The organism is Chryseobacterium pyrolae (assembly GCF_025153485.1).
In the GTDB taxonomy this organism is placed as follows: Bacteria; Bacteroidota; Bacteroidia; order Flavobacteriales; family Weeksellaceae; genus Chryseobacterium; species Chryseobacterium antibioticum.
Genome location: NZ_JANZQH010000012.1, coordinates 1 through 57,671, shown reverse-complemented (window position 1 = coordinate 57,671; position 57,671 = coordinate 1). Strand labels below are relative to the sequence as shown.

Annotated in this window: 49 protein-coding genes and 2 tRNA genes (1 of these 51 running past the window's edge); 28 read left to right on the top strand and 23 right to left on the bottom strand. The window is 37.5% G+C overall.

Going from position 1 to position 57,671, the window contains the following annotated elements; translation table 11 throughout:
• From NZD88_RS19525 to NZD88_RS19500, 6 genes are all read left to right on the top strand, one after another.
• Positions 1-24 carry the end of a 1-aminocyclopropane-1-carboxylate deaminase/D-cysteine desulfhydrase gene (locus NZD88_RS19525; RefSeq protein WP_259831327.1) on the top strand. 888 nt of this gene lie to the left of the window's left edge, so 24 of the gene's 912 nt are visible here — the last part of the coding sequence; its start codon lies off the left edge, out of view; the stop codon is at positions 22-24.
• Positions 25-40: 16 nt separating this feature from the next.
• Positions 41-1,102 (top strand): glucosaminidase domain-containing protein, encoded by a 1,062-nt coding sequence (locus NZD88_RS19520; protein WP_259831326.1) that lies wholly within the window; start codon positions 41-43, stop codon positions 1,100-1,102.
• A 75-nt stretch (positions 1,103-1,177) separates the two neighbouring features.
• Positions 1,178-2,461 carry a glutamate-1-semialdehyde 2,1-aminomutase gene (gene hemL, locus NZD88_RS19515; protein WP_259831324.1) on the top strand — a complete coding sequence of 428 codons (1,284 nt, stop codon included), beginning with the start codon at positions 1,178-1,180 and terminating at the stop codon, positions 2,459-2,461.
• Positions 2,462-2,774: 313 nt separating this feature from the next.
• Positions 2,775-4,109: an amidohydrolase gene (locus NZD88_RS19510; RefSeq protein WP_259831322.1), complete on the top strand. Its 1,335-nt coding sequence runs from the start codon at positions 2,775-2,777 to the stop codon at positions 4,107-4,109.
• Positions 4,110-4,414: 305 nt separating this feature from the next.
• Positions 4,415-5,260, top strand: a complete 846-nt coding sequence (locus tag NZD88_RS19505) for an AraC family transcriptional regulator (RefSeq protein ID WP_259831320.1) — start codon at positions 4,415-4,417, stop codon at positions 5,258-5,260.
• An 82-nt stretch (positions 5,261-5,342) separates the two neighbouring features.
• Complete coding sequence (locus tag NZD88_RS19500) at positions 5,343-6,581, top strand: amidohydrolase (RefSeq protein WP_259831318.1); 1,239 nt, start codon at positions 5,343-5,345, stop codon at positions 6,579-6,581.
• Between the two features lie 227 nt (positions 6,582-6,808).
• Here NZD88_RS19500 and NZD88_RS19495 read toward each other — a convergent pair whose 3' ends face one another.
• Both NZD88_RS19495 and NZD88_RS19490 read right to left on the bottom strand, forming a co-directional pair.
• Positions 6,809-8,233: a hypothetical protein gene (locus tag NZD88_RS19495; RefSeq protein WP_259831317.1), complete on the bottom strand. Its 1,425-nt coding sequence runs from the start codon at positions 8,231-8,233 to the stop codon at positions 6,809-6,811.
• 40 nt (positions 8,234-8,273) lie between these two features.
• Positions 8,274-11,060 carry a TonB-dependent receptor gene (locus tag NZD88_RS19490; RefSeq protein WP_259831316.1) on the bottom strand — a complete coding sequence of 929 codons (2,787 nt, stop codon included), beginning with the start codon at positions 11,058-11,060 and terminating at the stop codon, positions 8,274-8,276.
• Between the two features lie 192 nt (positions 11,061-11,252).
• Here NZD88_RS19490 and NZD88_RS19485 point away from each other — a divergent pair, with 192 nt between their 5' ends.
• The 11 genes from NZD88_RS19485 (at position 11,253) to NZD88_RS19435 (ending at position 24,334) form a co-directional block, all read left to right on the top strand.
• Positions 11,253-11,933 (top strand): response regulator transcription factor, encoded by a 681-nt coding sequence (locus NZD88_RS19485; RefSeq protein ID WP_073175137.1) that lies wholly within the window; start codon positions 11,253-11,255, stop codon positions 11,931-11,933.
• A gap of 42 nt (positions 11,934-11,975) precedes the next feature.
• A complete protein-coding gene (locus NZD88_RS19480) occupies positions 11,976-13,007 on the top strand; it encodes a sensor histidine kinase (protein WP_169236534.1) in 1,032 nt (343 codons plus the stop codon).
• Positions 13,008-13,141: 134 nt separating this feature from the next.
• On the top strand, positions 13,142-13,738 hold the full coding sequence (locus NZD88_RS19475) for a plasmid pRiA4b ORF-3 family protein (RefSeq protein WP_259831315.1): 597 nt from the start codon (positions 13,142-13,144) through the stop codon (positions 13,736-13,738).
• A 206-nt stretch (positions 13,739-13,944) separates the two neighbouring features.
• Entirely contained in the window at positions 13,945-15,291 is a 1,347-nt protein-coding gene (locus NZD88_RS19470) for an alpha-amylase family glycosyl hydrolase (protein WP_259831312.1), read from the top strand.
• Between the two features lie 171 nt (positions 15,292-15,462).
• Positions 15,463-15,903: a GreA/GreB family elongation factor gene (locus tag NZD88_RS19465; RefSeq protein ID WP_259831311.1), complete on the top strand. Its 441-nt coding sequence runs from the start codon at positions 15,463-15,465 to the stop codon at positions 15,901-15,903.
• 410 nt (positions 15,904-16,313) lie between these two features.
• Complete coding sequence (locus NZD88_RS19460) at positions 16,314-19,067, top strand: M4 family metallopeptidase (RefSeq protein ID WP_259831310.1); 2,754 nt, start codon at positions 16,314-16,316, stop codon at positions 19,065-19,067.
• Positions 19,068-19,223: 156 nt separating this feature from the next.
• Positions 19,224-20,018 (top strand): thymidylate synthase, encoded by a 795-nt coding sequence (locus NZD88_RS19455; protein WP_259831309.1) that lies wholly within the window; start codon positions 19,224-19,226, stop codon positions 20,016-20,018.
• Positions 20,018-20,191 carry a hypothetical protein gene (locus NZD88_RS19450; protein ID WP_259831308.1) on the top strand — a complete coding sequence of 58 codons (174 nt, stop codon included), beginning with the start codon at positions 20,018-20,020 and terminating at the stop codon, positions 20,189-20,191. Before NZD88_RS19455 ends, NZD88_RS19450 begins: the two co-directional genes overlap by 1 nt.
• Before the next feature lie 69 nt (positions 20,192-20,260).
• Positions 20,261-21,583 (top strand): serine hydrolase domain-containing protein, encoded by a 1,323-nt coding sequence (locus tag NZD88_RS19445; protein WP_259831306.1) that lies wholly within the window; start codon positions 20,261-20,263, stop codon positions 21,581-21,583.
• A 1-nt stretch (position 21,584) separates the two neighbouring features.
• Complete coding sequence (locus NZD88_RS19440) at positions 21,585-21,815, top strand: hypothetical protein (RefSeq protein WP_169236714.1); 231 nt, start codon at positions 21,585-21,587, stop codon at positions 21,813-21,815.
• Between the two features lie 11 nt (positions 21,816-21,826).
• A complete protein-coding gene (locus NZD88_RS19435; protein WP_259831305.1) occupies positions 21,827-24,334 on the top strand; it encodes a M1 family metallopeptidase in 2,508 nt (835 codons plus the stop codon).
• A gap of 58 nt (positions 24,335-24,392) precedes the next feature.
• Here the strand turns inward: NZD88_RS19435 and NZD88_RS19430 are convergent, their stop codons facing one another.
• The 3 genes from NZD88_RS19430 to NZD88_RS19420 all read right to left on the bottom strand — a co-directional run bounded on the left by NZD88_RS19430 (position 24,393) and on the right by NZD88_RS19420 (position 27,275).
• Positions 24,393-25,124: a class I SAM-dependent methyltransferase gene (locus NZD88_RS19430; RefSeq protein ID WP_259831303.1), complete on the bottom strand. Its 732-nt coding sequence runs from the start codon at positions 25,122-25,124 to the stop codon at positions 24,393-24,395.
• Between the two features lie 220 nt (positions 25,125-25,344).
• Positions 25,345-26,283, bottom strand: coding sequence for an alpha/beta hydrolase (locus NZD88_RS19425; protein WP_259831301.1), 939 nt, complete (start codon positions 26,281-26,283; stop codon positions 25,345-25,347).
• Between the two features lie 65 nt (positions 26,284-26,348).
• Positions 26,349-27,275, bottom strand: coding sequence for an AraC family transcriptional regulator (locus tag NZD88_RS19420; RefSeq protein WP_259831299.1), 927 nt, complete (start codon positions 27,273-27,275; stop codon positions 26,349-26,351).
• Between the two features lie 180 nt (positions 27,276-27,455).
• Between NZD88_RS19420 and NZD88_RS19415 the strand changes: the two genes are divergently transcribed.
• Together NZD88_RS19415 and NZD88_RS19410 are read left to right on the top strand one after the other, a co-directional pair.
• Positions 27,456-28,985, top strand: a complete 1,530-nt coding sequence (locus NZD88_RS19415; RefSeq protein WP_259831297.1) for an aldehyde dehydrogenase family protein — start codon at positions 27,456-27,458, stop codon at positions 28,983-28,985.
• Between the two features lie 479 nt (positions 28,986-29,464).
• Positions 29,465-29,848 (top strand): DUF779 domain-containing protein, encoded by a 384-nt coding sequence (locus NZD88_RS19410; protein ID WP_259831296.1) that lies wholly within the window; start codon positions 29,465-29,467, stop codon positions 29,846-29,848.
• Positions 29,849-29,871: 23 nt separating this feature from the next.
• Here NZD88_RS19410 and NZD88_RS19405 read toward each other — a convergent pair whose 3' ends face one another.
• Complete coding sequence (locus NZD88_RS19405) at positions 29,872-30,402, bottom strand: hypothetical protein (RefSeq protein ID WP_259831295.1); 531 nt, start codon at positions 30,400-30,402, stop codon at positions 29,872-29,874.
• Positions 30,403-30,455: 53 nt separating this feature from the next.
• Positions 30,456-31,655: a dicarboxylate/amino acid:cation symporter gene (locus NZD88_RS19400; protein WP_259831294.1), complete on the bottom strand. Its 1,200-nt coding sequence runs from the start codon at positions 31,653-31,655 to the stop codon at positions 30,456-30,458.
• 93 nt (positions 31,656-31,748) lie between these two features.
• On the opposite strand from NZD88_RS19400, the gene NZD88_RS19395 reads away from it, so the two are divergent.
• The 3 genes from NZD88_RS19395 to NZD88_RS19385 are packed head-to-tail and all read left to right on the top strand — an operon-like array spanning position 31,749 to position 33,545.
• Complete coding sequence (locus tag NZD88_RS19395) at positions 31,749-32,666, top strand: J domain-containing protein (protein WP_259831293.1); 918 nt, start codon at positions 31,749-31,751, stop codon at positions 32,664-32,666.
• Between the two features lie 3 nt (positions 32,667-32,669).
• Complete coding sequence (locus NZD88_RS19390; protein ID WP_259831291.1) at positions 32,670-32,972, top strand: chaperone modulator CbpM; 303 nt, start codon at positions 32,670-32,672, stop codon at positions 32,970-32,972.
• A gap of 45 nt (positions 32,973-33,017) precedes the next feature.
• Positions 33,018-33,545, top strand: a complete 528-nt coding sequence (locus NZD88_RS19385) for a hypothetical protein (protein ID WP_259831289.1) — start codon at positions 33,018-33,020, stop codon at positions 33,543-33,545.
• Between the two features lie 70 nt (positions 33,546-33,615).
• Here NZD88_RS19385 and NZD88_RS19380 read toward each other — a convergent pair whose 3' ends face one another.
• Together NZD88_RS19380 and NZD88_RS19375 are read right to left on the bottom strand one after the other, a co-directional pair.
• Entirely contained in the window at positions 33,616-34,599 is a 984-nt protein-coding gene (locus tag NZD88_RS19380; RefSeq protein WP_259831287.1) for a PLP-dependent cysteine synthase family protein, read from the bottom strand.
• Positions 34,600-34,828: 229 nt separating this feature from the next.
• Positions 34,829-36,058 (bottom strand): ABC transporter permease, encoded by a 1,230-nt coding sequence (locus tag NZD88_RS19375; RefSeq protein WP_259831285.1) that lies wholly within the window; start codon positions 36,056-36,058, stop codon positions 34,829-34,831.
• Positions 36,059-36,062: 4 nt separating this feature from the next.
• Between NZD88_RS19375 and NZD88_RS19370 the strand changes: the two genes are divergently transcribed.
• Positions 36,063-37,259 (top strand): exo-beta-N-acetylmuramidase NamZ family protein, encoded by a 1,197-nt coding sequence (locus NZD88_RS19370; RefSeq protein WP_259831283.1) that lies wholly within the window; start codon positions 36,063-36,065, stop codon positions 37,257-37,259.
• A 104-nt stretch (positions 37,260-37,363) separates the two neighbouring features.
• Here NZD88_RS19370 and NZD88_RS19365 read toward each other — a convergent pair whose 3' ends face one another.
• From NZD88_RS19365 to NZD88_RS19325, 9 genes are all read right to left on the bottom strand, one after another.
• Complete coding sequence (locus tag NZD88_RS19365; protein WP_259831281.1) at positions 37,364-37,570, bottom strand: hypothetical protein; 207 nt, start codon at positions 37,568-37,570, stop codon at positions 37,364-37,366.
• A 4-nt stretch (positions 37,571-37,574) separates the two neighbouring features.
• Positions 37,575-38,198 (bottom strand): DUF3575 domain-containing protein, encoded by a 624-nt coding sequence (locus NZD88_RS19360; RefSeq protein WP_259831279.1) that lies wholly within the window; start codon positions 38,196-38,198, stop codon positions 37,575-37,577.
• On the bottom strand, positions 38,198-39,373 hold the full coding sequence (locus NZD88_RS19355) for a thioredoxin family protein (RefSeq protein WP_259831278.1): 1,176 nt from the start codon (positions 39,371-39,373) through the stop codon (positions 38,198-38,200). The genes NZD88_RS19360 and NZD88_RS19355 overlap by 1 nt, the downstream gene beginning before the upstream one ends.
• 162 nt (positions 39,374-39,535) lie before the next feature.
• The gene (locus NZD88_RS19350) at positions 39,536-40,231 is read right to left on the bottom strand and encodes an alpha/beta hydrolase (RefSeq protein WP_259831277.1); all 696 of its coding nucleotides are present in this window, start codon (positions 40,229-40,231) and stop codon (positions 39,536-39,538) included.
• Positions 40,232-40,297: 66 nt separating this feature from the next.
• Positions 40,298-40,882 carry a Crp/Fnr family transcriptional regulator gene (locus tag NZD88_RS19345; RefSeq protein WP_259831276.1) on the bottom strand — a complete coding sequence of 195 codons (585 nt, stop codon included), beginning with the start codon at positions 40,880-40,882 and terminating at the stop codon, positions 40,298-40,300.
• Between the two features lie 183 nt (positions 40,883-41,065).
• A tRNA-Phe gene (locus tag NZD88_RS19340) sits at positions 41,066-41,138 on the bottom strand.
• 489 nt (positions 41,139-41,627) lie between these two features.
• Positions 41,628-41,700: transfer RNA gene (locus tag NZD88_RS19335), tRNA-Phe, on the bottom strand.
• 108 nt (positions 41,701-41,808) lie between these two features.
• Positions 41,809-43,650: a lysophospholipid acyltransferase family protein gene (locus NZD88_RS19330; RefSeq protein ID WP_169236170.1), complete on the bottom strand. Its 1,842-nt coding sequence runs from the start codon at positions 43,648-43,650 to the stop codon at positions 41,809-41,811.
• A 22-nt stretch (positions 43,651-43,672) separates the two neighbouring features.
• Positions 43,673-44,911 (bottom strand): aspartate kinase, encoded by a 1,239-nt coding sequence (locus NZD88_RS19325; protein ID WP_259831275.1) that lies wholly within the window; start codon positions 44,909-44,911, stop codon positions 43,673-43,675.
• Positions 44,912-45,236: 325 nt separating this feature from the next.
• Between NZD88_RS19325 and fbp the strand changes: the two genes are divergently transcribed.
• The gene (fbp, locus tag NZD88_RS19320; protein WP_169236168.1) at positions 45,237-46,253 is read left to right on the top strand and encodes a class 1 fructose-bisphosphatase; all 1,017 of its coding nucleotides are present in this window, start codon (positions 45,237-45,239) and stop codon (positions 46,251-46,253) included.
• Complete coding sequence (gene menC, locus NZD88_RS19315; protein ID WP_259831273.1) at positions 46,253-47,257, top strand: o-succinylbenzoate synthase; 1,005 nt, start codon at positions 46,253-46,255, stop codon at positions 47,255-47,257. The genes fbp and menC overlap by 1 nt, the downstream gene beginning before the upstream one ends.
• Positions 47,258-47,272: 15 nt before the next feature.
• On the opposite strand, the gene NZD88_RS19310 is transcribed toward menC, so the two are convergent.
• Positions 47,273-47,452, bottom strand: a complete 180-nt coding sequence (locus NZD88_RS19310) for a hypothetical protein (RefSeq protein WP_259831272.1) — start codon at positions 47,450-47,452, stop codon at positions 47,273-47,275.
• 449 nt (positions 47,453-47,901) lie between these two features.
• Entirely contained in the window at positions 47,902-49,032 is a 1,131-nt protein-coding gene (locus NZD88_RS19305) for an alpha/beta hydrolase (protein WP_259831271.1), read from the bottom strand.
• 157 nt (positions 49,033-49,189) lie between these two features.
• Here NZD88_RS19305 and NZD88_RS19300 point away from each other — a divergent pair, with 157 nt between their 5' ends.
• Complete coding sequence (locus NZD88_RS19300) at positions 49,190-50,863, top strand: glutamine--tRNA ligase/YqeY domain fusion protein (protein WP_259831270.1); 1,674 nt, start codon at positions 49,190-49,192, stop codon at positions 50,861-50,863.
• Between the two features lie 153 nt (positions 50,864-51,016).
• Here the strand turns inward: NZD88_RS19300 and NZD88_RS19295 are convergent, their stop codons facing one another.
• Together NZD88_RS19295 and NZD88_RS19290 are read right to left on the bottom strand one after the other, a co-directional pair.
• Entirely contained in the window at positions 51,017-52,957 is a 1,941-nt protein-coding gene (locus NZD88_RS19295; protein ID WP_259831269.1) for an oleate hydratase, read from the bottom strand.
• A gap of 88 nt (positions 52,958-53,045) precedes the next feature.
• A complete protein-coding gene (locus NZD88_RS19290; RefSeq protein WP_259831268.1) occupies positions 53,046-53,924 on the bottom strand; it encodes a helix-turn-helix domain-containing protein in 879 nt (292 codons plus the stop codon).
• A gap of 315 nt (positions 53,925-54,239) precedes the next feature.
• On the opposite strand from NZD88_RS19290, the gene NZD88_RS19285 reads away from it, so the two are divergent.
• A complete protein-coding gene (locus NZD88_RS19285) occupies positions 54,240-55,406 on the top strand; it encodes an MFS transporter (RefSeq protein ID WP_259831430.1) in 1,167 nt (388 codons plus the stop codon).
• A 386-nt stretch (positions 55,407-55,792) separates the two neighbouring features.
• On the opposite strand, the gene NZD88_RS19280 is transcribed toward NZD88_RS19285, so the two are convergent.
• Positions 55,793-56,755 (bottom strand): YpdA family putative bacillithiol disulfide reductase, encoded by a 963-nt coding sequence (locus NZD88_RS19280; RefSeq protein WP_259831267.1) that lies wholly within the window; start codon positions 56,753-56,755, stop codon positions 55,793-55,795.
• Between the two features lie 118 nt (positions 56,756-56,873).
• Between NZD88_RS19280 and NZD88_RS19275 the strand changes: the two genes are divergently transcribed.
• On the top strand, positions 56,874-57,518 hold the full coding sequence (locus NZD88_RS19275; RefSeq protein ID WP_259831266.1) for a hypothetical protein: 645 nt from the start codon (positions 56,874-56,876) through the stop codon (positions 57,516-57,518).
• Positions 57,519-57,671 lie beyond the last annotated feature (153 nt).

The following is a 57,671-nucleotide window of genomic DNA, read 5'->3' as shown; positions in this document are numbered from 1 at the left end:
CAGAATAGAAATTTAATTATATAAGTAAAAATTGAAAAACATGAAAAGACTTTTCTTACTCGTAAGCCTTTTAGTTTTATCAAAATTCTCGGCCCAGGCTTGGGCTACTGAAGACCAGTATATTCAAAAATTCGCTAAATATGCGGTAGAAGAAATGGAAAAATACAAAATTCCGGCTTCTATTACATTGGCCCAGGGACTCTTAGAGACTGGAGGTGGGCAGAGCAGACTGGCTCAGGAAGGCAAAAATCACTTCGGAATAAAATGTAAAGAAGACTGGACCGGAAAAACGATGAAGCACACCGATGATGCTCCCAATGAATGTTTCCGTGTTTATGAAGATCCGAGACAATCTTACGAAGACCATTCTATATTTTTATCTACAAGAAAATATTACGCGAACCTCTTTAATCTGAATATGAAAGATTACAAAGCGTGGGCGCATGGTCTTAAAAAAGCAGGGTACGCAACCAATCCCCGTTACGCTTCGATCCTCATCAGCAAAATTGAAAAGTACAGATTGTATGAGTATGACGATACCAGCTCAAAAGAAGTACTGTATGCCGTTCTTAAAATGTATCCAGATCTGAAAGACGACAGAGCATTCATGGCTCAGCTGGAACCTTCAAAAATGATCACTAAGAAAGCTAAAGAGGCAGTCACTGTTGAAGTTCCTTACAAGCAGACTTCTTATGCCCAACAACAGAAAAGGGTGGAAAGAATCAAAACAAAAGCGGAAATTCTTAATTCAATCCTTATCAAAACTCACCCGAACGAAGGTTTAAGATACATCGTGATTCCAGAAGATACTAACGTAAAATTCATTGCAGACAAATTCAGGGTAAGCGAAAGCAGACTGATCAAATGGAATGAGCTGGAAAGTGATGTTCTGAAGAAAAACGATATTGTATTTCTTGAATCTAAAAATTCCGCGGGAAATACGGCTATTTACAAAGCTGAATCTGGTGAAGATATGCACGATATCGCTCAGAAATTCGGAATCAAATTAAATAAATTATATGCAAAAAACAGAATGGATGAAGGACAGAAACCGTCTGCAGGCCAGCTGATTTATTTAATTGATAAAAAACCTAGAAACTAATTTTTTGTTGTTAGTTTCCGATTATCAGTTGCTAATTAGCTGGTCATCTATAAACTCCCAACACTCAACTAACATATGAAGTACCAAAGAAGTTCGGCTTTATTTGATGAAGCCTACAAATACATCCCGGGAGGCGTCAATTCTCCGGTTCGGGCATTCAAATCAGTAGGAGGTGTTCCTGTATTCATGAAATCTGCAAAAGGGGCTTACCTTACCGACGCAGATGATAATACGTATATTGACTACATCAATTCATGGGGACCAGCAATTTTAGGACATACCCATCCTGAAGTACTGGAAGAACTTAAAATACAGGCTGAAAAAGGCTTTTCTTTCGGAGCGCCTACAGAACTGGAAACAGAAATTGCGAAATTCATTGTAGAAAATGTTCTTAATATTGACCAGATCAGAATGGTTTCTTCAGGTACAGAAGCTTGTATGAGCGCTGTAAGACTGGCAAGAGGATTTACAAAAAGAGATAAGATCGTTAAATTTGAAGGCTGTTATCATGGTCATTCAGATTCATTTCTGATCAAAGCAGGAAGTGGTGCTGCCACTTTCGGAAATCCGAATTCTCCGGGAGTAACCGAAGGAACGGCTAAAGATACTCTTCTGGCCCGTTACAACGATTTTGAGCAGGTAGAAGATCTGTTCCGTCACAACCAGGGAGAAATTGCAGCAGTGATTATTGAGCCTGTTGCCGGAAACATGGGCTGTGTACTTCCTGAAAATAATTTCCTTCAGAATTTGAGAAAAATCTGTGATGAAAACGGAGCTTTATTAATTTTTGATGAAGTGATGACCGGTTTCAGACTGGCTTTCGGAGGAGCTCAGGAACTGTACAATGTAAAAGCGGATTTGGTGACTTACGGAAAAGTAATTGGCGGAGGTCTTCCGGTAGGTGCTTTTGCGGGGAGAAACGAAATTATGGACCACCTGGCTCCAAAAGGAGGCGTTTATCAGGCAGGAACATTAAGCGGAAATCCATTAGCAATGAGAGCCGGATTGAAAACATTACAGCTGATCAAAAATGATCCGGAATTCTTTAACAGAATTAATAAAACAGCAGAAACTTTGGATTTCGGAATCGGAAAAATTCTGAATGAAAAAGGAATTGCCCATAAGATCAACAGAAAAGGATCCATGATGTCGGTATTTTTCCATATCAACAGCGTGTCCAATTTTGATGAAGCAGCAGCTTCCAACCATTCTTTGTTTAATAATTTCTTCCACCAGATGCTTCAGAATGGAATCTATCTTCCGCCAAGTGGCTATGAAACGTATTTCATCAGTGATGCGATTAAGGATAGAGAAATTGAAATGACGCTGGAAGCAGTAAGAAACTTTGACTATTCTTAAGATTTAATACATAAATCATAATAAGACCGGGTTGTAGAATCCGGTCTTTTTTTGACCCTAAAAGGAGATTTTTTTTAACATTTTAGTTACTTTAAAGTAAAGTACTGAGAAAAATCTTTATGAAAATCGAAATTCCCATCCTCTGGAGGGGTGGCAAAAATTCTTTGAATTTTTGCCGGGGTGGTTAAAACTTCTTTTGAAATATTCCAAAATAAAAAAAATTAAGCCATCCAATAAATCATACAGATATTGCAATAAACCATACACCGTGATCACTTCCGTTCTTTCTATTTTTGTATGAAATAGATTGGAAATGAAGACCTCTGACAAAACAATATCCCGTAAAGATTTTATAAGAAATTCAGCACTGGCTGCAGCCGGACTCAGTTTAATACCCAATATCATGACAGCATCTCCATTTTTTGATGAGCAGAATATTTCGGCTAAAGGAAAATTAAGCCTTAAAAATGTCCGTCTGGAAACCGGTTTTGAGTACGAAGAAGGAGAAGTTGTTTCGACTAAAACTGATCTGTTTTATATAGAAATTGAAAACGGGAAGATTAAAAGTATAACTCCGAACCAGCCTGGTTCAAAAGCTGTTGATGCCAAAGGAATGCTGATGCTTCCTGCATTTAAAGATATGCATATTCACCTGGATAAAACGTTCTATGGAGATCAATGGAAAGCCGTGAGAAAAAGAACAGGTGGCGTAAAAGGAATGATCGAACTGGAACAGAAAATGCTTCCGGAAATGCTGAAAAACTCAACATTTAAAGCTGAAAAGATGATTGAGCTGTTGCAATCAAAAGGAACTTCTTTTGCGAGAAGTCATGTCAATATTGAACCGACTTCAAAATTAAACTCATTAAAAAATCTTCAGAAGGCTTTAGAAAATAAGAAAACAAGTTTTGGTGCTGAGCTGGTTGCTTTTCCACAGCATGGCGTATTTTATACAGACTCGGTGCCTTATCTTAAAGAGGCCGCTCAGATGGATATTGATTTTATCGGTGGAGTAGACCCGTTTACCATTGATGGAGCGATAGAGAAAACAATCGATTTTACGGTTCAACTGGCTTTAGATCATAAAAAAGGAATTGATATTCATCTTCATGAAACGGGTGAATCGGGATTGAATACGGTGGAATATCTTATTGAAAAAGTCAATGAAAATCCTTCTCTGAAAGGAAAAACATACCTGAGCCATTGTTTCATTTTAGCAAAATTAGACAAAACAAAACAGGAAGAAATCGCTGAAAAACTGGCAGAAGCCCAGATCGGGATTGTTTCTACGATCCCTTTTGGAAACCTTATCATGCCTATTCCTACTTTATACAAGCATAAGGTAACGGTTCTTACGGGTAACGACAGTATTGTAGACCATTGGAATACTTTCGGGACTGGAAGTGTCCTTCAGAAAGCCAATCTGATGGCACAACTGTATGGGTATTCTACAGAGTTTTTATTGTCAAGAAGCCTGAAGCTGGCAACAGCAAATATTCTTCCCCTGGACGATAAAGGAGACCAACAATGGCCAAAAGCGGGGGACAAGGCTGATTTTGTGCTGATGAATGCCAGCTGCTCTGCGGAAGCTGTATCCAGAATTTCAGATGTGGAATCATTGGTTCATCAAGGGAATGTAGTTTATTAAAATGATGTTTTCTTCTACGAAAATAATAAAACCATTAAGATTTAATAAGTTTTTAAGAATATTAAGTAGAGCTTCGCTTTTTCAGAAACACAGCTTAAAAAAATCAACTGATTTTTTTCTTATTTACTTCATTCATCTTAATGTTTTAAAAATTATTCTGTTCTGTAGGAAATTAAAAATATTGAAAATCCATGCAGTAGCTTTTTATGGTTAAAAGCAATCATATCTGTTTAAAAATGAAAATATCTTCATGCCTTCAAATTTCTCATATAAATTTCACTAATTTTAGGAGAAAATCAGGATACGTGGGTTATCATACAGATCATTTTCCAATCTTAGGAATTCAGGAGTTCAGTGAGAATCAGCTTCAGGGCTCTCATCTGCTGTTTAACGAACTGCATGGGGAACGTTCCATTGATGAACCCCACAAACATGATTTTTTTATCATTAATCTATTTGAACACGGAAAAGGGAGCCACACGATTGATTTTACGGAATATGAGGTCGGAGATAGGCAAATCCACCTTGTTTTTCCGGATCAGGTACATCAATGGGTGATTGAAAAGGAAACGGTTGGGTATCAACTGATGATCAGCAGAGACTGGTTTGAGAGTTTTCTGCCTTCGCTGAGATTTTCTGCTTCCTATTATCAGAATCATCCTGTTATTCATCTTTCGAAAGAAACTTTTCAAACGTTCCTGTATGAGTTTCAGTCCATTCAAAAAGAGGTAAGTGAAAAGAATGTATTTTGGGAAGTCATTCAGAAACGAAGTGAGCTGATTGGACTGTTGGTCAGCAAATCGGTGGAAGGGACTTTTAAAGATTTTGAAATGTACCACTCCAATCCTATTATTTCTAAATTTTTACAGCTTATTGACGAACATTTCAGAACGGAAAGATCCGTTTCTTTCTATGCGGACAAACTTAATATTTCTGCCAATTATTTAAATATCGTCTGTAAAAAAAATCTGAATGCTTCTGCTTCCTCTCTGATCCAGGATAGAATTCTGCTGGAAGCGAAACGTCTTTTAAAAGTGTCGGAAATGTCGGTAAAAGATATCGTATATGATCTGGGTTTTTATGATCATGCCAGTTTTTCCAAATTTTTCAAAGCACAGACGGGAATGACTCCGTCACAATTCAAAGAATAATAATCCGTACAAAACAAAGCATAATTGATACACCATCTCTGGAATAGAGCTGGCGTAACTTTGTCCTGTTAAAAGATAAGTCATGCAGTTTCCCTATCAATTGGCCGCAAAAGGAACATATTCACTCAAAAATGTACGTCTCGAAACAGGATTTGAATATGATGATGAAGAAGTGATCAGAACAAAAACTGACCTTTTCAGTATTGAAATAGAAAATGGAAAGATTAAAGCTGTAAAAGCTAATGATCCCACTTCCGATGCTTTGGATGCCAAAGGTTTTTTAATGCTTCCCGCATTAAAGGATTTGCACATCCATCTGGATAAAACGTTATATGGACTTCCATGGCAGGCACTGTCGCCGAAACGGAGAACGGTAAAGGATATGATCGCCTATGAACAGGAAATCATCCCTGAACTCTTAAAAACATCCGTGGAAAGGGCAGAGCAGTTGATCAGCTTGCTGCAGCATTACGGAACTCATTTTGCGAGGACACACTTTAATATTGATCCTACTTCAGGTTTAAAATCATTGGAAAATCTTGAAAAAGCATTAGAGCATAAAAAAGATTCTTTTAAAGCAGAGCTTGTGGCTTTTCCACAACATGGTTTGTATTATACAGATACCGCTCCTTTGATGAAAGAAGCAGCACAACTGAAAAGTGTGAGTTTTATCGGAGGGTTGGATCCTTTAAGTATTGACGGGAGTATTGAAAAAGTACTGGACTTTACGGTCCAGCTGGCTTTAGATCATAAAAAAGGAATCGATATCCATTTGCATGAAGCAGGAGAGTCCGGGATGAAGACAATCAATTATCTGATTGATAAGGCGATTGAAAATCCAATGCTGAAGGGGAAAATATTTATAAGCCATGCTTTCGCTTTAGGACATCTTTCACCAAAAGAAACGGAGAAGATTGCAGAAAGACTGGCAGAAGGAAAAGTGGGAATTGCATCTTCTGTACCCTTCAGAGGAACGGTAATGCCGATTCCTGTATTGAAAAAGTACGGGGTGAATGTTCTGATTGGAAATGATAATGTACAGGATTACTGGAGTACCTTCGGTTCAGGAAATATGCTTCAGAAAGCTAATCTTATGGCAGAACTGTACGGATATGAAACTGAATTGGAACTGTCCAGAACACTTCAGTTTGCTACCCAAAGTATTCTTCCGCTGGATGACAATGGAAAACAGCAATGGCCAAGGCCAGGTGATGAAGCTTCTATTGTACTGACCGATGCCTCATGTTCAGCAGAAGCGGTTTCCAGAATGTCCAAAATAGAAGCCCTGATGAATGACGGAAACTTATTCTGGAGATATTAATTGAAATATATATTTTTTGATATACTTGTTTTTTGTGAATAAAGCCATTGGATTTTCTGATGGCTTTTTCGATGAATTGATTTGAGCAATAAAAAGCCACCAGAAAAATTTCTGATGGCTTTTAAAAGTAGATATGAAGAAACTAGTTACTTATTTATTCTATGGAATGAAATGTATTGATATGTTTCTATACAAATTGAAGTTCCATTACACCCCATTGATTAGACTTATAAATTAAAGTTTGTCCAACCTGCGTACCAAGTATCACTAGCATCTTTTACAGCTCCTCTAAAAGTTACAGGTGTAAACCAGCTTGCTAATTTAGTGTGGGTAAACAAACCGCCTGTTAATAATGGTGATCCTGAAGCAGGAGAGAAGTTTGGAGTAGTTCCCGCTGGTGCCCATGCATTGGTTAATTTTGCATCAGCTGTATACGTTAGAATAGAATTTGCACCTGTATTGAACCAAGTGGTAAGATCTGCTAAAGTATAACTTGTAGGAGAAGATGTAGATGCTCCGAATTTTAACGGAGTTGTATTTCCTGCTAAAATATTATTCTGGAAAGCTAAGTTTGAATTAACAATATTATTATCTGTTGGTGTACCTTTGGTAGCATCAATGAATAACCCAACCGGGAATCCAGTGAAAACAGAGTTGAAAACAGAAATTGAAGAATTTCTTCTCACCTGTAAAGCATTCTGGAATAAAGAGTTGATTGAGCCTGCATTCGTACTTGTGCTTGAAGAGTTAATTGGCCCGATGATAGTCATGTTTGAGAAGGTAGCAGACGTTTGTGGCGTTAAAGCTGAACCATTGGCGTCATTATCTGATTCAAAAGCATTAGAACCTGAAACGTCAGCAACCTGAGGATCTCTTACAGCAATACCAAACTGGATTTTTCCTGAGAAACCGTTATCAGTATCAAAATCGTCATCAAGACCTTTGTAAGAAATAAGGTGAGAACAGTTTACCGTTCCTCCAAACCATTCAAAACTGTCGTCATTTGCATAAGCAACCTCTACATAATCTACTGTAGTACCATTACCTACACCTCCGAATGTAATACCATTGATTTCTTTATCCGGTAAGAATGCATACCCGGCATATTCTACTCTTACATATTTTAATACACCACTGTTGTCGGTAGCATTGGTTCCTCCGTAAAGACCTAAACCTTCAGTGTTGTTGATTCCACCTTCGATCTCTCCAATTCCTGCCTGCCCGTTGAAAGAAGCATTGGTAGGAGCAGCTCCTAATATAACCAGCCCTGCCCAGTCACCTCTTTTAGGGCTTGGTTTCTCTGAAGTAAAGATAATAGGGTTGCTGGCAGTTCCTTCTGCCATGATTTTACTTCCTCTTGTAATAATTAATGATCCGTTTTTATCGGCTTCACCTACAATTTTAGTCCCTGGCTCAATAGTTAATGTAGCCCCGTTAGTTACATATACTAATCCTCTTAACTTATATATTTTATTAGCTTTAAGCGTAAGATTGGCTGTTATTTTTCCTGAAAGAATTAGGTTTTCAGTATCTCCACCGCCTGACCCTCCATTTTGAACGATAGTTTCACCATCTTCTTCTATATTTCTACATGCGGTAATAGTTGTTGCTAATGTACCAAGCATTAAAGAGTATAAAACAATTTTTTTCATGTTATAAAAACTTATTTATTAGATTAGATTTTGATTAAAATTAAAAGCTGTACCCCAGAGTTACACTGATGTTCGTTCCTGTTACTCTGTCTATAGCAAGTGCATCAGCACTGTCATATTTTTTGTTATTGTTAAGGTCATGGTAGAATTTAGCATGACGGTTTAAGATATCCGAAACGTTAAGCTTGATTTCTCCTTTATTCTGCCATATCTTTTTAGCAACCTGGAAATCAAGAAGAGGTCTTGGAGCTTCCCAGATTGGTGGAACCTGATCGTTTCCTACATAAAGGATTCTTCTTCCGATCACGTTGAAAAGTACTGTTGAAGTCCATCCCGTTTTTTCAGCGTCATACTGAAGACTTAGGTTCACGGTGTAAGGAGATTGTCCCTGCATCGGTCGGTCAGTTTTAGTAGCTTCGTCAGTTACTCTGTTTTTGATCAAAGCGAAGTTTCCTCCAAAAGTGAAGTTTTTAAGAGCGCTTACGAAATCAAGTTTCTTTCTGAATTCAAGTTCAGCGCCATAAGCATCTGCTTTATCTACGTTCAGGTAATTAAATGTATTACTTGTTCCTACACCAGACTGGTTAAAGTATAATTCAATAGGATTTTTGAAGTTCTTATAGAAACCTGCAACGGAAAGGATTTCTCCGTTTCTTGGGTACCATTCCCAACGAAGATCCGCGTTTGTAATTTTAGTTCTCTGAATAAACTTATTACCAATCACGGTAGCTCCTAAATCAAAGTCATAATAAGCCAGCGGTGAAACCTCTCTAAATTCGGGTCTTACAACGGTCTGTGAACCCGCAACACGGATATTCATGTTGTTATTAACCTTAAATGTTAAGTTAAGCGCAGGTAAAAAGTCAGTAACACGAGTATTTACGAAACGGTCATCACTCTTTTTTGTACTTCCTACCAACTGGTCAAAGTTTTCAACTCTTAGCCCCCATACAGCTCTAAACCATGGTGCAAAATTATTATCAAACTGTAAATAGCCTGCATTGAGAATAGTATTGGCAATATATCTGTATTGGTTACCTGAAATTTCGTCGAAAGTAAACTTACTTCCATCCGTCCCAAAGTTTTCAGGGTTGAAAATAGTTTCAAAAGGCTGAGAAAGTAATCCCTGATTATATCCCGAAAGTTTTACAGAGAATGGTCTGGAGTTGTATATTCTGTCTTTTACTTGGAATAAATATCCTCCTTTCACAGTTTGTTTTTGTCCAAACATCGTAAAAGTTTTGGATAGATCTCCACCTGCATTATATAAATAATCACTAAGAGTTGAGTAGAAAACACTTCCCGATTTTTGTGAAAGTCCGTTGGAAATTAACGCTAGATAAGGACTTCCTGTCATATCAGGATACTGATTATACTGTAGACGCTGCAATAATGGGATATATTGATCTAAAATACCAAAGCTGCCATACCAGTTTAAAGTGATCCCCCCAAGAGCATCTATTTTATGAGTACCGTTAAGCGTTGAATTGTAGAAAGTAGTTTCCTTAAATCCAATTTCTCTTGCCATGATATTTGTTCCGTTTACAGGATCAAATTCAAAATCTTTTCCTGTTCTGAAAGACATATGATTTACCGTATTATTGGTAATGATATTTTTCAGGGAAATTTTATTATTGCTGTTAAGCTTTAAAGTAAGATTTAATAAACCACCTAAGATCACATCATTTTGATATTTTTCTGTAAAATAATCAAAGTTGGTGTCAGCAAGCTGGTCGTTTATAGTGAAGAAACGGTTTCTGGATTCAGTTCTTCTTTTATTGTTGCTGTAATTTAGAACGGCAATAACACCTAAATCCTTTCCGAAAATTTTTGTATTGAAACCTCCGTCAAGCTGTAAGCTTACATTCTCAGGATATCCGATACTGTTATAACCAAGATTTTTTGTAAATCCTTTTCCTATATTGGTTTTTTGATCTTCATTCAGGATGTTGAATGCATTTTTTGCCGGCATATCCGAAGGCAGTTTTCTGTAACCGTCATCGATTCCCAGGAAATCCCATTTTCCACCCTTCTGCATACGGAATTCCTGCCCCATCGTAATAGAGTTTCCTCCAACACCTACCTGAAGATTAAAAAAGTTTTTGTTTGGAATATCTTTAGTATTTACCTGGATCAATCCACCTGCCCATTCACCACTGTATTCAGGAATGAAGGTTTTGTTGATAACAAGCGTCTCGATAACGTTGGCCGGGAAAAGATCAAAAGAGAAAGTTTTTCTGTCAGGCTCTGTACTTGATAATTGAATACCGTTCAGCATAGCCTGATTATAACGATCGGACAAACCTCTTACAACAATGTATTTTCCATCGAACAAACTTACTCCGGATACTCTTTTCAGAACTTCTCCTGTGTTTCTGTCCGGGCTTCTTTTAATAGCTTCAACACCAATAACCTGAGAAACCACCCCGGAATTTTTTTGTAAACCAATAGTAGAGGCTATCGTTTCTTTTCTGGCATTGGATTTTATGACAACACCCTCAATTTCTTTAGTGGATGGCTTACCCAAAACAATATCAAGATGAGTATTGGCGTCATTTTTTACAGTTACTTCACTGATCTCTTTTCTGTTGTATCCATTGGAAGTTACCGTGATAACATAGTTGGTTCCGGGTGACAGATTGATAGAGTAGTATCCGGAAATGTCAGTCATTACTTCCTGATCATTTACTTTTACTTTTACACCTTCTATAGGATTATTGTCTTTCTCATCCAATACCCTGCCCTCTAAAACCTGACTTTGTGCAAAAGCATAGCCGGCAGAAAACAAAGCAAGTAGCATAATGCTCTTGTGGAGTTGTTTTTTCATTTTACTTTATCTTACTAAATTCTTTCCGTGCAAAGGAATAAAAGATAAACGGGGTAAGTGGTTTAGTGAATTTTAATTTTTCCTTAACTAAACATTAAGAAAAGGACATTATTGTTAACTTTATGTGAACGATAATAGATTTGTTCATCTGTGCTTTAAAATTTATTAACTTTGACTCAGTAAAAATTGAAAATGAACCAAAAGAAAATACTCTTAATAGACGACGAACTGGATATTTTAGAGATTCTGTCTTACAACCTGGAAAAAGAAGGCTACGATATCTATACAGCTACAAACGGTAACGAAGGGATAGAGAAAGCTAAAGAGATTATACCAGACCTTATCTTATTAGATGTCATGATGCCCGAAAAAGATGGGATCGAGACCTGTCAGGAACTCCGTAAAGTAAAAGAACTTCAGAAAACACTGATTGTTTTTCTTTCTGCCAGAAGCGAAGAGTTCTCACAGCTAGCAGGATTCCAGGCCGGAGCCAACGATTATATCGTGAAGCTGATCAAACCGAAAATTCTTACTTCCAAAGTGAATGCTTTACTGCAGTTGACTTCTCAGGTGTCAGACAATGCAAAATTAATCGAGATCGGAGATTTGGTCATCGACAAAGACAATTTCAGAGTTTCCAAAAGCGGACAGCAGTTCCTTCTTCCTAAAAAAGAGTTCGATTTGCTTTATCTTCTTGCTTCAAATACCGAAAAAGTATTTAAAAGAGAAGAAATTCTGGAAAAAGTATGGGGCAACGACGTCATCGTAGGAGAGAGAACCATTGACGTACACATCAGAAGATTAAGAGAAAAACTGGGAATTAATACCATCCAGACATTAAAAGGAATCGGTTATAAGCTTATCGTTTTATAATTTAAAATCCTACCTTTACATAACCTATAAAAACTTGTAAAATTGAAATTTTACAGACTTACACTCGTCGCCTCGTGTCTCCTGACACTGGTGATGTTTCTTTTAGTAATCATCTTTGATTCACTGAAGGATATCTATTACCGTACCCCTTTTTTTAAAATAGGCCTTTTTATCTGCCTGGTCCTTATTTTTATCATCAACTATGTGGTGTTGGAGCTTCTTTTCAACTACTATGGTAAAAAGCAGGTTCGTGGACTATCACAAATGCTTCCGCAGGAAATTGTTAATGACAATAACGAAAACATTACCATTAGAGAACTGGGTGAAAGATTTTCGGATCTCAATCAGCAGCAGGTAACGGAGATCGATATGATGAAGGAAATGGAAAGCTACCGTAAAGAATACATCGGAAACGTTTCCCATGAACTTAAAACACCGTTGTTTTCCATTCAGGGATATGTAGAAACCCTAAGAGATGGTGGTGTTGATAATCTTACGATCCGGGATAAATACCTGGAAAGGATCGATAAATCTGTAGAAAGACTTATTGCGATTGTGACGGACCTTGATATGATCAATCGCCTTGAAGCGGGGGAGATCAGCATCAACACTTCAAAATTTGATGTCAACCTTCTGATTAAGGAAATTTTTGATCTTCTTGAATTTGAAGCAGAAAAACACAATACCACACTGCAGATTCAGACTCTTCATCCGCAGATCTTTGTGGATGGCGATAAACAGAAAATTTCACAGGTCTTTATTAATTTAGTTTCCAATGCGATCCATTATGCCAACAGACAGGAAGCGAAAGTAGTTGTGAAAACCAGCGTTCTCAAAAATAAAGTACTGATCGAGGTTATAGATAACGGAATGGGAATTAAAGCAGAGATTCTTCCGAGGATCTTCGAAAGGTTCTACCGCGTGGAAACCAGCAGAAGCAGAAGAGAAGGAGGATCGGGACTTGGACTGGCTATTGTAAAACATATCCTTGAAGCCCATAACGAAAATATAACAGTAGAAAGTGTTTATCTTGAAGGAACTAAATTTAGCTTTATGCTGGAAAAAAGCAAATAATTCCGGTAAAATGTATGAAAAAAAAATATTTTAAAAAATCGTGAAATATTTTTTTGTCACCTGTCATTTATTATATATTTGCAATAGAGATTTATCATAATAATTAAGGCAAAAAAGTAATTTAAGAAACTGATATGGTTTACAAGATCCGCGTAATATTAGATGCGAAAGAAGATATTTTCCGTGATATTGAAGTAAGAGGAAAGCAATCACTATGGAACTTACATTTGGGAATTAAAAGTGCGTTCAACCTGCAGGGAGATGAGCTTTCCACTTTTAATATGTTGGAAGACGACGGAACAATCCTTAAAAGTGTTCCCCTGGAAGATATGAGTGACGATGGTGATGGCGAAATTATGTCGGATGTGTACATTGATGAAGCTTTTGGAAATGTGGGCGACAAGGCTCAGTTCCAGTACGGGCTTCTTGACCTCTGGGAATTTTTCTGCGAGCTTGTAGAAATCATCGAAGAGACAAAAGGAGTTAATTACCCTATTACCGTATACAGATTTGGAAACGTTCCTTTAAAAGCACCAAGCAGAAGCGGAAGTGGTGGAGGATCAAAGAAAAGATCAGCAATGCCGCTTTTGGATGATGATTTCAGCTTTGATGATGACTTTGCAGTAAGCACCAGTTTTGAAGACGAGGATGACGACAGTTTCGATGATGAAGAAGAAAACTACGACGATGATGTTTTCGAAGATGAAGAAGATAACGACGATGAGAGATAACATCTGAATACAATATACAGCCCTGGATTTACGGTCCGGGGCTTTTTTATGCCAATGGTGAATTTCACAAATCAAAACTGAATTGTAAAGCCCTCCATAAATTTGAATAACTTTATTCACTATTCACTATTCACTATTCACTATTCACTTTCACCTTTCCCATCTTTCATAAAAAAACATTCCTTACTTTTGTTAAAAATAGATGAATGAAGAAATTAATTCTGCTAGCAATAATTGGTCTGGGAATTGTTTCCTGTACCACTCAAAACACAATAAACACTATGGATTTGCCGAAAGAATGGAAGCGCACAACCAATATATACGAAGTAAACGTTAGACAATATACCCCTGAAGGAACATTCAAAGCATTTGAAAAAGAAATGCCCCGTCTGAAAAAAATGGGAGTCAGAACACTTTGGTTCATGCCTATAACGCCCATTGCCCAGCAGAACAAAAAAGGAAGTCTGGGAAGCCCTTATGCTGCCTCAGATTATACTTCCATTAATCCTGAATTTGGGACAATGAATGATTTCAAACATATGATCAATGAGGCCCACAGATTGGGATTCAAAGTGATCATAGACTGGGTTGCCAATCATACAGGATGGGATCATGTCTGGACAAAAACACATCCCGAATTTTACTTGAAAGATCCCGATGGAAAATTTCATATTGCTTCCGGAATGGATGATATCATTGAACTGGATTATAAAAATCAGGAGATGAGACTTGCCATGATTGATGCGATGAAATTCTGGGTGAAAGAAACCGGTATAGATGGTTTCAGATGCGACCTTGCTTCCTGGGTGGAAGTCGATTTCTGGCAGCAGGCACGTCCGGAAGTGGAAAAAATAAAACCGCTCTTCTGGTTGGGAGAATTTGACGAACTGGAAAGCCCTGAATATGGAAAAGTATTTGACGCCAGCTATTCATGGAAATGGATGCATAAATCTGCAGATTATTATAAAAAAAATGAGCCTCTTCAGGAACTTAAAGATCTCTTGTTACAATATTCGAAGATTGGGGATAATTCAATGAGAGCATGGTTTACGGCTAACCATGACGAGAACTCGTGGAACGGAACTGAATACGAAAAATATGGAGTGATCACGAAACCCATGGCTGTATTCTCCGCAACGTGGAACGGCGTCCCATTATTGTATTCCGGTCAGGAACTTCCCAATATGAAAAGACTGGAGTTTTTTGAAAAAGATGCGATAAAGTGGACCAATACCTACCAGATGGCAGAATTTTATAAAACCTTACTCGATTTAAAAAGTTCCAATCCTGCATTAAGAGGCGGAGATGCCAATGTTTCGACTTATCTGCTGAACACAACAGCTAATGACAAAATCCTGGCTTACGTAAGAAAGAACGGAAAAGACGAAGTACTGGTCGTTTTGAATATGTCAAAAGAACCGGTCAACTTCAGCATAGAAGATCAAAATCTTTCAGGAACATTCAGGAATATTTTTGACCGGACAAAAAGAGATTTTAATAGTGGAAAAGAGTTCAACTTTAAAGTTTCAGATTACGCAGTTTTTGAAAAATAAAGAGGCATGAAATACAGGGTGGAATATTTTCAAACTGTTATAAATAATCAATAAGGGCGGGCTTTAGCCCGCTTATTTTATGCATATTGGCAATCGGCTTTAGCCGGAATTATACTTTTTGGGCAATCATTTCTTAGATTGATCAAAAAATCTACACGAAAACTTCACGACATGAATAAACAGGAATTATTAAATATCATAAAAACAAAGATCACAGACAAAATCCGGAATTTTGAACACCTGATCGCAGAAACCCGTGCCTCCAGTAACGATACCAAAAGTTCGATGGGAGATAAATATGAAACCGGGCGTGAAATGCTACAGCAGGAAATTAACAATCTCCAACGACAACTTAATGAATCTTTAAACCAGCTCTCAGTGATTCAAAAAATATCAACTGAACCTTCGGATAAAGTACAGAACGGAGCTCTCGTTAAAACCGATAAAGGTATTTTTTATATTGCGGCATCTGTAGGAGAAATTATGTCCGGAAATCAGAAGGTCATGGCTATTTCTGCAGAATCTCCGCTGGCAAAAGCAATGTTAGGTAAAAAATCTGAAGAAGAATTTACTATAAATAATATTCACCAAAAGATTATAAATATTTGGTAAGCGATCAGATTAAAATAATAAATTGAACTAAAAGTATCTCATGTAGGACGGGATATTTTGATTTTTGTTCATGTGATAATCAGTTATTGTTAATAATTTAGGAAAATTTTTGAGGTATTGGTGTGAAAAAGTTGTGTTGATTTAATGAAATAAAGGAAATTAAAGATTGATTGTTAATAAATTCTGATGTTAAAAATTTAAATTGATGTCAAAGTTTTGAGGGATCATTCATTCCGTATTTGGAATTTTTTAGTTAATTTTTTTTATTATAATTATATTTTTTAATTAATTATATTTTAACGATATGTGTTTAAAATTACGGATTTCGTAATTATTTTTCATTTTAACTGTTAATTGTATTGGTTCAATTGTTATATTTGGATGGATAACACACCAAATAATTATTGTCTATGAAAAACAAATTAACACTTATGGTTTTTGTTCCGCTTTTGGTAAGCGGAATTGCCTTACACGCTCAAAGATATGTTGAGCAAAGAATTGATGAGGGGCATTCATCAATGATTACATTCAAACCGGGAACCAATGCGAGAGACCTTGCATTGTCTGACAACGGAAAATTCTTTTCCGAGATTTTAAACCTTCCTGCAGGATCTACAATGGTTAAAATTAAATCTGCAAAACTCTTCAGTGATTTTTCTGATGAAAAATACCAGCTTTATCACAATGGGATTAAGGTTGAATTTGCCAATTATATGCTACACTATGTAAAAGGCAATCTGGTAAGCATGAATGGGGAATCCTATGATACCAACGATCTGAATACCCAGGCCGATGTATCAGAATCTGCCGCACTTAGCACTGCCATGAAATACACCGGAGCCAAAGTTTTAATGACCAATACGGAATACGGTAGAGAGATTAATTATCAGCCTAAAGGAGAGCTTGTTCTATTACCGGTTGAGGCTGCAAATGGTAAATACAGACTTTTGCTGTCCTACAAATTTGATATCTTTTCTGCTGAACCTTTCCTGAGATCCCATGTGTATGTAGATGCCAAATCCGGAGCTGTATTGCTTAATGACCAGATTATGAAGCATGCGGGAGAACATTCTCACGGAAAAGGAATGAGTGGTACTTCTCCTGCCGGACCGGAAAACAAATCGGCACAGGATTTCGCCTCAATTTTTGTTGCCGGAAGCGCCCAAACAAAATACAGCGGAACAAAATCAATTGAAACTACTCTTGTTAGTGGAAAATATGCATTAAAAGACAATACGAGAGGAGGAGGAGTCAATACCTACAATAACAATAATGCGAACTATACCAGTCTTACAAAAAACAATATTACCGATACTGACAACAACTGGACAACAGCAGAACATTCATCAACGGGGAATGATGTAGCACTGGATGTTCATTGGGGAGTAGAGAAAACATACGATTATTTCAAAGATACATTCAATAGAAATAGTTATGACAATCAGGGGGCAGTACTCGACAGTTATGTTCATGTACGAAGCTCATGGGAAAATGCAGCCTGGATAGGAAACGCCATGGTGTATGGTGATGGGGCCAGCACTTTTAAGCCTCTTGGAGCATTTGACGTAACTGCTCACGAATTGGGACATGCCGTATGTCAGGAAACTGCTGATTTGGTTTATCAAAGAGAATCAGGAGCATTGAATGAGGGGCTTTCTGACATCTGGGGAGCTGTGGTTGAAAATGCCTACGCACCCGAGAAGCAGAACTTCTTAATTGGGGAGGATATTACCAAGGTAGCTCCTAATTATTTAAGATCTATGAGTAATCCCAACACAGGGTTGTCCAAACAACCCGATACCTACAAAGGAACCTATTGGAAAGATGCCAGTAATACCTGTATTCCAAATCCAGATACTAATGATAGTTGCGGTGTTCACTACAATAGCGGTGTGCTGAATTATTGGTTCTATCTTCTGGTAACAGGAGGTTCTGGAACCAATGATATTGGAAACAGCTTCAATGTTGCCGGAATCGGATTTGAAAAAGCAGCTAAAATCGTCTACAGATTAGAGACCTCTTATCTGACTGCCAATTCTAATTATAACAATGCCCTAACCTATGGAATTCAATCCGCAAAAGATCTTTTCGGTGCTGATTCAGCGGAACATAAGGCAACACAGAATGCATTTTATGCCGTAGGTCTGGGAACAGCCTATTCCGGAACTCCTACAACAGATACTCAGGCACCTACTGCGCCTCAGTTATCTGCGTCAGCTGCAACACAGAATTCAACGACCCTTTCATGGAGTGGATCTACAGATAACGTAGCCGTGACAGGATACGATGTTTACAGAGGAACGAGCCTTCTGGGATCTACTTCTTCTACCACTTATGCGGTAACAGGATTGACACCAGCTACCACTTATACCTTCACGGTTAAAGCAAAAGATGCAGCAGGAAATATTTCTGCAGCAAGTAATGCTGTAAGTGTCACTACACAGTCAGGCGGAACTACGGTTACCTATTGCGCGTCTTCGTCAAGCTCCACGGCTGATGAGCGCATCAGCAATGTGAAATTTGCCGATATTAATAATACATCAACCGGTACAGCAGGATATGAAAACTTTACTTCCGTTATTGGAAACGTTGTCAAAGGAAACACCTATACTCTTACAATAACACCGTTCTGGACATCCACAAAATATAGTGAGGGATATGCGGTTTATATTGATTTTAATGGGGACGGGGACTTTACTGATAGCGGAGAATTAGCTTGGACAAAAACAGCTAGTACAACCTCTCCTGTATCTGGAAGTATTACCATTCCGTCTGCAGCGATTACAGGCAATACAAGAATGAGGGTAATAATGAAATACAACGCAGTACCTTCTTCATCATGTGGAACAATCAACTACGGGCAGATTGAAGACTACACATTACAAATAACTTCTGCAGGTTCTATTTCTTCATTGATTGCTGAATCTTCAGCAGGCCATTCAGCCATCAGCATTTATCCGAATCCGGTAAAAGATGTGATTAAAATTAAATCTCAATCCGGTTCAGAATTCAGATATCAGGTGGTTGATGCCCGTGGAAGTGTCGTTCAGTCAGGAGAAACAAAATCCCAGTCTATCAATGTTGAAGCATTGCTTCAGGGAGTGTATATCCTTTCACTGGATAACGGCAAAGAGAAAATAACCCAGAAGATTATTAAAAATTAGTCACTGATTTTTAATAGATCCTGCGGGATTTAACAAATGAATACTACCCTTGAACAGTTGTGGAAATAATTTTCACAACTGTTTTTTTATGATCTATGATAACTCAAAATCGGTTAGTTTTTTCTAAATTTGAACCATAAAAATCCGCTTTTAAAAATGCAGAACTACTTAGACCTTTTACAGCATATTCTTGACAATGGAACAGATAAAACCGACAGAACGGGAACGGGAACCAGAAGTGTTTTCGGGTACCAGCTGAGGTATGATCTGTCAAAAGGTTTTCCTATGGTGACCACCAAAAAAGTACATTTGAAATCTATTATTTATGAACTGCTTTGGTTTTTGAAAGGCGATACCAATGTTAAATATTTGAATGACAATGGAGTAAGTATTTGGGATGAATGGGCAGACGAAAACGGCGATTTAGGTCCCGTTTACGGAGCGCAGTGGAGAAGCTGGCAGGGAGCTGATGGGAAAATTGTAGATCAGATCACAGAAGTGATTGATCAGATCAAGAAAAATCCTGATTCCAGAAGGCTGATCGTGTCTGCTTGGAATGCTGCCGAAATTCCTAATATGGCGCTTGCGCCTTGTCATGCACTATTCCAGTTTTATGTAGCAGATGGAAAATTGTCACTGCAATTGTACCAAAGAAGCGCTGATGTATTTCTGGGAGTACCCTTCAATATTGCAAGTTATGCGCTATTACTCATGATGGTAGCACAGGTATGCGATCTGGAAGTTGGAGATTATGTCCACAGTTTCGGGGATGTTCATATTTACAACAACCATTTTGAGCAGGTGAACAGACAGCTTTCCAGAGAAACAAGACCGCTTCCGGTGATGAAACTGAATCCTGAAATTAAAGATATTTTCGATTTTACCTTTGAAGATTTTACCCTTGAAAATTATGATCCGCATCCGGGAATTAAGGCTCCTGTAGCGATTTAATGAAAGTTTCGGCAATTCTTTGTGCCATTTTTATCATTTCTCTTTCCAGCTGTAATAAAAAGGAAGAGAAGCTCCCGGTCATGTCAGACCTGTTGATTGATGATTTTGATTTTACGAAAGATGTTGGTTTCAGGGTATACCTGGAAAATAACGGAATCACTTCCGAAGATTAAAACTAATATTCCCATAAGACTTTATGTAACAGAATCCCTTATTTTACTACTGATTGTAAAATGAACGGTATGATTCTTAAAAAACTGCTTTTCGTCGCAACGACAAGTGTTTCCTGCATGATGTTTTCTCAAAATGAAAACAGACAGAAATTAATGGATTATCTTGATTCACTCTCTGTTCATCATAAGGTAATGGGAAGCTTTGCTTTCGCTGCAAAGGATCAGCCCAGTTTCCTGAAGGTAACAGGATTTTCCGATGTTGCAAAACAGCAGAAAGCCAATATGAATACCCAGTACCGTATAGGCTCTATTTCCAAAACATTTACAGCAGTACTTGTGATGAAGGCTGTTGAAGAGAAGAAAATTTCCCTCGATACGAAACTTTCCATGTATTATCCAGAAATAGAAAATGCAAATAAGATAACCATCGGAAATCTTTTACAACATAGAAGTGGAATTCATAATCTGACTAATGAAGAAGAATACTGGAGCTATAATACAAAACCACAGACAGAACAATCTTTGCTGTCGATCATCAAAAAATATAAAAGTGATTTTTCTCCGGAAATAAAATATGAATACAGCAATTCAAATTATATTCTTCTTGGTTTTATTTTAGAAAAGGTTTACAAAAAAAGCTATGCACAGCTAATTAAGGAAAAAATTGCGGAGCCTTTAAAATTAACGCTGACCGAAGTGGGTGGAAAAATTGATCCTTCCAAAAATCAGGCGCTTTCCTATCAATATTCCAACGGAAATTATCAACTTTCACAGGAAACGGATATGAGTATTCCGATTGGTGCAGGGGATATTATTTCTACCCCTACCGAACTTTTGAAGTTTATCATTGCTCTCGAAAATGGAAAATTAGTCAATAAAAACAGCCTTGCACAGATGAAAGGTTTTAAAGATAACTATGGCTACGGAATTGCAAAGGTACCTTTTGAAAAATATTCCGGGTACGGGCATACGGGAGGAATCGATAACTTCCGTTCAGTACTGTATTATTTTCCGGAACTGAAAATAGCAGTTAGCGCTGTGACCAACCAGTCGGATTACGATAATAATGATATTTCCATCAAAATGATCCAGACAGCCCTTGGTAAAGACTTTAAAATGCCTAATTTTAAAGAAAATTCTGTTTCAGAAGAACTTCTGAAGAAATATGAAGGATTGTATAAAGCAGAAGGCTTTCCGTTGGATATCAAAATATTTTTGGAGGGCAAAAAACTGATGGGACAGGCTACGGGACAGGGTGCATTTCCACTGGAAGCAGTCTCTGAAAACGAATTTAAGTTTGAAACCGCAGGCATCACAATGAAATTCAATACGGAAAAAGGAACAATGGATTTCTCGCAGGGTGCCAATAATTTCGCCTTTAAGAAACAATAAAATGAAATATTTAAAAATCAATACAGAGCAAAACGCAGACCTTGAAGCACTTCAAAATGCAGTTCTTCAGTTAAAAGGAGTTGCCTCAGTTGAAATCGTTGATGATGAAAATCCGGAAAGCGAACTTAAAAAAGCTTTTGCCAAAACCAAAGAACAGCTCAAAAAGGGTGATTACGAAACTTTGGTGAACGATATCTTTGATATAATAACAAAAAATAATTCTAAAAAATAATAAAGTAACAGATGAAAAAGGCGATTTTATCGATTGCTATACTGGGGATTTTCTTTTCCGCAAACGTATCAGCACAGACCGAAACTTCAGGAAGAGAAAAAGCTTACAGAGCCACACATACCAAAGTAACGGAACTTAAACATACCAAACTTAAGGTCAATTTCGATTATCAGAAAGAACAGATGGGCGGAGAAGAATGGCTGACGGCCTCTCCCTATTTCTATCCAACCAATGAGTTGACGCTTGATGCAAAAGGAATGCTCATTCATGAAGTCGCTCTTGATAACAACGGGAAAAAATCACCTCTGAAATATGAATACAAAGATGAAATCCTAAAGATCAGTCTGGATAAAACCTATCAGAAAAATCAGGAATACACCGTATACATCAAGTATACCGCACGTCCTAATGAGGTAAAACAAAAAGGAAGCATGGCCATCAATGATGCCAAAGGACTTTATTTCGTCAATGCACAGGGACAGGACCCCAATATGCCAACACAGATCTGGACACAGGGAGAGACAGAATCTTCTTCTGCGTGGTTCCCAACTATCGATAAACCCAATCAAAAGACTACCCAGGAAATCTATATGACGGTTCCTGATAAATATGTGACCCTTTCCAACGGGATTTTAAAAGATTCCCAGAAGGAAGGAAGCTTAAGAACCGACCACTGGGTAATGGATAAAAGACATGCGACTTATCTGTTCTTTATGGGCGTGGGAGAATATGCTATTGTGAAAGACAAATGGAAAAATATTCCGGTAGATTATTACATCGAGAAAGAATATGAACCTTACGCAAAACAGATCTACGGAAATACACCGGAAATGATCGAGTTTTTCTCAAAGAAAATGGGCTATGATTATCCGTGGGCAAAATACGCACAGATCTCAGGAAGAGATTATGTGAGCGGTGCCATGGAAAATACCACAGCCACTCTTCATGGAAGTGATATTCTTCAAAAACCGGGACAGCTTATCGATGAGAACAAATGGGAAGATACCATTGCTCATGAATTATTCCACCACTGGTTTGGAGACCTTGTAACCGCGGAAAGCTGGAGCAACCTTACCGTGAATGAATCTTTTGCCAATTATTCCGAATACCTTTGGAACGAATATAAATATGGAAAAGACCAGGCAGACTACCACCAGATGTCTGATGTGAATATGTACATCCACAACCCATCCGATTTCAAGAAAAATCTCGTGAGATTCAATTACGATTCCCGCGAAGATGTTTTTGACCTTGTGACCTATCAGAAAGGGGGAGGTATCCTTCACATGCTCAGAAATTATCTGGGAGATGATGCTTTCTTTGCCGGAATGAATGATTACCTGAAAACCAATGAATACCAGAATGCAGAAGCTCATCAGTTGAGATTATCTTTTGAAAAAGTTTCAGGAAAAGACCTGAACTGGTTCTTCAATCAATGGTATTTCGGAAGCGGAAATCCAAAGCTGAATTATTCATTTACTTTCGAACCCGTGAAAAAGCAGGTGGCTTTAACCATCAATCAAACTCAGGAGCAGCCGTTTGAATTTCCTTTGGCAATTGATGTATACGACAACGGAAAGCCGAAAAGATACAATGTGTGGGTGAATGCAGAAGCGAAAAATACATTCAATTTTGATGTTTCTAAAAACCCTGATTTGATCAATATCAATGCAGATGGAATTTTACTGGCGGATATTACCGATACAAAAACTCCGGAGCAAAACCTGATGCAGTTTACCAATTCTAAAGAATTTAAAAGCAGATACAAAGCTTTAACAGCCATAAAAGATCAGGTAGGAAAAAATCCCGCTGCAACAAAATTATTAGCTGCAGCCCTGAAAGATCCGTACTTCAGAACACGAATCAAGGCTCTTCAGTTAATGGACCTTTCAAATCCTGAACAAATGAAAGTTTTAGGCGCTGATGTTGAAAAGCTGGCATCTAACGATCCGAAAACGTTGGCTCAGGCTGCTGCCATTACCGCATTGGCTAAAACTAAGGACAAGAAATACCTTCCTATGTTTGAAAAAGGAGTGAATGCTGTTTCCAATGCTGTAAAAGGGACTTCATTAAATGCTGTTTTAACAGTAGATCCATCAAAGGCTAATGCATTGGCAGATAAAATTGATCTGGAAGGTGCTTCAGAGGAATTGCTGAGCCAGCTTCTTCCAGTTATTGTAAAGAATAAAGTGACTTCGCAGATGTCTAATATAACCCCGCTTGTTGCATTTTATCCCTTCATTAAATTCCAGAATCCAGAATTAGGAAAGTCTGCAGAAGAGGGTTATAACTGGATCATGAGCTCTGATAATCTGAAAGCGACGGAAAATATTACAAAAATAATCAGCCATGCAAAAGGAGAAATGGGAGATAATCCTCAGGTAAAAATGATGATTTCCCAGATGCTGAAAGACGGTTTAAGTAAGAAAATGGAGCTCCTGAAACAAAATCCTCAGAATGCAGCCAGTCTCAACAAACAGATTGATGCCATCAACAAAGCCATTGAAGATTTTAAATAAATTATTTTTATACTATATACGAAAAACGCACTTTTAAAGTGCGTTTTTTATTTTTTAATTATTTCTTACAGATAATGATGGTTTCCTGATCGGAAAAACCAGCGTAATGGTCCTTCTCACAAACTTTGATTTCCGTTTGGAATCCAGCGTTTTTCAGTCGCTCTGCCAATCCCTCTACAGAATAGATTCGTACATGATCTTCCTGGCCAAAATGTTTCAGACGTTCTTCAGAAGTCCTGATTTCAAAGTTTTCATAGATATCTCCGGTTTTAAAAGGAGTTTGAATTAAAGCAGTTCCGCCTGTTTTCAAGACCCTGTACAATTCATTCATGGCTGCTGTGTCATTTTCAATATGTTCAAGAATATGATAGCATAGAATAAGATCAAACCTCTCAGATTCCGAATCTATTTTTGTGATGTCAAAGTGATAATCCGCTAAAAATTCATCTTCATAATCCGTTGGAAAATAATGGATGTCTTTCCTGTTTTTCAATGCTCTGAAAATAGCTCTGGAAGGGGAGAAATCCAAAACCGAAATGCCGGCTTTCAAATATTTTTCATTCAGAATTGTATACAGTCTCCGGGATCTGGGTAAGCTGCCACAAACTGGACAAAGCAAATTCCCGTTTTCCAGCTTTATAAAATATTTAAGTCTGGAATGGCAGATCGTACATTCGTGATCACTTCCTTTGTAAAACGGATAAAGAGCTTTTCTGAAAAACATTTCGTTTTCAAAAAGAAACTTTTGCGGAAGAATTTTTCTGATGATATTTTTAGCTGTAGAATACATGAGTGTTTGCAATTTAATAATACTAATCGAAAAATGAAGGCTCGTGGCTGATAATTTTTTAAATTCGTATTTTATAATTTTAGTGTATGACTTTTGGAATTGAGGCTACAGGCTATTATGTGCCGTCTTTGTACTTAGAAATAAAAGATCTGGCGGAGATTGTCGGGACTAAAAACATAAGCAGGATAACAATCTCAAAAAAGATACTTATCCTGTTTTTTTATTTCCAAAAACCATTATTTGTTACCCACGTTTTAAAAAGCTCTGGCCAGGTAGCTGTTGGGGTGCCTTTCTTTCCTAATCCCCATCCGTGACCATCGGTTTGGAAAAGATGCATTTCTGCACGAACATTCACTTGTTTTAAAGCCGAGTAGAGTAGTTCACTATTGTCAACAGGAGAAATAGGATCGTCCATTGCCTGTGCTAAAAAAGTGACGGGCATACTGGAATTTACCTGTTTTTCTACTGAAAATGCAGCTTCTTCCGAAAGAGAGGGATATTCTCCAAGAATACTTTTTCTCGAATGGGTATTGTCATTGGGAGGAAGCATAGAAATAACGGGATAGATTAATCCCGCAAAATCCGGTCTTGCGGATAAAGAATCGATTTCATCAACAGGTTTGTAGAATTTTTTATTGTGTTGTGCTGCTGTAAAACCTGCCAGATGTCCTCCAGCAGAAAAACCGAGTATTCCTATTTTGTTGACATCGATATTATATTTGTTGGCAAGGCTTCGGATGAGGCGCATAGCCCTTTGAGCGTCTTCAAAAGGAACATTATTGTTTTTCCAGTTTTCTGAAGGAAGTCTGTAAATGAGTTCGAAAGCAGTGACTCCTTCCGATTGAAACCAATTGGCAGCAGGTGTACTTTCTTTACCCAGTTCAATATGGGCATAACCACCACCGCTAATCACTAAAATAGCAGTTCCGTTTGGATGGGAAGGTTGATGAACGATCAGTCGTGGTTTTGAAATGTTTGTAGCAGAGCCTTTAGCTGTTATTCTTTCTGCTCCTTGTGGGCCGGGCCCATCAGGTATTGTATGAGTCCACAAAGGGATTTGTTCTAAAGATGATGAAATCTGAAACTTCTTTTCCTGAGTTTGAGCTTCATATTGACTGGCCATAAAAAGTACGATGATAAGGGTAATAAGCGTTCTCATAGGTGTCTTTTAAAATGAAATTAAAGGAACTCGCTCATTACACCAGGCATTATATGAACTAAAGATTATTCTAAGAAAAGCGAATTGGTCTGGTAACTTTTTGGTGTAACGCCTACCAGCTGCTTAAATACCCTCGTAAAATAATTGGTATCTGAAAAACCTGTTTGATAAGCTGTTTCCTTAATGCTGTTCTGGCCCGCCAATAATTCCTTGGCTCTGTTAATTCTTTCCTGCAGAATAAAATCATTGGGAGAAGTTCCCAGCTCATCTTTAAACATTTTAAAGAAATTCGACTTGCTTACATAAGCCAGTTTGGCGATGCTTTCAATCGACAGCTTTTGGTGAAGGTTTTTTCTGATATAATCTACTGCGAATCCTATTCTTGACTTATTTTTAGCAATATTCTTTTCCACCATGCTTCTGGCTTGAGTCTGCATCAGTCTGATCAATAGCTCTTTCAGGGCAAAATCTGCCATGATATCCTTTTGGGAATTATCATCCATGGCAATTCTCATGATGTTGTTGGTAGCGGAGGCAAGTGACTTGTTGTTAAAAAGAAAAAACTCATCCAGCTGGATATTCCACTGTGAAGTTTCGTCCACTTTGGGAAGATTGTAGTTTAGATAATTAAGGGAATCCTCTATGAAATCAGGATTAAGGCTTAAAGAGATACATTGAGTGGGAGCCTCATCTGCCTCAGGAAAATCGATCACCATTGTTTCACCTGGTGCAACCAAAATACTTTCGCCCGGAAAATAATCAAAATAATTCGTTTTATTATCCAGTTTCATGTGCTTTTTGCCTCTCAGCATTGACGTAAAAGCAATATTTTCAAAGTGAAGTCTGACACCGAAAGCAGTTTTGTGGGTTTCATAAATATTAAATTCACAGTTGTTTAGACTGAATTTTGTCTGGTTCTCAACAAGGTTCAATAACTGGCTCTCCTTCTTTAATTCAGGAGTATCTAATAAAAATTTATTATTGTTATTCATTTCTAAACATTTTGTAAAACCCAATAACTCAAATATATAAATTTTAGACCTATGCTGTTGTTAATAAAAGTATAAAATTGAACATCTATACTATTTTCATGTTTTTTTGTACGATTGTGCTATTGCTTGTTCATTTGTAAATGTAACTTGGCATTACGAAAAAAATAAAATTACATTAATATGAGCACTATTACAGAATCGAAATCAGACACTGCTTTTCAGTGGCCTGAATTCAAAAACAAATATGATAATTATATTGGCGGTAAGTTTACCCCTCCGGTTAACGGACAATATTTCAATGTAGTTTCACCAGTTAACGGTAAAAATTTCACCCAGGTGGCACACTCATCCAAAGAAGATTTGGAACTGGCTGTCAATGCTGCAGAAAAAGCATTTCAAACCTGGAAAAATACATCATCTACAGAAAGAAGCATTATCCTGAACAAAATCGCAGATAGAATAGAGCAGAATCTTGAATATCTGGCTATTGTTGAAACCATCGACAACGGAAAAGCGGTTAGAGAAACTTTGGCTGCCGATTTACCACTGGCGATAGACCATTTCAGATATTTTGCCTCCGTGATCCGTGCAGACGAAGGTTCTCACAATGAACTGGATAAAGATACGGTATCCCTGATCGTTCACGAGCCGCTGGGAGTAATCGCACAAATCATCCCTTGGAATTTTCCAATATTGATGGCTGTATGGAAGCTGGCGCCGGCCTTAGCAGCAGGAAACTGTGTGGTGTTGAAACCCGCAGAAAGTACTCCGGTTTCCATTCTGGTTTTAATGGAAATCATCGGGGATCTGTTACCTGCAGGCGTGATTAATATTGTGAACGGTTTCGGAGCAGAATTAGGAAGAGCTTTGGTGACCAATCCAAAAGTAGCAAAAGCTGCCTTCACAGGTTCTACGGCCACAGGACGTCTTGTGATGCAATATGCGACAGAAAATATTATTCCTGTAACCCTGGAATTAGGTGGGAAATCTCCAAATGTTTTCTTCAGCTCAGTAATGGATGCAGATGATGAGTTCCTGGATAAAGCTATTGAAGGAGCGGTCCTTTTCGCCCTTAACCAGGGAGAAATCTGTACATGCCCTTCAAGACTGTTGGTTCAGGAAGATATTGCAGATGCATTCATTGCAAAAGTGATCGAAAGAGTAAAAGCCATTAAAGTAGGAAATCCGCTGGATAAAACCGTCATGATGGGTGCTCAGGCTTCCCAGATCCAGAAAGATAAAATTCTTTCTTACATTCAGTTAGGAAAAGAAGAAGGCGCTGAGGTTTTGGTAGGCGGAGAGGTAAACAATGTGGGAGAAAACCTGGAGGACGGGTTCTACATCCAGCCGACTATTTTCAAAGGAAATAACAGAATGAGAATCTTCCAGGAAGAGATCTTCGGGCCTGTACTGGCATTTACGACTTTCAAAGATGAAGAAGAAGGGATCAAAATCGCCAATGACACGATCTATGGGCTTGGTGCAGGTGTTTGGACAAGGGATGCACATCAATTGTATAACGTTCCGCGCCAGATTCAGGCAGGAAGAGTTTGGGTAAATCAGTACCATTCCTATCCGGCAGGAGCACCTTTCGGAGGGTATAAGCAGTCTGGAATCGGTAGAGAAAATCATAAAATGATGCTTGACCATTACCGTCAGACCAAAAATATGCTGATCTCCTACAACAAAAACAAATTAGGTTTCTTTTAATTTTTAAATATTAGGGCGTGCCCGTTTGCCCCGGCTCTGCCGGGGCAAAACGGTCGGGCTGTTCCAGAGCTTCACTTCGTTTCGGTGCTCCATTTCATTCCGCACCGGCTCGTTCCTCGCCGCTCTTCCTATCCCTCACGCGAGAAAAGAATTCCCTTATCTGAAAAATTTCAGGTGAGAAGGAAATCTATAATCATAAGGTTAAGTAAAATTTACAATCGGCTATTTACTTTTCTTTTTTATTTGTAAAATATTTTATGCGCAGAGCACAAAGGCTTGCGTTCTCCGCAATGAAGACGGTGTACAATTTTATCGCAGATAAAATCTTTGCGCCTTAAAACAACATGGAGATAGAAAAACTTTTGCGCCTTCGATAAAAAAATACACGAAGTGACAGATAGTAAAAGTTCATCAATTAAATCTTCGTACCTTAATAGAAGCAAACTTGACACTTCTGAGTTTTAAATAAAAAGTAAAAAATGGAAACCACCATATCCAGATTATCAGCAACAGAAAAAGCACTAGACGTTATTTATCAACTGGAAGATAAGTATGGGGCATTGATGTTTTATCAGGCAGGAGGATGTTGTGAAGGTACGCAACCACAATGTTTTGAAAAAGGAGGATTCTTTCCCAGAATGAATGATGCGATGATAGGAACTATTAATGACCATGAATTCTGGATAGACCGCGATTTGTTCGAATACTGGAAGTATTCTCACTTTACACTGGATGTTACGGATGGTTTCGGGCCGGGTGGTTTTTCTCTGGAAACTCCATTGGGCAAAACATTCAAAGTTCATTACAGACTCTTCACCAAAGAAGAATATGAAAACCTGGAGCCTGTGAAACGAAGCGAGTAAATCAACAAAATCACATTTATAATTTACACTGATTTTTTTTTTTTGATAAGAAAATTAAGCTCTCTTTCAAAATCGTACTTACCTCTTTTTATACTTGTTTTGAGAGTGAAATAGTGAGAAATTATAATAATTAAAGGTATCAATGATGAAAATATCAGTTCTTCATTTTCTTTAAGAACAGAATTGATATTTAAAATGATGATCAGAAAAAACAGAAATATGAAAGTAAGACTAATGATATGAATCTTTGAAGGAAACAATTCTATTTTGATCTGTTTTTTGCCATCCTGTTGGGAAAAGGTCCCTCTTATAACTGGAACTACAATATTGGAGTCGAAAAACCGACATCTCCTTTTTATCAGAAAATAGTCTTCATTAACTTCACCCCGGTATTCAAATCTTGTAGGAATTCCGTTATCAGGAACCAGTGAGATGAAGGTTGTATTTGTTTTATATGTGATTTTCTTCAAACTTTCTATAAATTCAGATTGATCCATCTCAATGTCAAAATTAAACCTATCATAGAGGCCTATACTTTTATAAAAAGAACTCATATTAAATTTCAAATTAATTGGTGAGATTCGCGAGATTCGTGGGAAACAGTAAGTCAGACCTTCACAAACCGGTTCACAAACATTGCCGCGACAATATCTCCCACAGCATTCAGAACAGTCGCCAACGGATCCACAAGTGTTCCGATGATCATGACCGCCGGAATAGCTTCCTGTGGCAATTTATAGACAGAAATCATCAGCATTTCACCAATATATCCGCCATTTGGAATTCCGCCAGCGACAATACTTACAAAAACAGTGATTCCTAAAGCCAGCAATAAATTGGCCGGATCAAAAAAATCTTTTCCAATGATCAAAAAAGCGACATATATTTTAATAATGGAAGACATAGAAGATCCATTTTTATGCAAGGTGGTTCCGATGGGAATAACCAGGTTGGCAATTGAACTCGGAATACCAATTTTGGAAGCAGCCTGAAGATTAGCAGGCATTGTTGCAAAGCTACTGCAGGTACTCAAGGCTGTTAGGGTAGGGTAAACTGCATTTTTCCAGAAACTTTTGATTCCATTTTGTCCGTCTGCCATAAAAGCATACAGTGAAAAGAAGACAAAGAAATATACAATTCCTGCAATATAATAAAGTCCTAAAGGTTTAGCATAGAAACCAAAAAGCTGCGGTCCTAAGGTAGCCACCTGAAAGGCAAAATAGGCTCCAAGACCAATAGGCGCCAGTTTCATGATCAATAAAAGAAGTTCTTTCATCACTTCATATCCTGAAGCAATAAAAACCCTGAACGGCTGTCCTTTTTCTCCGGCCTTCCGGGCTGCAAACCCAGTCATAAAGGCGAAAATAAGAAGTGCCAGCATATTTTGTCTTGAAAAAAGTTGGGTAAATTCTCCAACCGTAAAAAAACTGACAATCCTGTTCCCCCAGCTGTCTTCGCTGGTCGCCTCTGAAATCATTTCAGAACTGCCGGAAACTCCCGAAACTGGAAATATATAAACCGCACAGATCGTAAAAACCGCTGCTGTCAGAATAAAGAACAGAAAAGTAAAAGACATCACTAAAATGATTTTCCCAAACTTAGACCCTTGTTCCAGAGAGGCAATAGAGTTGGAAACAGCAAAAAATACCAATGGAACTACACTCACAAAAAGAAGGTTCAGGAAGATATCTCCTAAGGGCTTAATATAGTCTACAATACCGGGAGCAGTAACTCCTATAATGCTTCCTACAGCAATTCCTAATAGTAAAAGTATAATTCCCGAGTAGTTTTTCAGTACCTCTTTCATTCAACGCTTTTTATCAAAGATAGGCTTATTTTTAACATTCTCTTATATAATTTACAGGCGCAAATTTCATAAATTTGAGTAAATATCGATTCTATGGCTTATATAGATTACTATAAAATTTTAGGCGTAGATAAAAGCGCAACACAGGATGACATCAAAAAGGCCTACCGGAAACAGGCCAGAAAATTACATCCTGATCTTAATCCCGATGACAAAGAAGCGGAGCGAAAATTCAAAGAGCTGAATGAAGCCAATGAAGTGCTCAGTAATCCCGAAAATCGTTCTAAGTATGACAAATACGGAGAGAACTGGAAACATGGTGAAGAGTACGAAAAAGCGCAGCAACAGCAAAGGCAATATCAGCAACAGAACTATGGCGGCGGTGGATTTTCCGGTGCTGACTTCGGGGAAGGTGAAGATTTTTCAGATTTTTTCCAGAGTATGTTTGGCGGTACGGGCGGTGGTGGCTTTGGGAAAAATTCAAGAGGAAGTTCTTCAGGAAAGTTCAAAGGGCAGGATGTCCATGCTGAATTGAATTTAAACTTAAAAGACGCTGCACAAACCCATCCGCAGACTTTCGAAATCAATGGTAAGAAAGTGAGAATTACTATTCCTGCTGGTGTGTACGACGGGCAGCAGATCAAACTGAAAGGACACGGAAGTCCTGGTTTTAACGGAGGACCAAACGGAGATCTGTACATCACATTCAATATTCCGGTTGATCCCGATTTTGAAAGAGTTGGGGATGATCTTAAAACCAAAGTTTCGATCGACCTCTATACAGCTCTTTTGGGAGGTGATGTAAAAGTAAATACACTCGACGGAAATGTGAACCTTAAAGTGAAACCCGAAACTCAGAACGGAACTACGGTAAGACTGAAAGGAAAAGGCTTTCCAGTGTATAAAAAAGAAGGACAGTCAGGCGATCTTTTTGTCACTTATGAGGTGAAATTGCCTACAGATCTTACAGACAAGCAGAAAGAACTTTTTGAACAACTTAAAAATTCCTAAGCCATGAGTGAAAGAATATCGCGAGAAGAACTCGTAAAAATTTACAATATTGAGATCACTTTTTTTGATGAATTGGTAGATGGTGGTTTACTGACTGTAGAAACTGAGAATGAAATTCGCTATTTATTGTATGACGACCTGCCTGTTTTTGAAAGGTTTACCAATTGGCATTACGATCTGGAAATCAATCTTCCCGGTTTGGAAGTGATCAATGATATGCTTAGGAAAATGGAGGATCTAAAACAGAAAAATCGTGATCTGATGAATAAACTTTCTGCAATAAGTGATCAATATGAAGATATTTGATTTAGTTTTGTAACCTTTAAAAACAAACTAAATATTTCATAGAAAATGAATGGAGATAAGGTCATCAAATTAAATGTAAACAGAAAAGATTTTGAAGAAATTTATTTCAGTGGCAACCAGGGGAGCTTGTTTTTTTCGCAGACTACCAAAGGCAAGACCGTTACTACTATTGTGGTAGGGCTAATTATGTTGATTTTATTTTTTTTCAAAGATGATTTAAGCAAAGAAAAGTTTGGGATTCTATATTTTGTGAGCTTTTTGTTTCTGCTTTGTACAGTCTATCTTTCTTTAAGCATCAACAAAGTTTCCCGATGGAAAAAAGAGGTTAACAGGTATTTGAAATCATTGGAAGACTCTGAAATCTATGAGATTAGGTTTAACAGTGACATTTTTAATGTTAATCTTAATCATCAGGAAGAATTGAGTAAGTGGGAAGATTTTAAGGATTTTGATGTCAATGATGGATTTATTTCTTTAGAGGGGAAATTCAACTATATGTTCCCGAAAAAATCCATGAGTAAAGCAGACTACGAAATTCTCAAGCAGGCATTAAAGAAAAATATCAAACAATAAAAAAATCAGAGCAAAACGGCTCTGATTTTTCATTTATATAAAAAGGTTATTTGACCTTCTCAATTTTTGGTTAATCTAACCAACCCATTTCCTTCATCCACTCGTCGTTGTAGATCTTTCCTACATATCTTGAACCATGGTCATGAAGAAGTACCACAATCACATCATCTTTTGTGAACTGGTCTTTCATCTGGATCAGAGAAGCAATAGCACTTCCGGCAGAATATCCGCAGAAAATTCCTTCTTCTTTAGCCAGTTTTCTGGCGTAGATGGCACCGTCTTTATCGGTTACCTTTTCAAAATGATCGATTACTGACATATCATAGTTCTCAGGAATAATATCTTCCCCGATTCCTTCTGTAATGTACGTATACGCATGATCGTAATGAAGTTCACCTGTCTCATGGAATTCCTTCAAAATAGAACCGTAGGTATCAACGCCGATTACTTTAATATTTGGATTTCTCTCCTTGAAGAAGGTTCCACAACCTGTAACAGTACCTCCTGTTCCGGCACCTGCCACAAAATGCGTCAGCTTTCCGTCTGTCTGGTCCCAGATCTCAGGTGCTGTAGACTCGTAATGAGCTGTTCTGTTGGATAGGTTGTCATATTGGTTCACATACCATCCGTTTTCTGTTTCCTTAGCCAGTCTCTTAGAAACTGAATAATAAGAACGCGGATCCGTAGGCTTCACGTCAGTAGGGCAAACAATAACTTCTGCTCCTACAGCACGAAGAATGTCACATTTTTCCTTAGATTGTTTGGAATTGGTTACAAAAATACATTTGTAGCCTTTGATGATGGCCGCAAGAGCCAGCCCCATTCCTGTATTTCCGGAAGTTCCTTCGATGATGGTTCCTCCAGGTTTTAATCTACCGTCTTTTTCGGCATCTTCTATCATTTTAAGAGCCATTCTGTCCTTTACAGAATTTCCAGGATTGAATGTCTCTACTTTTGCTAAAACTAATGCAGGAAAGTCTTCTCCTAATACTTTGTTAAGTTTTACAAGAGGCGTATTCCCTATCGTTTCAAGAATATTTTTTGCGTATTTCATAAATGGTTTATAAGCGGTGCAAAGATAATGCTTTAAAAATTAGCTGCGTAATTTAAAGATTATGATTTATAAATGGGAAAAGTAAATCGTCAATAGTGAATTTTTTAATTACAGCCGTTGAATTGGATTTGTAGTCTCTCGTTCATTATTGATTTTTCAAGTGAATTGAAAATTTTCACACTAAAATTGAATTGGTCATTGTTTTTGTAATTGACCATTCACATTTCACTTAATTATACTTAATCGCCTTCACTGGAGAGATCTTACTAATCAGGTAGCTCGGAATGATCAGAGCCAGTCCGGAAATAATAAGAATTCCTACTGAAATGGATATGATGGCTATCGGATTAAGATCCACCGGAACTGTACTTACATAATAGTTTTCTGGATTAAGCTTAATAATACCGAAGAATTTTTGCAGCAAAATAAGGCCAAGACCAATTGCATTTCCATACAGGAGTCCCGGAATCATGATGATCAAAGTATAATTGATGAAAGTAGCTCTTATTTGAGAGTTACTTGCTCCCAGCGTTTTTAGAAGTCCGATAGAATTGGTTCTTTCAATGATCAAAATAAGAAGAACCATAATAATATTGATGACAACTACAATCAGCATGATGATGATGATCAGCGCAATATTCGTGTCAAAAATACTGATCCAGTCATTGATTTGTGGGAATTTTTCCGTTGCTTTTTCAGCATAATTTTTGTAGCCGATCAGTTTTTCAATTTCCGGAAAATCTTTGTCGATGTCATTGACATTTTTAAAAAAAATATCGATGCCACCTATTTCGTCCGGTTTCATTTCCTGAATCTTTCTTACATGATTGATTCCGCCGATAACGAACTGCTCATCAATCATTTTAATATCGGTTTTATAAATTCCTATGATTCTGAATTTACGGTATATCGGTTTCTGGTCTGCTTTGGAAAATATAGTGACGATGCTGTCGTTGACCTTAAGATGGAGATCATTAGCTATTTTTTGAGAAACAGTCACGTCATTGTTAAAACCTTTCTCTGTTACTTTTGGAGTGGTTCCTGCAACAAGGAATTTTTTGAATCTCAGACTGTCAAAATCTTTTCCGATTCCTTTAAATATAATTCCCGAAAAATTATGCTCATTACGCATAATTCCGGTTACCGTCGCATATTTCTGTACACTTTCTACATCCGGAAGTTCCCTGATCTTTTGAATGTTCAGGCCCTGATTGTCAAGAACGGAAGTATTGTAAGAGGAATTGGATCTTGTAGACCGTAGGGTAATGTGCCCGCTGAAATCTGCCAGTCTCTCCTTGATGGCTTTCTTTGAACCGAAGCCCGTAGATACTGTAATCAAAGAAACAATGATCCCCAAAGCAACAGAAAGCCTGCCGATGAAGATGATAACTCTTGAAAGGTTATTTTTGTTATCTTTGGAAAACGCTATTTTTCTAGAGAAATATAAAGGAAATTTCAAGCTTATGAATTTAGATTTCAAAATTAAAAATTTACTTCTTATTTGCCTAATTTTTTTAGGTGTATTCAATCAATATTATTCTCAGGGCCATATTCAACCGGATTTAAAAACCGGTGCGGACCAGTCTGAACTTTATCTGCCTTTGCTGAAAAATAAAACAATCGGTGTGGTGACGAACCAAACCGGGCTGATGAGTGATAAAAGCTATGTGGTAGATTTTTTGGTAAAAAACAACATTAAGATCAAGGCGATCTTTGCTCCTGAACATGGTTTCAGAGGAGATGCTGATGCTGGTGAAAAAGTTAAAAACGGAGTAGATACGAAAACAGGTATCCCGATTATATCCTTATACGGAAACAATAAAAAACCAAAACCGGAACAGTTAAAAGGAATTGATATCGTTGTTTTTGATATTCAGGATGTAGGGGTAAGGTTCTATACCTATATTTCAACTTTAGCTTATTTAATGGAGGCCGGAGCGGAAAATAATGTAGAAATAATGGTGCTGGATCGCCCGAATCCGCATGATGGTTATACAGACGGACCGGTTTTAAAAAAGAAATGGTCAAGTTTTGTGGGAATGCATGAAGTTCCCGTAGTCTATGGTTTAACGATAGGAGAGTATGGTAAAATGGTTAACGGTGAAAAGTGGCTTAAAAACGGAGTTCAGGCAAAATATACCCTGATCCCTATGAAAAATTACCACAAAAAGCAGCGTTATCCAATTCTAGATAAACCTTCACCGAATCTACCCAACGATAAATCAATCAATCTATATCCAAGTTTATGTTTTTTTGAAGGAACACAGGTTTCAGTGGGAAGAGGGACAAGTCTTCCTTTTCAGACCTATGGTTCCCCATGGACAGAAACACTTCCGTATCAATTTACACCCAAACCCAATTTTGGGGCAAAGGATCCATTTTTGAATGGAAAATTATGTTATGGTGAAAATCTTTCAGCTTATTCAAAAGATTTAAGAGAACTCAATCTGGAATGGCTGATTAAGTCTTATAAAAGCTATAAGAACCCACAACAGAATTTCTTTCTGGAGAATTTATTTTTTGATAAACTGGCCGGAACTGATGAATTTAGGAAACAAATCATCGCCGGAAAATCAATTCAGGAAATCAAAGCTTCATGGAAAAATGATCTGGAGAAATTTGAAAAGATCCGCAGTAAATATGTTATTTACGAAAACTGATTTTTAAGTCAATGATCAATTTGGCTTCGCCAGTCAATCGTGAGTGAATCTATCTGTCATAAAATTCACTGACGAAGTCAAATTCACAATTGATTTTTTTTTTATCAATCAAAATTTTGCGGAGGATTCTTATCGTTTTTGCCTTTATTAAGGATAAAAAGTCCCAGTGATAATCCTATTACTCCGGCGAAAGCCGTCATTAATGCTCTCTCCAGTTTATCGGGCAGATCATTTCCTATATAATTCATTAAGAAAAGGATCACAAATGTGATCACTGAAATGATAATATGGTTTCTTCCGAGCAGTTTCATAGAGTTATTTTAATTTATAAGAGATCATGACACCTCCTCTATAAGGAAGAATTTCTCCGCTTTTATTAAATTTCTGAGCTACATCATATCGCTGGCCTGTAGTTCTGTCGTATCCTTTGTAAAAATCTGAAGATGAACCAACTGTTGCGTACACATCAACATTCCAACGATCGGATACTTTGAACTGATATCCTCCTGTAATACCAATCATAAAAGAATACCCTTTTTGGTATAAATTAGATTTAAGGAAGACCTCGTTTCGGTCATTTATATAAGGTACTTCCTTCCAATAATTCCATTTCTGCAGGACAAATGATGAGACACCAACGTTTGCTCCTACATACCAATGACTGAATGCTTCATTAAAGTAATATCTGCCTTCAAGGGAAAGAGAGTAGTATTGCAGTTCATGTCCGGAAAAAGATTTCCATGGAGATACCAGAACGTCGCCTTGCATAGTAATCTTCTTGCTCAGTTGTTTTTCCATGCCAATATTGATGATTCCAATTGGGGCAAGAAGCGCGTTTCCTTTAATGTACAGACTTTTTTCCTGTTCTTGTTCCTGAGCTGTAAGTGTTCCTATAGAAAGGAGCGCAATAGATGCGGTAAGAAATTTGTGTTTTAGCATTATTTTATTTGTTTCAGTAATTCTTCTGCGAGTTTGGAGTCTTTACCTGTCTGAACGGCCATATTTTTAGACATTTCAGCATAGTTTTGGGCCATTTCCTTGTTTCCTGTCAGGAAATAAAGCTTTGCAAGAATATAAGTGTTTTCCGGTGTTTCTCCACGCATTACGGATTTTTCAGCCCATTCTGAGGCTTTCTTCAGTGATGCAGGATTTTTAATGTGATCACTGAATACCCATGCTGCTCTAAGCAATTCATTGGGTTCAAATGCATCGGAATTCTTGTAATACTCTAATGCCGCTTTTTCAAATTCAGGGAAATTGGCATTCTGCTCGTAGTAACTGAGTTTCGTTTGGTTTAGTTTAGATTGAGCGAGTTGTTTTCCTACTAATGGCTCCGCCGTCTTCATGAAAAACTCCTCGTTGATTCTCTTATTTTTATCATCAATAGATTGTTCAACTATTTTTGACAGTTTAAGCTGATTATCAAATTCATTATAAGTTTCTTCAGGTAAATATTTGATGATTTCAACTTTTCTTGAAGTGAATGTTTTGTAATTGATATCTTCTGTAGATTTTACAAAGAATAAAAGAAGGCCTATTTCTTCTTTCGAAATTTCTTCGGTCTTCTTTTTGTTTTCAAAATATCTTTCAGAGGCTTTTTTAGCAAAATCATAATCTGATGAAGAGTTCAGTTTCATAATATTGATCAGGAATTCCGGATCTTTATCTCCTTTTGCAAAACGCTCTTTTAAAGAACCTTTTTTATTTCCAGGTGAATTAATATCCTGAGCCATGGTTACAAACATACTTTCCTCCATATAGCCGGTGTTTTGAGAAACAAGTTCACCTTCACCGTTCAGGAATAGGTACGTAGGATAGGAGCGGACCCCATATTTGGCTGCAATTTCTCTTCCTTCGCCTTTTTCCATATCGAATCTGGCATTCACGAAATTGGCATTGAAATAATCTCCGACAGATTTTTTCGTAAATACATTCTTTTCCATCATCTTGCACGGTCCACACCATGTCGTATAAGCATCGACGAAAACAAGTTTCTTTTCTTTCTTGGCCTTTGCTATAACGTCTTTGAATGGCAGTTCCTGAAATTGTATGGCTTCCTGAGCCAGGATAACAATAGAGCAGAAAACAAATACCCCAGAGATGATCTTCTTCATTTTCAAATTAGATTTGTAGGCGAAGATAGTTATTTTCCAAAAAATAGAAGACGAATTTATGCGGAGAGGCTCTATATTAACGAATTTTAAGATTACCTCATCCCGCTATAAATAAAATAAACAGGCCGAAACCTGTTTATTGCTTTAAAAATTGATTGTTTCTTAGGAAACAGTTTCCACAGCTTCTTTGATCAGTTCTGTGATTTCCTTCGGATGTGTGGCTAATGAAGCATGACTTGCATCCAAATGGATAATTTTCTTAGGATTCATTCTTTCTGCCATTTCTTTTTCCGTTGCCGGAGGGATCATTCTGTCATTATCCGAAACCTGATACCAACTTGGTTTTGTTTTCCATGCGGGTTCTCCAGCTTCAGCTGCAAAAATACTTCCGTGAATTGGTTTTTGAGATAAAGACATCACCACTGAATCTTCTGGATTCAGATCCTGGGCAAAACTTTCATGGAATTTGTCATACTTTATCCATAAAAATCCTTTTGAATCAGGAACAATATTGGCGCCACCAGCAGGTTGTTCCCTGCGTCCAAAGATGCTTCCTAAACTTTCTCCTTTATCCGGTGCAAAAGCGGCAATATACACTAGCCCTACTACTTTATCATGATTTCCGGCTCCTGAAATAACGGCACCTCCGTAAGAATGTCCTACCAACAGAACTTTTCCTTCCTGTAAGTCGATCAGATCTTTTGTTTTTTGAATATCCTCGTCCATAGAAGTCAAAGGATTTTGAACACTGCGTACTGTGTAGCCTTCGCTGTGAAGATTTTCAATAACATGTCTCCAGTGAGATCCGTCTCCCCAAGCTCCGTGAACTAAAATAATTGTTACATTTTTGTTTTCCATATTTTTATTCTTTACATTTTGTATCACAAATGTAGGAGTATGTTGGTTGAAAAATGTTCACTTTAGTTAACGTTTTAAAGTTCTGTTCCGGATTCTGCTTAATGACTGAGGTTTTACGCCAAGATAGCTTGCAATATGTTTCTGGGCGACCAGCTGAAAGATCTTGGGGTTTTCCGTCAAAAGGTTGTTATACCGTCTTTCAGGGGAATAATATAATAATTCTTCGATTCTTTTCTTTGCATTCAGATAAATTACTTCCGTCATTTTTCTTCCGAATTCCTGCCAGTAAGCATCTTTTTTATAAAGTTTTTGAAGATCATCCTTGTGAAGGAGAAGAACTTCGGAATCTTTAACGGCTTTAATATTCATTTTTGATTTCGTGTGACAGAGAATACTTTCATAGTCGGTGAAAAAATAATTATCGAAGTGAAAGTTAAAGTTGACATCCTCTCCGCCTTCATTAATATAGAATGTTCTCATGAATCCTGTTTTAAGAAAACCTAAATATTGGCATTCTTCACCTTCTTTCAGGAAAAAATCAGATTTTTTGTAAACCGTTTCATGGAGTAGGCTACAGAATTCTTCATAGTGCTCTTCGTCTACCAGAAACAACGGACCATACTTAGAATATTCATCAAGAATGTTTTTCATAATTAAATATTAAATAATCTTACGGATATACGTAGTGCTTTAATCGTAAAAGCATATCAAAGACTAAATTATTAAAAACTGACGACAATAAGAATAGAATAAATAGAGAAAAGTGATGAAAAAATAAGCTTGTGAAATGATTTTGATATAAAATAAAAAAACCGCCTTAATAAAGACGGTTTGTGGTTTCTCCAGGAATCGAACCAGGGACACATGGATTTTCAATCCATTGCTCTACCAACTGAGCTAAGAAACCAATTGTTTCGTTGTTTAACGTGGGTGCAAAAGTATAATATTTTCTTATATCGCGCAAGTTTTTTTGCGATTTATTTTTAAAAAGAGCTTTGTATAGGCTTTTTTATCCTTCAATAGTTTGGGGGTCAGTTATTTGAATTCAAATAAAATTTTCATAGTATTTTCATTTTCCACATTCCGGTCAAGTAATTTTCTAAAACTTCTTTTTTTTTCGGTTTGTTAAAGCGTTTTACCGTAATTGGTGTATATTTTTAGAACTTTTTTAGAACATTTCCTAAAGAAGATATCTCAGCTGTACTGGGAGATAATACAGAAATTAAAATGATCCTTTGCTATTTCATTTTATAAGGCATGAAATTTAAATTTAATAAACTTAATTGCCCCAAAGTACTTTAATCTTTTGTCGTTTAGAAAAAAAACTTATTGTTAAAGAATATTTCTGATTTTATAAGCACAAAAAAACCTCTAAAATGAATTAGAGGTTTTAAAGTGGTTTCTCCAGGAATCGAACCAGGGACACATGGATTTTCAATCCATTGCTCTACCAACTGAGCTAAGAAACCATTATATTTTTGTTTGACTTACTTCGTTGTTTTAAAGTGATGCAAAAGTAGTAAGTTTTCTTATATGAAGCAAGTATTAATCGTATTTTTTTTCGATAAAAATAAAACTTACTGATTTTCAGCTGAATTATTTTCCTGCTCTTTTCTGATATGATCGCTCATCTCTTCTAATACAGGCTTGATCGTGCTTTCCGGAAGATCACTGATTCGGATATACATCAATCCGTCGATCGCATCGTTGAAGTTTGGATCTACATTAAAAGCAATTACTTTAGCGTTTTGTTTGATGTATTTCTTGATCAGAACGGGTAGTCTTAATTCTGGTTCAAGGTCGTCAATGATCTTGTCAAGCTTATTCAGATCAGACTCCATTTCCTCAAAAAAGATATTTTTATCCCTGTCGCGCAGTTTTACTTTATATTCGTTTTTAGGAGTAATATATTGTGCTACGGCGGAATCGAAATAGTTCGAACGCATGAATTCGATCATCAGAGATTTAGAGAACTCTGAAAACTTATTGGAAATACTTACACCGCCCATCAAAAACTTATGGTCAGAATTTCTTAAACATACATGTACGATCCCTCTCCATAAAAGAAATAGCGGAAGTGGTTTCTGCTGATACTCTTCGCTGATGTAAGCACGGCCCATTTCAATCACTTTCTTAAAAAATGGATGGATATCCTGTTCAAACTCAAATAAAGAGCTTGTATAGAATCCTTTGATGCCGTATTTCTTCATGACATCCTTTCCTAAAGCCATTCGGTAAGCCCCGGCAAGTTTCTCGGCACTGTTGTCCCAAAGGAAAAGATGATGATAATGCTTATCGTATTCGTCAAGATCGAACGGAAGATTACTTCCTTCACCCACAGCACGGAAAGTGAGTTCCCTCTGGCGCCCGATTTCTCTCATTACGGAAGGGATTTCCTCGTAAGTTGTGAAATAGATCTCATAGTTTCCGTTACTGAAAAGCATCTTATCTGTACCTCTCAGCCTGTTGATGTCTTTAAGAATATCCTCCTTTGGCGTTTCGTCAATGATATTCTGAACGATATTTTCTTCTCTTAAAAGTGGAAATTTTACCGTTAAATTTTTAAGATTGATACTTTGCGCAAGTGATTTTCTTTTTTCGTAATACGATTTCATCATATACACTTTACGCTTCAGGAATTCGCCAAGTTCTTCAATGGTTTCCATCTCGTCCATCGCTTTTACGGTGATGGGCTTTCCTATCCTGATTCTGATCGGTTTTTCGCGGTCATTCATCATTTCGGCAGGAAGCATCAGGGTCTGTAAACTTGGATGAAGTTTGGCAACCTGATAAAAAATACGGCTATTTTTGGCGTGAAAATATAACGGAACGACCGGTACTTTGGCCATTCTGATTAGCTTAAGGGCCGGTTTTTCCCATTCTCTGTCGAGAATTTCCCCGTAAGGATTATTTTTATTGGATACTTCTCCTGCAGGGAAAATACCGACGCAGCCTCCGTTTTGAAGATGCTTCAGCGTTTCACGCATTCCCGAAGTACTGCTGTAAGCTTCTTTTCTGTTTTCAAAAGGGTTCACAGAGATCACATACGGCTCCATAGGTTTGATCTTTTCCAAAAGAAAATTACCCATTACTTTAAAGTCCGGACGTACTTCCGAAAGGATTTTACACATTAAAATTCCATCGATAGCACCCAATGGATGATTCGAAACCAAAATAAATGGTCCCGTTTTGGGAACTTTTGCGAGATCTTCTTCAAAAGCGATGTAACTTAAGTTTCTTTCTCTTACAAATGAGTCGAAAAAGTCTTTGCCTTCCTTATCTTTTAATTTATCGTATAATCTATTGACTTCGTTTATTTTGGCAATGCTCATCACGGCAGATGCTACCGGGTTTTTTAGGAACCCGATTTTGCTTAAGCCGGAAGCTGTGATAAGATCGTTTTTCGAAATTAAACTCATAGGTGTTTAGTCGCAGTTAAAATTATTGTGTTACCATTTGAACCGTATTTTTGGAAATCTGTTCCAATAATACATTTTTTTCCTGGTAAAATTTATCAATATGATCCATCTTCGCATTTCTTACTGTGAATAAAGATACATTTTTAACTGCTTTGGTTTTAAATATTTTTTGAAGTTCATCATTAAGCTCATCCACCTGATTGAATTTGTCTTCCAGACATAGAGCCAATGAGATGGCAGAATTCTGCATCAGAGATACCTTGATCTTATATTTGGAAAGGTATCCGAATATAAGGCTCATATGATCTTCAGCAATGAAAGAGAAATCTCGGGTTGAGATCTTTAAGAGAACCTGATTTTCTTTTAAAATATAAGATTCTTCATGTTGGTTTTTATCTGAAGCTCCCACTTTAGTTCCTTCTTTGGTAGGGTCTACGAAAGATTTTACATAAAAAGGAATAGTTTTCTGCTGTAGCGGCTGCAATGTTTTCGGGTGAATAACACTTGCCCCATAATAAGCCAATTCGATCGCTTCTTCATAAGAAATATTAGAAAGAAGAGTCACATCACTGAACTTTCTTGGGTCTCCGGTCATTACTCCGGGTACATCTTTCCAGATGGTCATAGCTTCAGCATTCAGGCAATAGGCAAAAATAGCGGCAGAGTAGTCAGAGCCTTCTCTTCCTAAAGTAACCGTAAAATTATTATCATCGGAACCTATGAAACCCTGTGTGACATAGCAGATTTCTGTATTTAAAGTGGAAATAAATTCCTCTGTTTTTGCCCAGTCTACGTTACCATCTCTGTAAGAATTATCCGTTTTAATATAATCTCTGGCATCTAACCATTGATTTGGAAACTGAATTTCGTTAAGATATTCGCTTAAGATCTTTGTAGAGATCATTTCTCCACAGCTTACTACCTGATCATAGACGAAACTGTAATTAGGAGATTTATTTCTTCTTAAAAAAGAATCGATATCATCGAAAAATACATTAATCTCTGCAAAAACTGCATGATTTTCCGAAAACAGACCTTCCGCAATCTCGATGTGTTTTCGTTTTATCTTTTCAATCTCAGTTTGATAGTTATCCTTCTTGAAATAAAGTTCTACAACCTTTTCCAATTCATTCGTCGTCTTACCCATTGCTGAAATAACCAGCAAACACTTGGTAAATCCCTGGCTTTGTAAAACCATAGACACATTTTTTACACTCTCAGCATCTTTTACAGACGCTCCACCAAACTTGAAAATTTTCATTAATTTGTTTAAAATAAAATTGTTAGATTAAAAATTACATGAGTTTTTTACGGAGGTCAAAATTATAAATTTACAACGAGATATGAAAGAGTCTGGCGGTTGGATGGAATTAAGATTTCATTAAAATTGAGACTTGATGAATATTATCAGAATTTCATTGATTTATTGTCATCAAATGGGGATTAATAATAGAGTGGTATTTTTAAGTGTACAGCTTGAGGGTTGTTGTATCGTTTTGGAACACAGGGGTTAAGGTCTTTTATAATAAAAGCTTTCTTTCTCCGATAAATTTTCCGAAATTTGGGGAAAACGTAAAAAGAAAAATATGTCAAATCAACCATTACAGACTTTAGGGGAGTTTCTTATAGATAAACAGGATGATTTTCAGTATTCTACGGGTGAATTTTCTCGTCTTCTAAGTGCAATAAGATTGGCTTCGAAAGTGGTAAACAGAGAAGTAAATAAAGCCGGAATTGTAGATATAACAGGAGCTGCCGGTAACCAGAATATTCAGGGGGAGGAACAGCAGAAACTTGATGTGATTGCCAATGATATTTTTATTACGGCTTTGTCTCAAAGAGAGGTTGTTTGTGGTATTGCTTCTGAGGAAAATGATGATTTTATTGACATTAAATGTGGTGAAAATGGTCATTTAAGTAAATATGTAGTACTGATCGATCCTTTAGACGGATCTTCCAATATTGATGTGAACGTTTCTGTAGGGACTATTTTCTCTATTTACAGAAGAGTAACAGAACCTGGAACTCCGGTTCAGTTAGAAGATTTCCTTCAAAAGGGGATCAATCAGATTGCGGCAGGATATGTGATCTACGGTTCTTCTACCATGATTGTTTATACTACCGGAAATGGAGTGAACGGGTTTACTTTGGATCCTTCACTGGGAACGTATTACCTTTCTCATCCTAATATGAAATTTCCGACAATGGGGAAAATTTATTCCATCAACGAAGGAAACTACATCAAATTCCCACAAGGCGTTAAAAACTATCTTAAGTATTGCCAGATGGAAGAGGGGGACCGTCCTTATACATCAAGGTATATCGGTTCTTTAGTAGCAGATTTCCACAGAAATATGCTGAAAGGAGGGATTTATATTTATCCTTCTTATTCCCAGTCTCCAAACGGAAAACTGAGATTACTGTATGAATGTAATCCTATGGCATTCCTTGCTGAACAGGCTGGAGGAAAGGCTACAGACGGATTCAGAAGAATTCTTGAGGTAGAGCCAACAGAACTTCACCAGAGAATTCCGTTTTTCTGCGGAAGCATTCAGATGGTAGAAAAAGCAGAGGAATTTATGCGGATCGACAGTGTAAAATAATGAAAGCAACATATTCTAGATATTTATTAGAATTTAAACGCCCGAGCGGAACGTCTCGCGGCGTTTTGCATGAAAAAGAGACCTTTATTCTCGAAGTTGAAGACAACGGGAAAAAAGGAACAGGAGAATGTGCCATCTTCAGAGGATTGAGTTTTGATGACAGACCTGATTATGAAGAAAAGCTGCAATGGCTCTGTGAAAATATTAATCAGGATCACCTCTATTTAAAAGAAGAACTGAAAGGATTTCCATCCATTTGGTTTGGATATGAACAGGCTATTTTGAATCTGAAGCACGGAGGTCATCTGTATTTTCCAAGCGAATTTACAGAAGGAAAATCAGCTATAAAGATTAATGGACTGATCTGGATGGGAGATATCCACTACATGGAAGAGCAAATTCGTGAGAAGCTTGAAAAAGGGTTCCACTGTATTAAACTGAAAATAGGGGTTGATTGGGAGGCTGAACATAAAATTCTTCAAACATTAAGAGAAAAGTTTTCAAAGGATCAGCTTGAACTTCGGGTAGATGCCAATGGCGGATTCAGCAAGGAAGAAGCAGAAACGGTTTTACAGCAGCTTGCAGATCTTCATATTCATTCTATCGAGCAACCTATAAAAGCAGGCAATTGGAGCAATATGGCATCATTGTGTGCCGTAACCCCGACTCCTATTGCTCTGGATGAGGAATTGATTGGAATTACAGATCTTATTGAAAAGAAAAAGCTTTTAGAAATGATTCAACCGCAATATATTATTCTCAAGCCAGCTTTGGTTGGTGGTTTTGCAGGTTCAGATGAATGGATCTCTCTTGCAGAGCAACTCAATATAGGCTGGTGGATCACTTCAGCACTGGAAAGTAATGTAGGCTTAAATGCGATCGCACAATATACTTTCACAAAAAACAATCCGATGCCACAAGGTTTGGGCACCGGATCTTTATTTGTCAATAATTTTGAATCAGATTTGGAACTCAAAAATGAGTTGCTATGGTTCAAAATATAACAGAAAAATAGCTAGTTAAGCAAATGGTGGAGGAGAATCTTCGCAGGTTGGATTGCTTGAGTGCTCAGAATCCCATGATCTACAGCATCTTTTTCGTGGATCCCAGCTGTTGCAGCCAATTGGGACAAGTCCTCCTTTAATTGTTTTCAATTCGCCTTTTTTGAGTTTTCTCATGTTGTCAGTTAGATTTTTCATAATAAAGATTTTAATTTGATTGGTAAAGTAAATATCAATCTCTTTTTTTTATTATGCAAGAATTTAACTTAAATTAACTAAATTCACTCTGATGGGATTTGAAATTCGTGTGATATAATTTTGTTTACTGAAGAAATTGTAGAGCATAAATAATTTAATCTTCCATGGTTTACAATGGAAGATAATTGGATATTTGAAAGTAAGGGTAGAGTAATGTTAGGGTCGGATAGTGTTTTTTTAGGGTTTATGTTTTTCAATTAAATCACGTCTTTTACGAAAATTGCTTTCTTAATATAGCTTAATAAATAAGAAAACCTGCTTTTAATTCTTTTCATAATAAAAATTTGTATTTCTCAGTTTAATGAAAATTTACAATCTTTGTGCCAATTTAAATATTGGTTTGAAGTTTAACATATGATTCATCTCATAGTATGTATTTTAATAGAATGTTAAGAAATAATTGTGAAAATATTTTCGTTATCCTTTGATCTTCCAGTGATTAAGTTTCGATCTACTCCATATAGATTTTGGAAAATGTCTTTCTGTACCATCGAACTGGAAAGATATCCCCAGTGATTTCCTATTTCATATTTAAAACTGTTCCGGAGATCATCTTCTACGAATGTACAGTCGATAATAGAAACAATATCTTTAAATTTTGCAATGTCACTCGGTCCGTTCTTGCCTAATCGCGGAGTTAGAATGTTTTTAGTGAATTGTGAGATTCCCAAAATAGTATCTTTTCGGTTTAGATAAATAGAAACGCGGTTGGCTAGCATTGGAAGCTTATTGAATGAGTCTTCCGAATCTTCAAAAACCTTATACGTCACATCTGCATTTAAAAGAAGGACCTGATCGATTACCCGCAGAATGTTTTCTTTTTTAAGGCTATACAGCATACTTTGTAACACTCTGTTTCCCATGGAGTGGGCCATTAGATGGATTCTCTGATTGCAGGGAACCAGATCGCGGTTTGAAAAAATATCTTTTAAAAACTGAGTGTAAAAATAAAACAGCCTCATCAGCGATGATCCTGAGTTGATACTCGATGCTTTGTCATCGAAATAAGTGAGCGGAACAATGCTGCTTGAAGCAGGCCAACTAACAAATAAGATATGTTCTACGGGTGAAGCCGGATTGTCGATAAATAGTTTTTTAAGATCGGTGATGGCTTCTAATTCATCATCAAAATCATAAGCATATCCATGGATAAAGATCAGAACGTCGCTTCGGTCCTTTGCGGAAGACATATTCTTATAAAGTTCATAGAATAGTCTCTGGGTTCCACCAAGGTTATTGGCGGTCAGCGCAGACTTCTTAAGGCCTTTTTCGCTCTGCAAGACTTCCAGGACTTCCTGATAGCCTTGCTTCTCAGGTTCGGAAAATAATTTATAGTTTAAAATGTTTCGGTTGGTGTAGTCTTTTTTCTTCTTGGCGGCTGCAGTTGGTTCTTTATAGGAGTCAAAATCACATTTTGCAATCCTGAAATTGGGAATAGAGTATTCATCATTAGAAAATGAATCTACTTTTTCGCCCTTATGCCGGACGATCTTACGATTGCTTAGGATATAAACAGCCATAGTCAGTAATTTTTGGAAACGGTTTTTAGTTTTCTCTAAATTAATAAAAAATATTGAATTATCATCAGTTTAGCTTTTAAATTATCATTTCCGTAAGCTCCAAATTTTCCGTAACTTTGTAAAACTTTTTTTGCATACAATAAAAGCTAATTTAATAATGGAAGAAGAAAAAAAATCACTCAATTTTATTGAGCAAATTATTGAAGATGATATCGCAAACGGTCTGAAAAAAGACCAGATTCGTTTCCGTTTTCCCCCTGAACCCAATGGATACCTGCATATTGGCCATACAAAAGCCATCTGCATCAACTTTGGTCTGGGCGAAAAATACAACGCTCCCGTAAACCTTCGTTTCGACGATACGAACCCTGAAAAAGAAGAACAGGAATTCGTAGATTCTATCAAGAAAGATGTTGAATGGCTAGGCTTCAAATGGGATAAGGAGCTGTATGCATCTGACTACTTCCAGCAACTTTACGAATGGGCTGTACAGATGATCAAAGAAGGAAAAGCTTATGTAGATGAGCAGCCGTCTGAAGTGATTACAGAGCAGAGAAAGAATCCTGCAGAACCGGGAGTTGAGTCGCCATACAGAAATCGTCCGGTAGAAGAATCTCTGGACCTGTTCGAAAGAATGAAAAACGGTGAGTTTGAAGAAGGCACAATGTCTCTTCGTGCTCAGATCGATATGGTTTCACCCAATATGAATTTGCGTGATCCTGTGATGTACAGAATCCTGAAAAGACCTCACCACAGAACAGGTACAGCCTGGAAAATCTACCCGATGTACGATTGGGCACATGGTGAATCTGATTATCTGGAGCAGGTGTCTCATTCATTATGTTCATTGGAATTTGAAAACCACAGACCACTTTATAACTGGTATCTGGAGCAGGTGTATGACGAATCTAAAGTAGCACCAAAGCAGAGAGAATTCGCAAGAATGAACGTTTCTTACATGATCACTTCCAAAAGAAAGCTGCAGAGGCTTGTTGCCGAAAATGCAGTGACAGGTTGGGATGATCCAAGAATGCCTACCATTTCAGGAATGAGAAGAAAAGGGTTCACACCGACATCGATCAAAAATTTCATTGAAAAAGTAGGAGTGGCCAAAAGAGAAAACCTGATCGAAATTCAGTTGCTTGATTTCTGTGTACGAGAAGACCTGAACAAGGTAGCGAAACGTGTTATGGCAGTAGTAGATCCGGTAAAACTGATTATTGAAAATTATCCTGAAGGTAAGGAAGAATGGCTTGAAACTGAAAATAATCCTGAACAGGAAAATGCAGGGACAAGAGAAGTTCCTTTCTCAAGAGAATTATATATCGAAAGAGAAGACTTTAAAGAAGAAGCTAATAATAAATTCTTCAGACTGAAATTAGGCGGAGAGGTTCGTTTAAAATCAGCATACATCATCAAAGCAGAAAGGGTAGAGAAGGATGAAAACGGCGAGATCACTACGATCTATGCTACTTATGATGAAAAGAGCAAGTCCGGAAGCGGAACGGAAGAAAGCTTAAGAAAAGTAAAGGGTACACTTCACTGGGTATCTGCTACTCATGCGATTCCGGTAGATGTAAGAATCTATGACAAACTCTTTACTGTTGAGCAACCCGATGCAGAGAAGGATGTAGACTTCCTGAACTTCATCAATCCAGAATCGGTAACTACGATTAAAGGGTTTGCAGAGCCAAGCTTAAAAGATGTAGCTGTAGGAGAGCCGCTTCAGTTCCAGAGAATCGGGTACTTTACAAAAGACCAGGATTCTACAGATTCTCAATTGGTATTTAACCGTACAGTAACATTGAAAGATTCTTTTAAACCGGAATAATCTTACAATGATCTATATAAAAGCAGGACTTTCACAAGTCCTGCTTTTTTGTTTTAATTGTTTAAGACTACGTTATCAAATTTTGAAATAACTATCGAAATTAACGTCCGATAGTAACTTCCCGCCTCCTTCTTCCATCTTCCAGCCCTTTTGCTATCCTTTTATTCCTTTGATCCAGTCCTGGAATCTGCCGACCTGTTCCATGATGAAAGATTCATGTTCTTCTTTTTCCTCAGGGCGATCTACCAAAATATGTTCAAAATAACTTCCTTTCAATACTTTTCTTAAAATACCTTCGCCTAAGAACGGTTTATAGTCGTTCAGAGCTTGGGTGGCTTTTAATAAATGTCGGATGTCATATTGCAGCGGATTGATGTCCGGAACCTGCTTGTTGAGGTTAAGAAGACTGTATACCGCAATTCTTGCTGTTCTCACAGAACTTTCCATCGTAAATACCACATCATTATTCGTTTCCACAAACTGGCCTACCAATCCTAAATTCTTACATCCTTCAGGCACCACTCTCGGACGGTCGCCCTGAGCTCTCGGCATGAACATAGAAGTAATGTAGGGCATAAATGAAATGCGGACAATTGTATTTTCTATAACATTATCCAGCTGGTCAATGATTCCCAAATGATAGCAAAGTTCTGCAAGAATTTCGTTTCCGGTACATTCAGGCATTGTTTTTTTGATGTAGTTTCCTTCTTTATCCATCAGCAGAGAATACACCCATACAACAAGGATATCATCTGGCTGGGTAGGGAAGTGCGGTTGTCTGTTGCAGGTGAAGCTCATCACCCAGTTAGAATCCGTGATCGTAATGATACCACCGGTGGCCGTTCTTCCGGAATAAGGATCATTGACGCACAATTCTTTTAATTTCTCAGTAAAAGTAGACGGTTGACATGTCAGGGTAGCAGATTCCCATGAAGATTTTTCTATGTTGCTACAGAATTTTTCCGGTTTTCCAAAGACTTCTGATTTGGCCGCCAGATTTTTCCAAAGCATCCACCCCGGACCTTGTCCGGCACTGCTGTTATCCAGCGTGATTTCGGGAGCTGTATTATTGTCGGCATAGAAAGTACTTTCAGTCATAGATCCCGTTGTGACAATCACATAATCCTCTTTACCGACAGGGATTTTCACTTCCTTACCATCCTGTTCCGTGATAATACCTTCCACTGTTTTCCCTTCCGTATTGATGTGGATATCCAGGTCTTTTACCAACGTATTGAACTGTATTTGAACCCCTTTTTCAACAAGGAAATTTTTTAAAGGCGTAACGTAAGTGTCATACTGGTTGTATTTCGGGAATACCAGACAGGAGAAGTCTTTCATTCCGTCGATGGCATGCAGGAATCTGTGCATATACAGTTTCAGTTCCAATAAGCTGTGCCAGTTTTCGAAAGCAAACATAGAGCGCCAGAAGAACCAGAAATTACTGTTAAGAAAAGATTCTGCAAAATAATCTTCAATCGTCAGGTCATCAAGTTCCTCTTTTTTCTTTAGTAAAAGTTTCACGATCGCCAGCTGGTCTTTTTTCTCAAGTCCAAATTTGCTGAAATCCTGGATCTGTCCCTGATTGTGAATTAGTCTTGCTTTTGAATAGTTCGGGTCGTTATCATTGATTAAGCGGTATTCGTCCAGTACGCTGTATGGTGCAGGAAGTTCAAGGGCGGGGATGTCCTGGAAGATGTCCCACAGGTTTTCGTAGGTCATATCCATTTCTCTTCCTCCACGGATGATGTAACCGTCTTTGGCATTTCCGGAACCGTCCAGAGAGCCGCCTTCAACATTAAGCTGGTCAAGGAAAATAATATTTTTTCCCGGAACATGTCCGTCACGGATGAAATAATATGCTGCAGACATTCCCGCAATACCACTTCCTACAATATAGATTTTGCTGTTTTCGTAAGATTGTAAAGGAATTCCTTTATTACGCTGATAGTTTCCGATTTGGTCTGAAAAAGGCATCGTCTTTTCAGGAGTGTTAATCTGAACTTCTTTACTGGAATCCGGTTCGTGGTTTACTTTTCCGAATTGCTCAGAAGCATTTAAAACTTTGTCGAATTTTGAATTGATCGTACTCATTTTTTATTGTTTTAATTAACAATATAAAGGTACCCCTATTCAGGATGCAGGGTATGTCCCTAATGTCAGAATTACTGTCCCCAAATTCTTAGGACTGGATATTTTCTTTGTTTCTGTATTCTGAAGGGGAAATGGAAGTCTGTTTTTTGAAAAAACGTCCGAAAGCAGAAGCAGAATTAAACTGCAGTTCAAAAGCGATCTCTGAAATGGTAATATCAGGATTACCCAGCATCATATAAGCTTCTTTCAAAAGGGTTTCATCAATAACCTGATGAGGTGTTTTGCCGCTTGCCTTTTTGATGACTTCGATAAGGTATTTACTGGACACGAAAAGCTGTTCGGCATAGAACTGAACCGTTCGGTGCTGTCTGATATTCTCGCGGATCAGTTGGTTGAATTTTAAGAAAATATCTTTTTTCCCATCCTCTTTTTCAACAGCGCTGTCATTTTCTGTCTCCATAATTTCAGCTGTTTCCAATAGCAGATTGAAAATAATGGTCCGGATAATTTCTTCAGTAAATTTTCCCTGCTTTCTGGATTTTTTCTTCAGATAATCCAATAGATTCTGCAACAGTGCTGAATTTTTCTCATTGGTCCTGACGATGCTGTAAGATCCTTTAGAAAACAGATCCATCTTTTCAATAATAAAAGGATCGGACATCTTTTTGATCAGAAAGTTTTTGTCAAAGAAGAGTAGCTTCATTTTAAAATCCCTGCTGGTGTCCAGAAACTTTACAATCGTTGAAGGGGCGGCAACAAGAAAACAATGGGCATCAACATCATATTTTTGCTTATCAATTTCAATACTTATTGCTCCGGCTGTACAAATGCACAGCGCATAATAATCCATTCTGAAGGGAGCCTCAGGAAAATTGAAAATAGGATTTCCGGAAGAAATATAATAAGACTGTCGGCAGTCAATACTGTAAAATGATAGCGTATCATGTAAATTTTCGTAGGTTATCATTTTTGTGTATTGATTCGTTTAAATTTTTACTTCTAATTTTAGTCTTTTAAGTGGGAAAATCCTATTGTTACTGCAATTTACGAAAATTATAAAAGTTGATTGTATGGTTATGTCTAAAATATCAATTGATCGGTACTTAACTTAGTGTATTTTTATTTCTATTGATGTTATTGATAAATAAAGTGCCTTTTGAAGGATGTTCCGGGCCATTTTGCTTAATTTTGCAGCTTACCGGGTTTTCTCCCAAAAAATAATAGTGTGAAATTAATTAGCGTATATACGGGTTCTTTTAAAGGACTCTCGGAAGAAAGTTGGATGTTGGCGCTGGTCATGCTTATCAATCGGGCAGGTTCTATGGTGCTTCCTTTTTTGGGAGTCTACATGACGGGTCATCTTCATTTCAGCATAGAAAATTCAGGAATTATTCTGAGCTTTTTCGGAATAGGATCTGTTTTGGGGTCATGGCTGGGCGGATTGATCACAGATAAAATTGGAGAATACCGTGTTCAGAGTCTGAGTCTGCTGCTGAGTGTGCCCTTATTCTGCCTTATTCCGCTTTTTAAAACCGAAGTGGGACTGGCGGCTATTATTTTGATCCAGAGTATCGTGAGCGAAACTTTCCGACCTGCCAACTCTGTTGCGATTACAAAATATGCTAAACCTGAAAATATTACCAGAGCTTTTTCACTCAACCGGATGGCTGTAAACCTTGGGTTTTCGATAGGTCCGGCATTGGGAGGGATATTATCTGCTATTTCTTACGAATTTTTATTTTACAGTAATGCTTTGGCAGCACTGCTGGCTGGTTTGATGTATATCCGTTTCTTCGGAAAACGAAATAAGCTGGCTTCATTGAAACCGAAAAAAGTAAAAGAAGCCATTGCCGTTAAAAAAGAAAATTCCCCATACCGCGATGGAAAATTCATGGTCTACAGTTTCTTCTGTATGCTGTTTTCGATCTGTTTTTTCCAGTTATTCAGTACACTGACTATTTTCTATAAAGATACGGCTCACTTAAGCCAGCAGAATATTGGGTATATCCTCGGATATAGCGGTTTCCTCATCGTTCTGCTTGAAATGGGCTTTGTACAGATTGCAGAAAAATATTTCAGTCTTGCCTTTACCTTACTTATAGGAACCATATTATGTGGTGTTTCCTATGCAATGCTAGCCTTTGATTATTCCATTCTGACGCTTATTGTTTCGATGACATTGCTGTGTATTGGCGAGATCTGGACCCTTCCGTTTATGTCTACGATAACGGCTTTGCGCTCAGGTGAAAACAACAAAGGAGCGTATATGGGAATGAATGGAATATCCGTTGCTTTAGCCTTTATCATTACCCCTTATGTGGGAACAATGACAGCCGACAAACTAGGCTTCAATACTTTATGGATAGGAACAGGAGTATTGGCTGTTGGTATTGCTATTGGATTTTATTTTGTGATTCCATGGATGCTGAAAAGGAAAGCCGGGAGTTAGTGCGGTTACGAGGTTCGGGTTTCAGTTTTTGAGAGTTTTAGAGTCTGAGGGTTTTAGAGTTTTTGGGATGGAAGGTGGAAGCCTGAAGATGGGGTTATGGAGGTCTGTAAATGATTTCTGATGTCTGAAATCTCATATCTTTAACTCCCGCAGATTTCACGGATCGGGCAGATTTTGCAGAATAAATTATCCCCAATCAATTTTATCTTTGATAAAATCCTTGCACCTTATCACCATAATATTTTAGATATCTTAGCGCCCTTAATTAACCAAAAAAAACTAACTTTTAGGATAAAAGAAGGTTAGTTTGATAATCTATAAAAAAATTTAAGTTAATATCTTAAGTCTTAAGTATAAAATCTGATGTCTAACTTCTACAATCTTGATTATCCCAATACAATATTCCTCACAATCATCTCCGCATGAATCCTGGAGTTTTCTATAAACCACAGATGGGTATCTTTTCCTCCGCAAACAACGCCCGCAAGATATAAATTCGGAACATTGGTTTCCATGGTTTCTGGATGGTACAGTGGATTCAGGCAGTCGCCTTGCAGTTCAATTCCGGAGTTTCTTAAAAAATCAAAGTCGGGGAGGTAACCGGTCAGTGCCAGAACAAAATCATTTTCAATCTCACGGATCTGTCCGTTTTCATCTTTAAAAATGACTGTATTTTCTGTAATTTCTGCTATTTCGGAATTAAAATAGGCTTTGATGCTTCCTTCTGCAATCCGGTTTTCAATATCAGGTTTTACCCAATATTTTACGTTTTTTGAGATTTCAGAGTGACGGATGATCATGGTTACATCAGCACCTTTCCGGTAAGTTTCCAGGGCGGCATCCACTGCGGAATTGCTGGATCCTACTACAACCATTTTCTGCTGGGCATAAGGATAAGGCTCTGTATAATAATGCTTCACTTTCGGCAGGTTTTCTCCCGGAACATTCATCAGATTCGGGATGTCATAAAACCCTGTAGAAATAATGACGTTCTTCGCTTGATAAGTGGCTTTTGAGGTTTTAATATCAAAGATATCTCCGGTTTTGGAAACTTTCAGAACCTTTTCATACAGATTAATATGGACTTCCTTTTGTCTGGCAATTCCCTGATAATATTCCAGTGCTTCCTGTCTGCCTGGCTTGGGCGCCGGGGAAATAAAAGGAATACCACCAATCTCCAGTTTTTCTGCTGTTGAGAAAAAACGCATGTATAAAGGATAATGGTATAAGGAATTCACGATGGTTCCTTTTTCTATGATCAGGTACGTCAGATTGTTTTTCTGAGCTTCAAGGGCACAGTTGAGACCAATCGGCCCGCCTCCGATGATGAGGATGTCTAAAATTTCCATAAGACAAATTTACTTAAAACCATGATATTAAGAAGGAAATGGGCAACAGAACTTATCTATCAGGCATATGGTGTTGGCACCAGTTTTGGTGTTTCTTACCTATTAAAAAATTGAAAAAATGAAAAACCTGATTATTCCAATATTTGCATTGACTTTATTGAACGCTTGTAAGAAAAATCCTGAAAAACCTGTTCCGAACGTGATAGATTCTATGGCTCAGGCGAAGGAAAAAAACATTGAGAATACAGCGCAACAGAAAAAAACGGATGAAGTCGCTGTAAAGAAAGCAAATGATGACATCCTGCAGGCTTTAAAAAGTAAAGATTATAAAACTTTTGCCTCATTGATTCATCCGGAAAAAGGAATCAGTTTTTCAATGTATGGATTTGTCAATCCAAAAGAAGACAGACATTTTTCCAAGGAAGATTTCGAAAAATTTCAACCAACAAAAACGGTATTTACATGGGGTGCTCAGGATGGTTCAGGAGATCCGTATAAAGCAACGATTAATGATTATTTCACGAAATGGGTTTTCTCCAAAGATTTTACAGTATCGCAATATTCATTAAACAAATTCCAGGGTGGCGGAAATTCACTTAATAATTTAAAGGAAATATATCCTGGTAAAGACTTTACTGAAAACTATATAAAAGGCACTGAAAAGAACGGCGAAATGGACTGGAAAACAATCCGTTTTGTTTTTGAAGAATTTCAGGGTAAGCAATATCTGGTGGCTGTTGTCAACGACCAATGGACGATTTAATCTAACCTGAACTAAGGGAATGGAAGCTGGAAGAGGTAGGTTGGAAGCTACTTATATCCTTGTGATAAGTTTGTGAAATAGAATAAATCATTTGAAATAGTTAAAATATCTTTGAAATATTAATCATTGGAAAAAGCAATAGGAAAAAGATAG

What these genes read in the sequence shown, in the direction of transcription:
- NZD88_RS19300 (WP_259831270.1), top strand. Translation starts at nt 49,190, where the DNA reads ATGGAAGAAGAAAAAAAATCACTCAATTTTATTGAGCAAATTATTGAA.
- NZD88_RS19420 (WP_259831299.1), bottom strand. Translation starts at nt 27,275, where the DNA reads ATGAATAACAATAATAAATTTTTATTAGATACTCCTGAATTAAAGAAG.
- NZD88_RS19285 (WP_259831430.1), top strand. Translation starts at nt 54,240, where the DNA reads ATGTTGGCGCTGGTCATGCTTATCAATCGGGCAGGTTCTATGGTGCTT.
- NZD88_RS19455 (WP_259831309.1), top strand. Translation starts at nt 19,224, where the DNA reads ATGCAGAACTACTTAGACCTTTTACAGCATATTCTTGACAATGGAACA.
- NZD88_RS19490 (WP_259831316.1), bottom strand. Translation starts at nt 11,060, where the DNA reads ATGAAAAAACAACTCCACAAGAGCATTATGCTACTTGCTTTGTTTTCT.
- menC (WP_259831273.1), top strand. Translation starts at nt 46,253, where the DNA reads ATGAAAGCAACATATTCTAGATATTTATTAGAATTTAAACGCCCGAGC.
- NZD88_RS19280 (WP_259831267.1), bottom strand. Translation starts at nt 56,755, where the DNA reads ATGGAAATTTTAGACATCCTCATCATCGGAGGCGGGCCGATTGGTCTC.
- NZD88_RS19305 (WP_259831271.1), bottom strand. Translation starts at nt 49,032, where the DNA reads ATGGCTGTTTATATCCTAAGCAATCGTAAGATCGTCCGGCATAAGGGC.
- NZD88_RS19290 (WP_259831268.1), bottom strand. Translation starts at nt 53,924, where the DNA reads ATGATAACCTACGAAAATTTACATGATACGCTATCATTTTACAGTATT.
- NZD88_RS19500 (WP_259831318.1), top strand. Translation starts at nt 5,343, where the DNA reads ATGCAGTTTCCCTATCAATTGGCCGCAAAAGGAACATATTCACTCAAA.
- NZD88_RS19380 (WP_259831287.1), bottom strand. Translation starts at nt 34,599, where the DNA reads ATGAAATACGCAAAAAATATTCTTGAAACGATAGGGAATACGCCTCTT.
- NZD88_RS19435 (WP_259831305.1), top strand. Translation starts at nt 21,827, where the DNA reads ATGAAAAAGGCGATTTTATCGATTGCTATACTGGGGATTTTCTTTTCC.
- NZD88_RS19370 (WP_259831283.1), top strand. Translation starts at nt 36,063, where the DNA reads ATGAATTTAGATTTCAAAATTAAAAATTTACTTCTTATTTGCCTAATT.
- NZD88_RS19460 (WP_259831310.1), top strand. Translation starts at nt 16,314, where the DNA reads ATGAAAAACAAATTAACACTTATGGTTTTTGTTCCGCTTTTGGTAAGC.
- NZD88_RS19275 (WP_259831266.1), top strand. Translation starts at nt 56,874, where the DNA reads ATGAAAAACCTGATTATTCCAATATTTGCATTGACTTTATTGAACGCT.
- NZD88_RS19430 (WP_259831303.1), bottom strand. Translation starts at nt 25,124, where the DNA reads ATGTATTCTACAGCTAAAAATATCATCAGAAAAATTCTTCCGCAAAAG.
- NZD88_RS19310 (WP_259831272.1), bottom strand. Translation starts at nt 47,452, where the DNA reads ATGAAAAATCTAACTGACAACATGAGAAAACTCAAAAAAGGCGAATTG.
- NZD88_RS19465 (WP_259831311.1), top strand. Translation starts at nt 15,463, where the DNA reads ATGAATAAACAGGAATTATTAAATATCATAAAAACAAAGATCACAGAC.
- NZD88_RS19450 (WP_259831308.1), top strand. Translation starts at nt 20,018, where the DNA reads ATGAAAGTTTCGGCAATTCTTTGTGCCATTTTTATCATTTCTCTTTCC.
- NZD88_RS19485 (WP_073175137.1), top strand. Translation starts at nt 11,253, where the DNA reads ATGAACCAAAAGAAAATACTCTTAATAGACGACGAACTGGATATTTTA.
- hemL (WP_259831324.1), top strand. Translation starts at nt 1,178, where the DNA reads ATGAAGTACCAAAGAAGTTCGGCTTTATTTGATGAAGCCTACAAATAC.
- NZD88_RS19385 (WP_259831289.1), top strand. Translation starts at nt 33,018, where the DNA reads ATGAATGGAGATAAGGTCATCAAATTAAATGTAAACAGAAAAGATTTT.
- NZD88_RS19395 (WP_259831293.1), top strand. Translation starts at nt 31,749, where the DNA reads ATGGCTTATATAGATTACTATAAAATTTTAGGCGTAGATAAAAGCGCA.
- NZD88_RS19350 (WP_259831277.1), bottom strand. Translation starts at nt 40,231, where the DNA reads ATGGAAAACAAAAATGTAACAATTATTTTAGTTCACGGAGCTTGGGGA.
- NZD88_RS19365 (WP_259831281.1), bottom strand. Translation starts at nt 37,570, where the DNA reads ATGAAACTGCTCGGAAGAAACCATATTATCATTTCAGTGATCACATTT.
- NZD88_RS19355 (WP_259831278.1), bottom strand. Translation starts at nt 39,373, where the DNA reads ATGAAGAAGATCATCTCTGGGGTATTTGTTTTCTGCTCTATTGTTATC.
- NZD88_RS19410 (WP_259831296.1), top strand. Translation starts at nt 29,465, where the DNA reads ATGGAAACCACCATATCCAGATTATCAGCAACAGAAAAAGCACTAGAC.
- NZD88_RS19295 (WP_259831269.1), bottom strand. Translation starts at nt 52,957, where the DNA reads ATGAGTACGATCAATTCAAAATTCGACAAAGTTTTAAATGCTTCTGAG.
- NZD88_RS19510 (WP_259831322.1), top strand. Translation starts at nt 2,775, where the DNA reads ATGAAGACCTCTGACAAAACAATATCCCGTAAAGATTTTATAAGAAAT.
- NZD88_RS19495 (WP_259831317.1), bottom strand. Translation starts at nt 8,233, where the DNA reads ATGAAAAAAATTGTTTTATACTCTTTAATGCTTGGTACATTAGCAACA.
- NZD88_RS19425 (WP_259831301.1), bottom strand. Translation starts at nt 26,283, where the DNA reads ATGAGAACGCTTATTACCCTTATCATCGTACTTTTTATGGCCAGTCAA.
- NZD88_RS19520 (WP_259831326.1), top strand. Translation starts at nt 41, where the DNA reads ATGAAAAGACTTTTCTTACTCGTAAGCCTTTTAGTTTTATCAAAATTC.
- NZD88_RS19440 (WP_169236714.1), top strand. Translation starts at nt 21,585, where the DNA reads ATGAAATATTTAAAAATCAATACAGAGCAAAACGCAGACCTTGAAGCA.
- NZD88_RS19405 (WP_259831295.1), bottom strand. Translation starts at nt 30,402, where the DNA reads ATGAGTTCTTTTTATAAAAGTATAGGCCTCTATGATAGGTTTAATTTT.
- NZD88_RS19360 (WP_259831279.1), bottom strand. Translation starts at nt 38,198, where the DNA reads ATGCTAAAACACAAATTTCTTACCGCATCTATTGCGCTCCTTTCTATA.
- NZD88_RS19415 (WP_259831297.1), top strand. Translation starts at nt 27,456, where the DNA reads ATGAGCACTATTACAGAATCGAAATCAGACACTGCTTTTCAGTGGCCT.
- NZD88_RS19325 (WP_259831275.1), bottom strand. Translation starts at nt 44,911, where the DNA reads ATGAAAATTTTCAAGTTTGGTGGAGCGTCTGTAAAAGATGCTGAGAGT.
- NZD88_RS19475 (WP_259831315.1), top strand. Translation starts at nt 13,142, where the DNA reads ATGGTTTACAAGATCCGCGTAATATTAGATGCGAAAGAAGATATTTTC.
- NZD88_RS19400 (WP_259831294.1), bottom strand. Translation starts at nt 31,655, where the DNA reads ATGAAAGAGGTACTGAAAAACTACTCGGGAATTATACTTTTACTATTA.
- NZD88_RS19470 (WP_259831312.1), top strand. Translation starts at nt 13,945, where the DNA reads ATGAAGAAATTAATTCTGCTAGCAATAATTGGTCTGGGAATTGTTTCC.
- NZD88_RS19390 (WP_259831291.1), top strand. Translation starts at nt 32,670, where the DNA reads ATGAGTGAAAGAATATCGCGAGAAGAACTCGTAAAAATTTACAATATT.
- NZD88_RS19345 (WP_259831276.1), bottom strand. Translation starts at nt 40,882, where the DNA reads ATGAAAAACATTCTTGATGAATATTCTAAGTATGGTCCGTTGTTTCTG.
- NZD88_RS19445 (WP_259831306.1), top strand. Translation starts at nt 20,261, where the DNA reads ATGATTCTTAAAAAACTGCTTTTCGTCGCAACGACAAGTGTTTCCTGC.
- NZD88_RS19330 (WP_169236170.1), bottom strand. Translation starts at nt 43,650, where the DNA reads ATGAGTTTAATTTCGAAAAACGATCTTATCACAGCTTCCGGCTTAAGC.
- fbp (WP_169236168.1), top strand. Translation starts at nt 45,237, where the DNA reads ATGTCAAATCAACCATTACAGACTTTAGGGGAGTTTCTTATAGATAAA.